The organism is Shewanella sp. SM101, assembly GCF_025654465.1.
Classification (GTDB): Bacteria; Pseudomonadota; Gammaproteobacteria; order Enterobacterales; family Shewanellaceae; genus Shewanella; species Shewanella oncorhynchi.
In genome coordinates, this window is the sequence record NZ_JAKKRH010000025.1 from 1 (window position 1) to 57671 (window position 57671).

The 57671-nt window shown below is 42.7% G+C and carries 54 protein-coding genes (1 of these 54 running past the window's edge); 21 read left to right on the forward strand and 33 right to left on the reverse strand.

From position 1 onward, the window contains the following. From L5M38_RS14450 to L5M38_RS14460, 3 genes are all read right to left on the reverse strand, one after another. Positions 1-181: transposase (locus L5M38_RS14450; protein ID WP_263179512.1), on the reverse strand; the 181-nt coding region annotated here is incomplete at its 3' end. A 69-nt stretch (positions 182-250) separates the two neighbouring features. Beyond that, positions 251-1432, reverse strand: coding sequence for a hypothetical protein (locus tag L5M38_RS14455; RefSeq protein WP_263179514.1), 1182 nt, complete (start codon positions 1430-1432; stop codon positions 251-253). A gap of 29 nt (positions 1433-1461) precedes the next feature. Beyond that, positions 1462-2436 (reverse strand): AAA family ATPase, encoded by a 975-nt coding sequence (locus tag L5M38_RS14460; protein WP_172591449.1) that lies wholly within the window; start codon positions 2434-2436, stop codon positions 1462-1464. Between the two features lie 44 nt (positions 2437-2480). Here L5M38_RS14460 and L5M38_RS14465 point away from each other — a divergent pair, with 44 nt between their 5' ends. Beyond that, positions 2481-2867 (forward strand): helix-turn-helix domain-containing protein, encoded by a 387-nt coding sequence (locus L5M38_RS14465; RefSeq protein WP_172591450.1) that lies wholly within the window; start codon positions 2481-2483, stop codon positions 2865-2867. On the opposite strand, the gene L5M38_RS14470 is transcribed toward L5M38_RS14465, so the two are convergent. From L5M38_RS14470 to L5M38_RS14500, 7 genes are all read right to left on the reverse strand, one after another. Beyond that, positions 2864-4459: a Tn7-like element transposition protein TnsE gene (locus L5M38_RS14470; protein ID WP_172591451.1), complete on the reverse strand. Its 1596-nt coding sequence runs from the start codon at positions 4457-4459 to the stop codon at positions 2864-2866. The two genes, L5M38_RS14465 and L5M38_RS14470, sit on opposite strands and share 4 nt — an antisense overlap. Continuing rightward, positions 4456-5964 carry a TnsD family Tn7-like transposition protein gene (locus L5M38_RS14475; RefSeq protein WP_263174188.1) on the reverse strand — a complete coding sequence of 503 codons (1509 nt, stop codon included), beginning with the start codon at positions 5962-5964 and terminating at the stop codon, positions 4456-4458. The genes L5M38_RS14470 and L5M38_RS14475 overlap by 4 nt, the downstream gene beginning before the upstream one ends. A gap of 1 nt (position 5965) precedes the next feature. Further along, a complete protein-coding gene (locus L5M38_RS14480) occupies positions 5966-7624 on the reverse strand; it encodes an AAA family ATPase (RefSeq protein ID WP_263174190.1) in 1659 nt (552 codons plus the stop codon). Continuing rightward, positions 7624-9705 (reverse strand): Mu transposase C-terminal domain-containing protein, encoded by a 2082-nt coding sequence (locus L5M38_RS14485; RefSeq protein ID WP_172591454.1) that lies wholly within the window; start codon positions 9703-9705, stop codon positions 7624-7626. The genes L5M38_RS14480 and L5M38_RS14485 overlap by 1 nt, the downstream gene beginning before the upstream one ends. Next, positions 9689-10519: a TnsA endonuclease C-terminal domain-containing protein gene (locus tag L5M38_RS14490; protein WP_172591455.1), complete on the reverse strand. Its 831-nt coding sequence runs from the start codon at positions 10517-10519 to the stop codon at positions 9689-9691. Before L5M38_RS14490 ends, L5M38_RS14485 begins: the two co-directional genes overlap by 17 nt. Before the next feature lie 104 nt (positions 10520-10623). Next, positions 10624-10920: a hypothetical protein gene (locus L5M38_RS14495; RefSeq protein WP_172591456.1), complete on the reverse strand. Its 297-nt coding sequence runs from the start codon at positions 10918-10920 to the stop codon at positions 10624-10626. Positions 10921-11266: 346 nt separating this feature from the next. Further along, on the reverse strand, positions 11267-12160 hold the full coding sequence (locus tag L5M38_RS14500; RefSeq protein WP_263174191.1) for an MBL fold metallo-hydrolase: 894 nt from the start codon (positions 12158-12160) through the stop codon (positions 11267-11269). A 137-nt stretch (positions 12161-12297) separates the two neighbouring features. Here L5M38_RS14500 and L5M38_RS14505 point away from each other — a divergent pair, with 137 nt between their 5' ends. Next, positions 12298-13248: a GlxA family transcriptional regulator gene (locus tag L5M38_RS14505; RefSeq protein WP_263174192.1), complete on the forward strand. Its 951-nt coding sequence runs from the start codon at positions 12298-12300 to the stop codon at positions 13246-13248. Positions 13249-13426: 178 nt separating this feature from the next. Here the strand turns inward: L5M38_RS14505 and L5M38_RS14510 are convergent, their stop codons facing one another. Continuing rightward, entirely contained in the window at positions 13427-13765 is a 339-nt protein-coding gene (locus L5M38_RS14510; RefSeq protein ID WP_172591458.1) for a winged helix-turn-helix transcriptional regulator, read from the reverse strand. Between the two features lie 104 nt (positions 13766-13869). On the opposite strand from L5M38_RS14510, the gene L5M38_RS14515 reads away from it, so the two are divergent. Together L5M38_RS14515 and L5M38_RS14520 are read left to right on the forward strand one after the other, a co-directional pair. After that, positions 13870-14712, forward strand: a complete 843-nt coding sequence (locus L5M38_RS14515) for an SDR family oxidoreductase (protein ID WP_263174194.1) — start codon at positions 13870-13872, stop codon at positions 14710-14712. A 644-nt stretch (positions 14713-15356) separates the two neighbouring features. Further along, a complete protein-coding gene (locus L5M38_RS14520; RefSeq protein WP_263179515.1) occupies positions 15357-16967 on the forward strand; it encodes an IS1634 family transposase in 1611 nt (536 codons plus the stop codon). Positions 16968-17121: 154 nt separating this feature from the next. Here L5M38_RS14520 and L5M38_RS14525 read toward each other — a convergent pair whose 3' ends face one another. Both L5M38_RS14525 and L5M38_RS14530 read right to left on the reverse strand, forming a co-directional pair. Continuing rightward, on the reverse strand, positions 17122-17913 hold the full coding sequence (locus L5M38_RS14525) for a Crp/Fnr family transcriptional regulator (protein ID WP_263174195.1): 792 nt from the start codon (positions 17911-17913) through the stop codon (positions 17122-17124). A 121-nt stretch (positions 17914-18034) separates the two neighbouring features. Further along, on the reverse strand, positions 18035-19648 hold the full coding sequence (locus tag L5M38_RS14530; RefSeq protein ID WP_011715680.1) for an IS1634-like element ISShes12 family transposase: 1614 nt from the start codon (positions 19646-19648) through the stop codon (positions 18035-18037). Positions 19649-20022: 374 nt separating this feature from the next. Between L5M38_RS14530 and L5M38_RS14535 the strand changes: the two genes are divergently transcribed. From L5M38_RS14535 to L5M38_RS14560, 6 genes are all read left to right on the forward strand, one after another. Further along, a complete protein-coding gene (locus tag L5M38_RS14535) occupies positions 20023-20964 on the forward strand; it encodes a DmsE family decaheme c-type cytochrome (protein WP_218737739.1) in 942 nt (313 codons plus the stop codon). Between the two features lie 14 nt (positions 20965-20978). Next, positions 20979-22982, forward strand: a complete 2004-nt coding sequence (locus L5M38_RS14540; protein WP_263174200.1) for an MtrB/PioB family decaheme-associated outer membrane protein — start codon at positions 20979-20981, stop codon at positions 22980-22982. Between the two features lie 19 nt (positions 22983-23001). Continuing rightward, the gene (locus tag L5M38_RS14545) at positions 23002-25545 is read left to right on the forward strand and encodes a DMSO/selenate family reductase complex A subunit (RefSeq protein WP_263174201.1); all 2544 of its coding nucleotides are present in this window, start codon (positions 23002-23004) and stop codon (positions 25543-25545) included. Positions 25546-25556: 11 nt separating this feature from the next. Further along, complete coding sequence (locus L5M38_RS14550; RefSeq protein WP_218737736.1) at positions 25557-26234, forward strand: DMSO/selenate family reductase complex B subunit; 678 nt, start codon at positions 25557-25559, stop codon at positions 26232-26234. 67 nt (positions 26235-26301) lie between these two features. Beyond that, positions 26302-26967, forward strand: a complete 666-nt coding sequence (locus tag L5M38_RS14555) for a molecular chaperone (protein WP_263174205.1) — start codon at positions 26302-26304, stop codon at positions 26965-26967. Between the two features lie 10 nt (positions 26968-26977). Further along, positions 26978-27418, forward strand: a complete 441-nt coding sequence (locus L5M38_RS14560; RefSeq protein WP_263174209.1) for a hypothetical protein — start codon at positions 26978-26980, stop codon at positions 27416-27418. A gap of 470 nt (positions 27419-27888) precedes the next feature. Here L5M38_RS14560 and L5M38_RS14565 read toward each other — a convergent pair whose 3' ends face one another. Beyond that, positions 27889-28467 (reverse strand): TetR/AcrR family transcriptional regulator, encoded by a 579-nt coding sequence (locus L5M38_RS14565; RefSeq protein ID WP_263174211.1) that lies wholly within the window; start codon positions 28465-28467, stop codon positions 27889-27891. 141 nt (positions 28468-28608) lie between these two features. Between L5M38_RS14565 and L5M38_RS14570 the strand changes: the two genes are divergently transcribed. Together L5M38_RS14570 and L5M38_RS14575 are read left to right on the forward strand one after the other, a co-directional pair. Continuing rightward, entirely contained in the window at positions 28609-29094 is a 486-nt protein-coding gene (locus L5M38_RS14570) for a rhodanese-like domain-containing protein (RefSeq protein ID WP_263174213.1), read from the forward strand. 21 nt (positions 29095-29115) lie between these two features. Next, positions 29116-29781 carry a DJ-1/PfpI family protein gene (locus L5M38_RS14575; RefSeq protein ID WP_263174216.1) on the forward strand — a complete coding sequence of 222 codons (666 nt, stop codon included), beginning with the start codon at positions 29116-29118 and terminating at the stop codon, positions 29779-29781. Between the two features lie 191 nt (positions 29782-29972). Here L5M38_RS14575 and tnpA read toward each other — a convergent pair whose 3' ends face one another. From tnpA to mioC, 19 genes are all read right to left on the reverse strand, one after another. Next, on the reverse strand, positions 29973-30410 hold the full coding sequence (tnpA, locus tag L5M38_RS14580; RefSeq protein WP_263174219.1) for an IS200/IS605 family transposase: 438 nt from the start codon (positions 30408-30410) through the stop codon (positions 29973-29975). A gap of 496 nt (positions 30411-30906) precedes the next feature. Then, positions 30907-32736, reverse strand: coding sequence for a glutamine--fructose-6-phosphate transaminase (isomerizing) (gene glmS, locus L5M38_RS14585; RefSeq protein WP_263179516.1), 1830 nt, complete (start codon positions 32734-32736; stop codon positions 30907-30909). 50 nt (positions 32737-32786) lie between these two features. Then, on the reverse strand, positions 32787-33557 hold the full coding sequence (locus L5M38_RS14590) for a DeoR/GlpR family DNA-binding transcription regulator (protein WP_263179517.1): 771 nt from the start codon (positions 33555-33557) through the stop codon (positions 32787-32789). Positions 33558-33759: 202 nt separating this feature from the next. Then, complete coding sequence (locus L5M38_RS14595; protein WP_263179518.1) at positions 33760-35874, reverse strand: TonB-dependent receptor; 2115 nt, start codon at positions 35872-35874, stop codon at positions 33760-33762. Positions 35875-36150: 276 nt separating this feature from the next. Then, positions 36151-37515 carry a bifunctional UDP-N-acetylglucosamine diphosphorylase/glucosamine-1-phosphate N-acetyltransferase GlmU gene (gene glmU, locus L5M38_RS14600; RefSeq protein ID WP_263174228.1) on the reverse strand — a complete coding sequence of 455 codons (1365 nt, stop codon included), beginning with the start codon at positions 37513-37515 and terminating at the stop codon, positions 36151-36153. A 198-nt stretch (positions 37516-37713) separates the two neighbouring features. Next, the gene (locus L5M38_RS14605) at positions 37714-38142 is read right to left on the reverse strand and encodes a F0F1 ATP synthase subunit epsilon (protein WP_105250790.1); all 429 of its coding nucleotides are present in this window, start codon (positions 38140-38142) and stop codon (positions 37714-37716) included. Positions 38143-38178: 36 nt separating this feature from the next. Next, positions 38179-39570, reverse strand: a complete 1392-nt coding sequence (gene atpD, locus L5M38_RS14610; protein ID WP_105250791.1) for a F0F1 ATP synthase subunit beta — start codon at positions 39568-39570, stop codon at positions 38179-38181. Positions 39571-39605: 35 nt separating this feature from the next. Further along, positions 39606-40466 (reverse strand): F0F1 ATP synthase subunit gamma, encoded by an 861-nt coding sequence (atpG, locus tag L5M38_RS14615; protein WP_263179519.1) that lies wholly within the window; start codon positions 40464-40466, stop codon positions 39606-39608. A gap of 50 nt (positions 40467-40516) precedes the next feature. Continuing rightward, positions 40517-42058: a F0F1 ATP synthase subunit alpha gene (gene atpA / locus L5M38_RS14620; protein WP_105250792.1), complete on the reverse strand. Its 1542-nt coding sequence runs from the start codon at positions 42056-42058 to the stop codon at positions 40517-40519. A gap of 14 nt (positions 42059-42072) precedes the next feature. Beyond that, positions 42073-42606: a F0F1 ATP synthase subunit delta gene (gene atpH / locus L5M38_RS14625; RefSeq protein WP_006083842.1), complete on the reverse strand. Its 534-nt coding sequence runs from the start codon at positions 42604-42606 to the stop codon at positions 42073-42075. 15 nt (positions 42607-42621) lie between these two features. Continuing rightward, positions 42622-43092 (reverse strand): F0F1 ATP synthase subunit B, encoded by a 471-nt coding sequence (gene atpF, locus L5M38_RS14630; protein WP_006083841.1) that lies wholly within the window; start codon positions 43090-43092, stop codon positions 42622-42624. Positions 43093-43129: 37 nt separating this feature from the next. Further along, entirely contained in the window at positions 43130-43381 is a 252-nt protein-coding gene (atpE, locus tag L5M38_RS14635) for a F0F1 ATP synthase subunit C (protein ID WP_006083840.1), read from the reverse strand. Between the two features lie 64 nt (positions 43382-43445). Next, positions 43446-44240, reverse strand: a complete 795-nt coding sequence (atpB, locus tag L5M38_RS14640) for a F0F1 ATP synthase subunit A (protein ID WP_105250793.1) — start codon at positions 44238-44240, stop codon at positions 43446-43448. 12 nt (positions 44241-44252) lie between these two features. Next, a complete protein-coding gene (locus L5M38_RS14645) occupies positions 44253-44636 on the reverse strand; it encodes an ATP synthase subunit I (protein WP_105250794.1) in 384 nt (127 codons plus the stop codon). A 225-nt stretch (positions 44637-44861) separates the two neighbouring features. Further along, the gene (locus L5M38_RS14650) at positions 44862-45740 is read right to left on the reverse strand and encodes a ParB/RepB/Spo0J family partition protein (RefSeq protein ID WP_105250795.1); all 879 of its coding nucleotides are present in this window, start codon (positions 45738-45740) and stop codon (positions 44862-44864) included. Positions 45741-45749: 9 nt separating this feature from the next. Beyond that, positions 45750-46538 carry a ParA family protein gene (locus L5M38_RS14655; RefSeq protein ID WP_263179520.1) on the reverse strand — a complete coding sequence of 263 codons (789 nt, stop codon included), beginning with the start codon at positions 46536-46538 and terminating at the stop codon, positions 45750-45752. 73 nt (positions 46539-46611) lie between these two features. Further along, positions 46612-47232, reverse strand: a complete 621-nt coding sequence (rsmG, locus tag L5M38_RS14660; protein WP_263179521.1) for a 16S rRNA (guanine(527)-N(7))-methyltransferase RsmG — start codon at positions 47230-47232, stop codon at positions 46612-46614. Between the two features lie 117 nt (positions 47233-47349). Next, positions 47350-49239: a tRNA uridine-5-carboxymethylaminomethyl(34) synthesis enzyme MnmG gene (gene mnmG / locus L5M38_RS14665; protein ID WP_263179522.1), complete on the reverse strand. Its 1890-nt coding sequence runs from the start codon at positions 49237-49239 to the stop codon at positions 47350-47352. Between the two features lie 439 nt (positions 49240-49678). Then, positions 49679-50119 (reverse strand): FMN-binding protein MioC, encoded by a 441-nt coding sequence (gene mioC / locus L5M38_RS14670; RefSeq protein ID WP_105250799.1) that lies wholly within the window; start codon positions 50117-50119, stop codon positions 49679-49681. A gap of 250 nt (positions 50120-50369) precedes the next feature. Here mioC and L5M38_RS14675 point away from each other — a divergent pair, with 250 nt between their 5' ends. The 9 genes from L5M38_RS14675 to L5M38_RS14715 all read left to right on the forward strand — a co-directional run. Continuing rightward, a complete protein-coding gene (locus L5M38_RS14675; RefSeq protein WP_263179523.1) occupies positions 50370-51923 on the forward strand; it encodes an oligopeptide:H+ symporter in 1554 nt (517 codons plus the stop codon). Between the two features lie 381 nt (positions 51924-52304). Next, entirely contained in the window at positions 52305-53147 is an 843-nt protein-coding gene (locus L5M38_RS14680) for a hypothetical protein (protein WP_263179524.1), read from the forward strand. After that, positions 53144-53575: a hypothetical protein gene (locus tag L5M38_RS14685; protein WP_011920339.1), complete on the forward strand. Its 432-nt coding sequence runs from the start codon at positions 53144-53146 to the stop codon at positions 53573-53575. Before L5M38_RS14680 ends, L5M38_RS14685 begins: the two co-directional genes overlap by 4 nt. A gap of 125 nt (positions 53576-53700) precedes the next feature. Beyond that, entirely contained in the window at positions 53701-54084 is a 384-nt protein-coding gene (locus L5M38_RS14690; RefSeq protein ID WP_049766862.1) for a hypothetical protein, read from the forward strand. Between the two features lie 132 nt (positions 54085-54216). Next, positions 54217-54843 (forward strand): recombinase family protein, encoded by a 627-nt coding sequence (locus L5M38_RS14695; RefSeq protein ID WP_263179525.1) that lies wholly within the window; start codon positions 54217-54219, stop codon positions 54841-54843. A 253-nt stretch (positions 54844-55096) separates the two neighbouring features. Next, the gene (locus L5M38_RS14700; protein ID WP_115164826.1) at positions 55097-55318 is read left to right on the forward strand and encodes a helix-turn-helix domain-containing protein; all 222 of its coding nucleotides are present in this window, start codon (positions 55097-55099) and stop codon (positions 55316-55318) included. Between the two features lie 3 nt (positions 55319-55321). Continuing rightward, a complete protein-coding gene (locus tag L5M38_RS14705) occupies positions 55322-56821 on the forward strand; it encodes a class I SAM-dependent DNA methyltransferase (protein ID WP_263179526.1) in 1500 nt (499 codons plus the stop codon). Continuing rightward, positions 56818-57447 (forward strand): DUF4062 domain-containing protein, encoded by a 630-nt coding sequence (locus L5M38_RS14710; RefSeq protein WP_263179527.1) that lies wholly within the window; start codon positions 56818-56820, stop codon positions 57445-57447. Before L5M38_RS14705 ends, L5M38_RS14710 begins: the two co-directional genes overlap by 4 nt. Then, on the forward strand, positions 57440-57671 hold the beginning of the coding sequence (locus L5M38_RS14715) for an RNA-binding domain-containing protein (protein WP_263179528.1). The gene runs 1235 nt beyond the window's last position; the window shows 232 of its 1467 coding nt (coding positions 1-232); it begins with the start codon at positions 57440-57442; its stop codon lies beyond the right edge, outside the window. The genes L5M38_RS14710 and L5M38_RS14715 overlap by 8 nt, the downstream gene beginning before the upstream one ends.

Consider the following 57671-nt stretch of genomic DNA (forward strand, 5'->3'; position numbering starts at 1 on the left):
TGGTGTGTGGTGTGCCACCCTGGCGTTCTAGTTTTAACTGTCTCACCCATTTATCCATAGTGGACTTACCTACGTTCATCGCCTTTGCAGCTTCGATGATGCTATGGTTTTTATCGAGGACTAATTGGGCTGCTTCAAGTTTGAATTCAGCACTAAATGTTTTTCTGGTTGTCGATCTCATGTGTTCACCTAAAGTCATCTACGAGGTAATAATATCACCTCTATTTAGGTGGCCAAAATTAGTGTGCCACTACATTCCATCCATTTGAGTATGCTCAGGCGCAAGTATAGGCCGTACATACAACGGGAGCTCTAATGGTCTTTCTTGGCGATTATTTAAATCACCATGAATGATTATAGAAGCCATTGCTGTACCATGAACCTGCTCTGAAGGAGATTGATAAAACTGTTCTAAATCATCAGCATCATCAATTATCAGCATGCCTTTCAAAGCGTTATGATTTGATAGAGGTAGGCCATCCAGAAGGGCCACTACTGGTTGTTGATATCCCGGTGATGGGCCTTCAAAACGTTCTGAATCAGTAATGAGTTGCTCTTCTGCAGTGATAATCTTTGGAGTAATACATTGACCTAAAGGCCTAAAAAACATAACCTCATCACATCTCATTAATTCCAGTGCGGCGCCACTCGATTCGACAACATCCCTCACTTTACTTAGAGGTAATAAACCGAGTAAACCATGATAACCTATCCCATCATGGACAAAGCTTTTCGAAATACTTCCACCACACCCTAAGACGACACTTCGAATATGTCCTTCAGCTTGCCCTCTTAAAAATCCAGTTGGTCGATACCAAAGTTCTATTTCAAAAGGAATAGACTCATCAAATCCTAGCTCTGCATCCTGTAATTTATGTTGCCAATCTTCAAGAATATAGGTGCTTTCCAGCCTATCCTTGGTATCCCAAAATCTTATATCTGCGAGTTGTAAGAATGCATCTCTTAATGGTGTAAACCCTGCGTCAATTTGGCCTGTTGCAACATAACGCTTCCACATAGCAAGGAGTTTATGTAACCCAGCTTGATTACTCATCGCCAAGTAAGCATTTTTGACAACTGACTTAATTTTACCATTCTTCTCAATGTAAAAATTATCATCCTTAAAGTCTCTGTCGACTATGTGTTGAGCTAAAAGCTCAAAACCTTGAACTTTAGCTAAAGCATCAGCCAAGTTCTGTACATCGCCAGCGACCTCAAGAACGAGAACTCTTTCAGGCTGCATACCTTCAGGTGAATAAGAAAGTTGAATATGTTCTGCGAAGTGCTTCTCTAAACGTTCTACTTTTGGAATAATGCGCGCAGCTTGTGCACCCACTCCCGGAGTTATTGGAGCACCGCCCCTCCCTTGCAATTTCCCTCTTATTCCATCCGTTTTGGGTTTGTTAAAGGTAAGAATCGGCTTCATATCCATATGCAACGTCCTTTACTACTAATAAGTTATTATTTGTTTTCAGTCTTATAACGGTTGACCCAAAAGGATAGGCAATGAGAAGTAATTTCTTTTAGATTGTTTTCACTGTCCGGAAGCCCGAGCACGTACTTTCTTTGAACATCTAATGCAAACTCTTCCAACTCAGCAAAGCTCAGTCCTGATAATTTGCGCGCCAATGTGCTTGGAGCCAACCCTAAACTATGGCCAATTCGTTTTTCAAACTCTTCAAACCACTTTGTCGCCATCCGTTGAGTTGGGCTAGGTATATTAACTTGAACCTGAAAGCGTCTCCAGATAGCTCTATCAAGCATTGACTCATGGTTGGTTGCACCCACGACAACAACATGGCTTGGCAGCATATCAATTTGTTTCAGAAGTGAATTAACCACACGTTTCATTTCGCCATTGTCATTTGCATCTTCGCGTTCCTTACCGATCGCATCAAACTCATCAAAGAAAAGCACACAACGTTGGGTTTTTATATGCTCAAATAGCTTATCGATTTGCTGTGCTGTTTCACCAAGGAAACGATTAATAATGCCCTCATACTTAACAGTAAAGAAAGGGACTGACAAATGATTGGCTAAGGCTTCTGCCAAGGTTGTTTTGCCATTGCCAGGAGGACCTGACAACAATAACTTATGACGAGGCTCTAGATTATAGGAACGAAGTAGATCTCTGCGAGCATGCTCTTCAACTACCTCTTGGAATACAGAGATCACATGATCGGGAAGCGTTAGATCTGATAGAGTTTTTTGGGCGTGAATTTCATAGAATGCATTTTGAAGGTCTGCATTATGAGTAAATTTTCTAGTCTCAACTGTCGCGGTGCTTGTAAGAATATTTCTTAGCCTATCCGCTAAATGATAATGATGACGAGCCTTGGCTTCAGCCGCAATTGCTTCTGCTGTTTTTTTAAAACGAGGAAGGTCACCCTTTATTCCCGTTTCAACCAAATTTAAAACCAAATCAGCTCTAGCCATGATACACCCCAAGTTACTACGTCCTGTAGTCTATCAGTAAGAATATGAAGAAAATACATATATATCAACTAGACATTTTAATTCATTTAAAGAATAATTTCCATAATTTCCACAAACCCTATAAACACATGTTTTTACTAAGTGAACCTGAAGTCATAAAGCTTGCCATGAAAAAATCAGGCTTGAAACAGGCTGGTTTTGCGAAAAAAATAGGCAAGAGTCAGGCTCAAGTATCAAAATACATATCAGGTGATAGCAAACCATCCACAGAAATATATATTCACTGCATGAATATAATCAATTCTAGTGAACAAGGAGATGAAAGCTTGTTGGATCTGATTAATGAGGTATCAAGATTAGACGGAGATAAGCATAAACATATACGCAATGCTTTAGTTGAAATGATAAAAGCCTACAAATCAGCACGTTAAACAATTGATACGTATATTCGACTTGCCCATTTTTCAATGTCCTCTGGGGTCAACGCTCCCGCTTTATTTGACTTCTGGTGCGGTATCCATGAGTGGTTTCCCGCCCCTACAAGCTTGTCTAAATGCTCCTTAGGCCAAGACAAGGAAGCCTTTAGCAATTGCTTTTCTATCTCATATAGGTGTGACTCTATGTCACCAATTGCGCTGGCACGGATTACTTTTGTCGACAACGCCTTACTGGAATCAGATGTATCAACCTCCAATAGGTAATAACCAGTTGTTTCTACAGTGATATGAGTGACCGACAAGCATCTAGGGTTACCGTCCGTTTCCAGAATATGCCTTTTGCATTTACCAATGGCAGGCAGTTTTCTAAGTGGATATTTTACGACCTCACAGCCATGCTTTTTCTCCAGAAGATCCAACATCGCAAAGTAGCTAGTAAATTTGTCTAAATACAGATGAGCATCGTCCGTTTGCTCTTTCAAATTATCCCATTCAGCACTCGGTAGATCACCGTTTGGCCCCTGCTCTTCAGTACTGACATCGCTAGAAGCTTCACTTGGTTCCTCCGCGTCTTTTTTACCGCGGCCCACAGACTTTCTTTTCTTACTGACCTTAGATGTTTGCACTGCTCGGTCAAACTCAAACTCCGTAGTATTTTCACTTATCATGACCGGCTTATTATCACGACTTCCCTCTGCGGTTTCGTCGATATCATGATTAGGTGGGCGATCAGCTCCTGTTCTGGCTGCTCGGCCCTGTCCGTTTACTTGGGAATAAAATTTGGGGCTGAAAAATTCGATATATTCCGGCAGATCGGTAGGTATATTTAAAATGCTGGATATTTCATAGACAAACAGGGTATTAGTCTTGAGATCAAAATGCCCCTTCAGTTTCAACTTAGCTCCTTTTAGCGCAGGAGGGTTAAACCTAAAGGCCCAACGCCGGTATTGCCCCACATCGTATCCATCGTTCAATTGGTAATTGCCGATACTCTCATATGAAGGCCTAGCATCTTTGTCCATCAGCAACCAAGCGATTAATCGACGATAACCATAATCATTGAATAACTCCCAGTTTCCAGAAAAAGTTTCCAGTACATTGATGATGGTCTTATCACCATCTTGCTCAAGGGAAAACTCATTACTCAATAGATCGTGAACTACCGAAGAACGGGCTAAATAGGCATTATGGAAGAATAATGCTCGCGCCAACTCAAACTGAGGTAGGTACACCCTAGTTCCGTCAGTCAGTTGAAACACAAAACAGTATTGACCTAATTCCTTGGGTAATCGTCTTTCAAGAGCAGGACAATTTTCGAGCTTATCAACTTGCCAATTACTGGTTGTAGAGATTTTAATCGTCTTTTCAAAATCTTTACGATAATAGTCTTTGGTCGGATTAATGATGTGCTTACGTATAAGGATAGGTGCATTAGAAAGGATAATTGCATCAGGGCCGTTATCTTTACTTGGATAAATACTGAGGTTAATTCCCCATTGTTTACTATCCTTTTTACGGAATAGATCACCGATACCATTGATCCAAGTATCGTCTTTAAATCCCTTAAGATGCGTTGTACCGTTCAAATCCCAATAATTTCCTTTAGAAATAGACTTGCTTGTTCGGTGAGGCGTTCTTCGCTAAGTCCTGATTTTCTCAAAACTTGCCAGCGTTTGAGCGGCTCGTCATCCAACATAAGAGATATAACTGTTCCGGTTATTCTTCTTATTTGATATTCAAAGATATTTTCACAATAACGATCAAAAAACAATCTGCACAACGGAAGTAGTTTCAAGTGTTTTTCAATACTAGCCTTATGCTCAAGCTGGTTTAGATACCAGTTTATTGAACGTCTGGGCATATCCTGCAGTAACTCGCTCAATTCACGAATGCGTATCAGCTTTTTAACTGTATCTCGATCTCGTCTCTGCCAGTCAACTTTTGCTTTATGTTTTGGTTGCGGCATTTGATTAACCTGATTTGTTTTGAGTAACCAATCTCTGTCACGACGATAAAGCCAAGCGTAAAGATCATCAAAACCATTGAGGCGTGCTTGCTTGGTTCCTTGTATTTCTATGGCTTTTCGCCATCGATTGCGACATTCATTCAGTAAATGTTTATCTGTTCCACTCAGTATCTTGCTCGATTTTTTCTTATCTGGCTTGAGCCGCATAACAGTATCGATGACACTTGCCAGCTTCCATCTAGGTTCTAAGAAGGCATGAAGTACAACTAAATGCTCTAAGTAGCTAAAAGCCTTACGGTGTTTACGAAATATACTTTTAAGCCAATTAGCTTCGTCATCATTTGGCATTAGCCCATATCGGGAAAGCCAGTTTGTGCCCCAAAAACTGAGGACTTTGTCACGGATAAGGTCATGACGTATAAAAGAGCCACGAGTGCATAAATGGTTAGCTGCTAGATTGGCGTACCAAAGACTCCATTGTGAGAACTCTGGTGCAAGCACAACACCTAGGTTCAATAAGTCATTAATACTTTCAGCAAGCAAGTTGTATTGCCATTCACCTTGAAGCTGTTCAACCTGAGGGCAGATAGTCAAATCAGCGACTAAAAACTCATGCCTATGCACATCGTGGCGAAATATTTGTGAATCTATGAGCTTGCCATGAACAAGGCAAATTTCGGAACCAGCAACTTGCCAATCGCGCCGCCAATAGCATTCTCCATGTTTGCTTAACTGCTCGAGCATACAAGCTGGACAATATCTTAGGTATTTAGGCTGTCTTATACGCGAAGCCGCCACCCCGACCGAGAGATGAACAGAACTTTTACTGTTTGCCGTAAGCTCCTTAACTAGAGCTATCCGTTTTATTTCGCCTACGAAAGATGCATACAAAGGAAAAAGAGTATTTCGATAGAGCAAATCGAGCGGTGTAATCTCAAGTTCTTTAGGATAGAGTGCTGCGATATGTTGTAGGTGCGATGGCAAATCTGACGAAGCAATGATCTTAGTATCACTGAATACTTCAAATAACAGCTCCTTCGGCGAAGCTATGCCACAGTGGCTCCCATGCCTCGCAATAGTGCTGTATAGCAGTTCATCGCGATAAGGCAAAGGAAAGCCCAACATATCAGCCTACTTTCTTCAGCCACTTAGGCACGTCGAACAATTCTTTACCGTATTTCAACTCTTCGTAAAGCCGCCCTTTGCCAGCCTGAGAGAATTTGAACCTCAAATCTTCGGAAGGCAGTGTATGCCAATCCGAGGGCTTAATAGTCTGAGTTTTGACCTTTTTAGGAGGTTCGGAAGGCTTCGAATACCAGTCCAGAATAATTCTGCTTAGCTCAGGAAGAGACAAATTGGGATGCTGCTTGAAAGCATTAATAATCAGTGGCTGCAACAATGCAGAGTCGCATCCCATAGCCTGTAACATGGTATTCAGCCGCATAGCTTTCTCATCACCGGCAAAGGCCGCTTCATTTTCTTTTTCGCCCTGCCGCTCTTCAATTAATCTCCTTAGCTCAATAAGGCGCTTATCAATCCCAGGTAACTGTAAATCTGAATATTTAACGATAAGCTGAGGATCATCTCTACGTAAAGCGTCCAACATGGGATGTACTGGCTTTAACTCTTGCTCATATACGGTCCGCAACAATTTAGTGGTGATCCGCTCCAACCCTGTAGAAATAGCTCGCATCTGTGCAAGCACAAATATTTTCACGACTATATCAATTACACCCTGTGACAAATCAAACCAACAATCGCGAATTTCGTCACTCAACACCTCATCACGATTACTCAACCACTGGTATTGCCAAAGCTTGTCAGTAAATGCCTGCCATTCGGTTCTTCTCGATTTTCCTGTAGTCGGATCTGTTTTAACTAAACCTTGTTGCATAGGCTCCCAAAACAGCGAACCGAACCCAGCACTGCGTCGACCAGCCTGAAGTTCCATTTCAAATATAGGCCTAGCTTTAGGCGTACCCACCATCACAACTGGCACCCCAACCACGTTTACAAGCGCAACAAAAAACTCCAGCATCGCTTCTTTGCTTATCGAACGCTTCAACGTTAATCGTTGAATTTCATCTATGACCAAAACACCTATTGCCCGCTGTGTTGCCACCTGTCCCATAAGAGAAAGCAGGACTTCTGTACTATGGCGTTTGCGTGCATACTTTTCCTCATACCCAGTATGGAGGGTACGATCAACTTCGCGGAAAAAATTTAGGCATAAACTCTTCAACGAGCCATCTGACGGGCATTCGATTCTCAGATAGGGCATCTGAATGAAGTTATATTTTTTGTGATAAATGACTTGCGGATAAGTCGCGAGAATACGATTAATAGTCGAACTCTTTCCGCTACCAGAACAGCCAATCAATGACATGCTCTTTGCCGTCGAGTTCGATTGTGTAAAACGAAAATCGTTCGTAGCTCCTGACATAATCCTTTGGTAGCCTTCCTGCATCTTCTGATTCAGGGAACCGTCCGCTATATTACGCCCCACATAACCACCGCGGATCATGACCGATATTTTCTCTTCTAACTGCTTGTGAATTGACAGTGGCTGAAAAAAATCATCGAGTAGAGCACTAATCTCGTGAGCACGTATATGTCCCTTTACATAACAGTCCTTAGGGTTGAACTCCACCTTACCTGTTAGCTTGACCTTAAGGTCTTGTAAATCCATTATCGGCGGCAGAGCCTCTATCAGCGGATTGCCCCGATAGCGTTCGAGACCAGGATCGATGTAAACGGCCTCGACAAAGTTATCTGGTAATGACATCAGTCATCCTCCCCAAACAGTTCATCGATATAATCGGGATAATCCAAGTCCGGCTCAGGGTTTACAAGGTGGATCACCTTACCTGGCTTTCTATTATCCTTTGTAACGGGATTGTGCGCCTTCTCAGCTCTCTCCCTGGCCTTTTCTTCCCGCTTATTCTCGTTGATAGCACGTATCCGCTCCGCATTGGAGATCCCCGAAGTATCAGGTGCAGTCTTCTCCGCTTGAGCTATCTTATCGATGACAAATTGCTCATGTTGCCGTTTCTTTGCCTTAGACTGCACACGAGCTTGCCCAGTCGTCATTTTCTGCTCATCACGAAGTTGCCATACATCCCAAAACGAAGCGCCTTGAAACTCTCTTGATCGGTCAGCCAAGTTGCATACCCAATACTTGTTATTACCCTTTTCAGGAAAAAGGTAAATTCTATCGGCAACAAGTGGATCGTAAGCAGCTTCCATATTGGCTGGACGCTTCACATCCTTCCCTCTATGCGTCCAACCCAACTGCAGCAATTCAGAAGACGTATAGTAAATACCGAATAGGCAAACTCCCAACTCAGATAAAGTGGCCGTTTTTCTTGGAAAAAGGGCGATACGAAGCGCATCTTCATCAGCTTGGTGCAAGCGTCCGGTTCGATGCTGTAAACCCCAGTTCCACAAGTGAATAGGGGTTGTAGACAGATCAGTCGGCATATCTGAATCTCTGTCATACTTTTCAAGTATTGCGTACTGATTATGATAAAGCACTGATGAGATAATGATCTGAGAAAACTCTTTTACCGTTAGCTTCGCGTCTAGCCGATAGTCGTTTCCACCTCGTTTTTTTACCATAGTACCCGAGACATAACCTGGTACAAACGGACCAAAGGAAGCCTGAATAGTTTTGAAATTACGTTCAACAATACCTTTTGCATCACCTCGGTAGGGCGGCGTATTTTCTATTCTGACTGCAAAATTGCTCTCTAAATTCTCAATCTGATGACCTAGTAGCTCACCCCTATCAGCTAGAATGGCATCCGGTAGGCCTACACTAGGCCAATCCTCCGATGCAATATCAAAACCCAACGCTTTGCAGTATGACGTTTTATCGGTAGCAGCCATAAACAAAGCCTGCATAGCTGCAGCATAGGAGGCATTTTCAAAACCAATATAGAAACCAACAATCATTCGGCTGAACACATCAATAACCATATAAACAACGGGACGGCCGACGATGTTTGCCCTCTCACTATCTGATACAAGATAAAGATCAGCTATGGTGGCATCTATCTCGTAACGAGATCCTGGTCCAAGCACTTGAGTATTGGCAGTACTATGAAGGGGCCTGATATCTTTATTATATTCAACGTTCGACACACGCTTTCTTAGCTTTTCAGGTTGAGAATACTCGCGCTTGTAGAAGTGCATCATCTGCCAGTTACTGGGCAATTCTTCTTGAGGCGTATCAGGAAAATAATTTAAATACAGAGTCTCGAAACGACGATGAGCATAAGGGAACGAATGGCCCTTATCTTTCAAGAGATAACGGTCAATTGCGATACGAAAAAGACGTTCAATAAATTCATCAATTTTAGCCCCGGTTCCTGGCTCATATTTACGCGGACGCCCAAGCTTTTTATCCTTGGCCACCCGGCGTTTGCCCTTGCCACCGGAATTTTTATAATCAGGTAATAGAGCGTTCGGCGTCTGCCCACGCTGCCAGTAACGACGTGCCAGCCGATATAGCGTCTGTTTAGTTGAACCATGCTCAGCAAGGATGCCTTTGATAACCGCCCCGCGGCTTTGAGGCCTATAAAAGTCTGGTAGAGCAAGCAATGGTTTAATTAATGCGTAGTTTGTATCGCGCTTGGTTCTAGCAACACCACCTTCAATAGGTGTTTCGAAGGAAAGTTCTTTATACGGATCATTTATACGTTCAAGATTTTCCTGATCAATTGCCCTTATCAGTTCGCTCGTCAATATTAATTCAGGAAAAGCAGATGCGTCATCGATATCTATCCATACCAAATACTCGCCGAGTTGCTGCAGAACTCGATATCTGCGCTCACCAAACTTAAGAACCTCATTGATTCGAAACAAGGTATGCCTCCCTGATAAAACCTAGCTCTCCAGCGTTCAAATCACACGCCTTGAGTTTGGTGGTCGGAATGAAGATATCGAAGGAGAAATAGCGCTTGGCCAGCAAGCACCTTACTTCGTAAAGCGATTCGCCGAGCGGCAGATCGTAAGCCGCATCCAATTCCTTGCACAAGGCGAGTACCGTCTTATTAGGATTCTTTTTGAAATGATGAGCATAGAATTCGATCTGCTGCAGTGCCAACTCTACGTCCTCAGTTTCTTCCCTTTGTGCCGAATAGAGCCATTTGATGTTTCTAGTCACCACATCAGGCACGTTTTGTTCTGTTATCAGATACCAAGGCAAGGTTTTCTCCTGCCAATAGAGACGCTCGAGTTCAACTTTTTCGACAGTTCTCACATCACTCAAAGCCGAGGAATGCTTTGCCTGCAATACAAACCTTGACTCTTCTTCATCGGTAGAATCGACCAAAAAATCCGACGACATGTACTGATCAATACCCGCGATATTTGGATGTTTGATCCCAGCGTCGCTCGCCAGTTGGCGGGTGATATCGCGCTCAAGCGGAAATTGCTCGCGGATCTGGGTGACTTCGCAGTGCCACTCCAGCATAAGGAATACTGAAAGCTCGAGATCGGAAAACAGGTGATGGGTTCTTTGTGATTTGTGGCCAAATACACGATGAACACGCCCTAAAGATGGAAAATCCCTAACAGTTAACCAAGGTTTGTAGTCTGCATGCAGGCCACTACCTCGACCTTCCTTTATCCATTTGGCAAATTGCTGCTCTGAGCAGCCCTTTAATCGTGAAGCCATAAAAAAACCACCGATATTAGCTCGTTAATCGAGCATAATGACGATGGTTTTAGTATGCAACTTTATTACCTCTCTTTTTTAGGGCTGATGACCTTATAGTACTATCAACCTAAACGGTAATATTGGTGCTTTCTTTTTGAGTTATGCTTCCAACTTTTTGCTACATCAAAGACATGTGAAGGGTAATCATCCCAAGAATCTGCTAGCAGTTTCCCACGAGCAGCACGAAGTTTAACTGGATACCCCTTGCATTCAATCAAATGCATAAAGTAAAAACTTTTCTCTTGTTTAGTACTAAAATATTTATGTAAACCGCTACGAATAGTGGGATATCGCCACCATAAATATTTTGAATGTTCCTCATTTATAGTCTGTATGTAATGTGATTTTAGCTTTTTCATACACCCTCCAGGTTTACGTTACCTAGAAGGGGTCCTCTTCAAAATAGTTCATAAATTCACTCTTGCTTATATAATATATAAATCAGGCCCAATGACGGCCTGGACTCCCAGGCTCCAAACCAACTGGACCACCTAAAGCACCTTGCAACTTTCTCTTTCTCTTTCTCTTTCTCTTTCTCTTTCTCTTTCTCTTTCTGCACCATGCTATCGCAATTTTATCAAACACATCTGCTGGAATTTCAGCGTCCAGCCTTCCGAAAAATTTACCCTCAGCATTTGTAGTGGCCAACTAAATTTGACCACTACATTCTTATGTCATTGCAGGGAAACGATAAGGTGGACTACATTACAATTTCAACGATTCACCATCTTCAGGAATTAATACTTGTTTTTCTATGCCTTTTTCTTCCACGAACTCCCTGAGCTCTTTACGAGTCAATGCTGCGTGATTAACCGTATCCATATGCACAGCAATAATGTTCGCTTGAGGAGCATGTTTAATAGCCCTTACCGTATCTTCTTTCCCCATGATAATTGAGCCTTTAAGATTTTCCATTCGAGCATCACCAGTGTTAAGCACAACGAATTCAGGCTTAAATTTATGTAACGCATCCTCCACTTCATCGCGCCAAATAGTATCACCGACAAAATAAACAGTGTTGTAGTTGTCAGCCTCTAATATGACGCCCATAGCCTCTCCTAGTGCTTTAGCTAACGCTGGGATTGCATACATTTCATCCGTGCCATGCTGCCCACCCGTTTTGGTTAAACTAATGCCATTGAACTGAGTTTTAATTCCTAACACGCGCACATCTTTAAAGCCTTGAGCGCGAATAGTATTTGCATCCTCTTCATTTTGAACAAATAAAGGCATCGTTTTAGGTATTACACTTTGTGCTGCATCATCCCAATGATCAAGATGTGTGTGAGTGACAATAACAGCGTCTACATTGTCAATTACAACTTTAGCTGACATGGGTAAATCGATCATTGGTATACGTATTTCACTACGGTAAGTACCGGCAAAACCAGGATAAGTATCTTTCTCTGCCAGCATAGGGTCGATTAAGAATGTTGTGTCACCATAAGTGAGTTTAGATGTTGCATTTCGAATATGCTGAAAGTGAATCTGCTGTGGTTCTGCATGCAGCGTTGGAGCCGATTCAGCTAGTGCATTGGTGCTATTTATTATGGTTGCAAGCCCTAAGGTAAGTAGGATGGTGATAGCTTTGTTTTTCATAATGTATCTCTTTGGCGGTTGATTAATATGAGACATTATCTTCGGTATTTACGAGAGGGAATATTGACCCAAGTGACAAATGTCGAAACAATTGGGCCAAATAATGATATGACGATCCACTTGGGAGCACTTTGCACATGCAAGTACCAACTGTCGCTTTGATTCTCTACCCTCACTTCAGCGTGTTTCATGTCGCTGTGCCTCAAGCTGTTTTTTCGATGCAGCCAGATGGCAAACCCATTTTTGACTTAAAGATAGTGTCAATTGATGGTAAGCCACAACACTCTGACAATTGGATGACAGTTCAGCCTGATGGTGGATTAGAACTCGTTGAGTTGGCAGATATAGTTGTCATCCCTGGGTGGCATGACCTAGACAGTACGCCTGCTTCTAATATTTCTGAAGCATTGGTTAGAGCTCATGAAAGAGGATCTACTGTCGTGGGGCTTTGCTATGGTGCTTACGCATTAGCCTACTCAGGGTTATTAGATGAAAAAGAAGCTGCTACTCATTGGATGGCAGAGGATGATTTTACTGTTCGTTTTCCAAATATAAAGCTAAATACGAATGCACTTTATGTTGAAAGCGACCGTGTAGTCACGTCTGCAGGTACAGCCGCTGCTTTAGACTGCTGCTTGTATATTGTGAGGTCTTTTTATGGGACAAAAACAGCGAATAAAGTTGCGCGCATCTTGGTTGTACCGCCACACAGAGAAGGCGGTCAGGCACAATTTATTGCACAACCTATCCCAAAATCAACTCAAGATGCAGAGGTCAATCGGTTACTGGATTATTTACGTGAAAACCTCGACAAACAATATTCCATTGCTGATTTAGCAGACCAATTATTTATGAGTCGCCGTACCTTTACTCGGCATTTCAACAACGCTACCGGTATGTCATTTGGAAAATGGCTTGTAAGCACTCGTCTGCAACGTAGCCTTGAGCTTCTTGAAAGTACAAGACTTTCTGTAGAAAAAGTGTCTGAAATGGTTGGTTTTCAGACTGCAACGTCATTTAGGCAACATTTTAATCAACGTTTTCACGTTAGCCCAAGTGCTTGGCGTAAAACATTCGCAGGAAGTTAATGGTGTTCAGAAAATTAACAAGCACTAAATGAAATAGCTTTTCCCCAGCTGGCATCCGTTAACATAAGTCTTTGCATGGCTTGAGGTTATAGTTACTTTTGGCGAAGCAAATTATAACGTCTTGCCATACTGTCTGAAAATCACCGGCCAAAGATCAACAGACCCTAGCTACTTCACTTTATAATTTATTGCGTTGGATAAGTTGGTCTGGAATGGTTTCACCCCATTTTCCCATTGCTTCAAGAACATCTCGTAGATTTTCGCCTAAAGTAGTTAATTCATATACCACTCGTGGCGGCGTTTCGGCATACACAGTGCGAGTAACAAGTCCGTTAGCTTCAAATTGCTTTAATCTGTGGGTTAGGGTATGTGCACTAATTCCATTCAGGTTATTTTTCAGTTCGGTAAAACGAAGGGGGCCATGTAACAGCTCTCTAATGATTAACGTTGCCCATGGGCCATCCATAAGTATTAAAAAACGCGCGACTCCGCAGCAAGGCGTTTCTCTGTTATTCATACTTCTCTCATTTTTGTAAGTTATTTCTAATAGTGCATTTGACGTAACCGACTTAACGTCTGCACTATTATCACTCTGTTTAAATTATCATTACTGGAGTATATATGAAATACATTATTCATGGAGCAACTGGTGCCCAGGGATCGCCTCTTTTTAATAAGTTGATTGAACAAGGTGTGGATGCTGTTGCTGCTGTGCGCGACCCCACCTCTCTTAAGGGTGTTCCAACAGTCACTTTAGACTTAACTTCCATAGACTCTCTTATTTCTGCTTATGCTGGTGCTGATGGGATATTCGTTCATTTACCAATTGGTCCTGAAGTAATGCGTAGTGAATTTGCACATAATATAGCGAAAGCGATTATGGAGGCTAAGCCTGCCCGTGTAGTTCTTACAACTAGTGGTTGGCCCTTAGGTATCCCTGGAGATAAAAACGCATTGCCCACTCTGATTAATGAACTTGAGAAGACGAACGTCTCTTTGGCTATCATTGCACCGCAGTTATATCTTGAGAATTTGTTGTTGCCAATTGTTATTGGACCAGTGAAAGAAGATCATAAACTCCCTTATCCACTTCGTAATGATTATCCAGTTTCTTGGTGTTCTCATCTTGATATTGCTGATGTCGCAGCAGCTCTTCTTCGCAATTTTTCTGTAACAGGGATTGTGGAAGTGGGCCAATTGCCAGCCATCACTGGTAATGACCTAGCAGATGCATTTGCTGACTATTTTGGTCATGATGTTAGCTTTCAAAGCCTTACTCCTGATGAGTTTGGTATGAAATTAGCTATTTTGTTTGGAGAAAGTACCGCAACAGAGGTTGTAAAAGGATATAAAGCAAAAGCATTAACTCAAGATTCAGCAATCAAACAAGCTATGAGTGCGCAAGTATTATTAGGAATTACACCACGTACCATAGGACAGTGGTTAAGAGATATAAATATTTGACTATCTGATAATCAGGCCTATACATTAATATGTAAAGGCCATAAAATTCTAAGTAACACCTAAATTATCACCGAGTGGCTGTGTGAGAAATTCTTTATTAAAGACTATTAAACCAAATTTAACATTATATCTCAAGAGATAGTCCATCATATTTTTCCATATCCAAAACTTGTACACAAAGCTTGCCCAATACACTTTTAAATAAGGTCGCAAAAAAAGTAAAACGTTAAACATTTTTATTCGTAAATCAGATAATAACTATATCTCTATCAAATAAGTGAGCATCAGTTAAGTATGTTTCGCTAGATGAATTTCCATCACCATTTATGTAAAACTTTAGTTCTTTAATTAATCTTGTTTAATGGGAATTCTCAATAACTTATTGCAACCTTGGATCGTGAAGATTTCAACAAATTTTTCAGATGAAAAACCTAATTAAATTGGCAATAGATTCTTCCATGATAACATTAATTAAAAACTGTCTTATAGAAAAATCAGAAATGAACATTGTAACCGTCATTCCGCACCTAATTTAATAATTAAAATAGTGTGATCCAGTGATCATTTCTCAGTGAAAAAGACGATACCATCTTGACCGCGAACGACAGTTTTGATCTATTACTGTTATTTGACGGTCTCAAAATATGTCGACTCAACCTATTATTAAGCGCTTGGATCACCTTGGCCTCATTGCCGCTTTTTGTCATGAAATCGGCCTGCCACAGATGATAGATGCGGTCATTCCTAAGTATTCCGACCACCATGTTTCTCATGGTGACGTTGTATTGGCCATGATCCTTAATGGACTCGGCTTTCACAGCAGAACGCTTCACATGTTCTCTGACTTTTTTAAGACCAAGCCCGTGTCTAAATTGCTCGCCAAAGATATTGATGCACATCACCTGACCGATGACGTGCTAGGTCGCACCTTGGATGCCCTGTACGAAGCCGATGTCTCCGCGCTCTATCAAGTTATTGCACAGCGCGTTGTTGATAAACTCGGCCTGACTACGGACGCTGTTCATCTGGATATCACGAGCTTTCACGTTGATGGCAAGTATGCGCAAGATGAAGAGACCAATGTGATCCAGCTTGTGAAAGGTTATAGCCGAGACCACCGTCCAGAGCTCAATCAAGTGGTGCTTGAGCTCATTTGTGAAAACCAAGCTGGCCTTCCGGTTTATATGCAAGCGCTCAGTGGTAACACCAATGATGCCAAAGCATTCGCCGAAGTCACTCGCCATCATATTCATTGTCTAAAAGCGGCACAAAATAGCCGTTACTTTATCGCTGATGCCGCGTTGTACACAGAAGAGAGCATCGCCTCGCTAGATAAACAACAGCAAAAGTTCATTACCCGAGTGCCGATGACCATCAAACTGGCAAAGCAAGCTTTGCTTGCCTTAGAGCCAGAGCAATTAAGCTCGATGGGCAACGGCTACTCAGGGTGCTGGATAGATTCGGACTACGGCAAGGTGACTCAACGCTGGTTGCTCGTTCACAGTGAGCAAGCGACAAAGCGAGAAGAAATCACCTTCTACAAAAACTTAGAGAAAAACGTCGCTAACGAACTCAAAGCGTTAGATAAAATAAGCAAGCTCCCCTTCGCTTGCGATGCCGACGCAACATTGGCATTCAACACCTTCAAGAAGCAATGCCAGCTACTGGGATTTGAACAAACCATTATCATCAAAACGCCGACTTACTCGAGTCCTGGTCGCCCAAAGAAAAACGAAAAACCGACTGGATATCAATATTTCATCGAGGCGCGACCATTTACCGACCTAGAAAAAGTAAAGTTGGCAAAACTTAAAGTCGGCATGTTCATCCTTGCAACGAATGACATCGCCAGCGAAGCGCTAACAATGGAAGCCCTTCTCAAGCACTACAAATCGCAACAAAAAGTCGAGCGCGGGTTTCGTTTTCTAAAAAGTCCGGAGTTCCTAACTTCTTCAATATTCTTGAAAAAACCACAGCGTATTGAAGCATTGCTGATGATAATGACGCTGAGCTTGCTTGTTTACGCCAGCTTAGAGCACAAAATCAGAGAACAACTCACCCAAACCGAAGCGTTTTTCCCGAGCATGGTAAGCAACAAACCGACGACAAAGCCGACGGCACGCTGGGTGTTCTTGAAGTTTGAAGGTATAGATATCTTGGAAATCAATGGCCAACGATTCATCACAGGGCTTCAAGAACATCAAACTCGGCTTTTAAAACGGTTAGGTAGCCTCTACGAGGCAGTTTATTCCTGAATTAGGTGCGGAATGTCGGTTGTAAAAATAGGTTACATGTTCACCTAGGAATTCAAGGAAATCGTAAAGTAAAATCTAATAGTTCTGTATCCACATCATGAATTAATTCACTTAGTTAAATGCTAAACACGGCCTTGTTCTCAGAGAGTCGAACTCAACCATTATTAATGGCAATCATATTATTTACTTTAAATTTTAGCATGTTATTCGATTTGCACCCACTAGCGTCCTCTCTACCTAATGGACAAGGTGATAAGTTTTTTATAAACTTTGAGTTAAAAAACATATAGTTACACTCCTTTTTTAACAATCCATTTTTACGAAGCTTGGCCAGCATAATATCTAACTTAATTATACTTATATGTAAAATGTCCGATATTTCCTCTCTAGTTAGCTTGACATCAACTTTAAGCCATTCATCCTTAAAGTTACTGTTGAACACTGTTAACAAGTCAAAAACTAACTTTACTAACTTTTCGTCAGGAGAGGACGTTAGTAAAAAAATTGCCAAAGCCGTTTGTCTTTCCATGAAATAGTTTGAACTAAACATAAACTTAGTAAAAAGATTAATATTTGTGTGAGATAAATTGTTGATTAATCGTTTATCTATAAACGTTACTTTACTATCCCTCGCAACTATTATTTGTTTGCAACAAGTACATTTATCCTCTAAGAGCAAATGATAATCAGTCAGCCTACCTGGGATTATTGCATTTACAAATTTTGGTCTAGTGTAATCGTTAGTCCGTTTGGCATATAAAAGAAGTCCATCGTCTAAATATATAAAATTGTTTAACAACAACTGCTTACTTATCGAGCTTCCTTTGGATAAAGTCTTTGTTACACCATTTTCATATATAAAATCCACAATGCATTTTTCAACTTTTTCGGGGAAAAATATTGTCGACTGTTCCCTCATTCTTGCGTTTAGATCTACTGCGTTCATGATAAAGCCATCTAATAGTTACCACGTATATTAATTATAATAATTAAAACAAACTTTAAACATACCACTTATCAATTTTATATTTATAAAATCGTGACACAACCGACTTTCCGCACCTGATTTAGGAATAAATTTGCCGATACCGTTCGCCTAACACGTCGAGAATGATCTGCTGGTCCACTGTGAGTCCTGTGACTTGAGGTGGCGCCTCTCCCAACTGGTACTCGTGCACCCCGCCAAAGCGTAAAAAAATCCACCGCGCAGTCGGTTTTTGCGTGGGTTTCTTTTTCATGTCCGCCACACTCCGGTTCTGCTCTACTAAGCCCTGCCGGATCCGGTGCTCCAGCGCCGCATAAATCATCAGGCTACAGGTCATCACCATCAGCAACGCTTCGATACGTTCCGGTTTTTTAAGATATAACGAGGAGGTTAAAAATTCGGGACTTTTCAGAAACCTAAAACCACGCTCGACATTCTGCTGGGCTTTATAGGTAGCCAACAGCTCAGCCATGGTGAGCGTTTCACTGTGATCATTGGTCGCGAGGATGAACACCCCTGTCTGGTTGCGCGCCTCAGCCACCCGCGCCAAGCTACTTGCGGCTAACCCCTTGATGTGAAATTGGTAGTTCACCGGCATTTCACCCTTTTGGGGCCTTCCGCGCCCTGCATAGATAGGTTCACTCACGACTTCTGCTTCTAGTTGCAGCAGATTTAAGCTGACAGCAAAACGGGCTAATTCAGCCTGCGCATCGGTCTCGCAGGCAAAACGCTGGGCACATAATTTGTTGAAGGCTTTCAGTTCACGCGTGCTGTCTTTCAGTAGGTTTTTGGCTAATGTTTGCTGCTCACGGTGGCTGGCCTGTTCGCTGCGCACCAGCAACCAACGCTGCGCGACGTCGGCATAATTGGCGCTTTGCCAACAGCCATGATAGCCATTGCCCAGCGCAACCAGCGACTGGGTGCCAATGGTTGCCACGGCTCGCTTGGCTTCATTGAGGGTGACAGGCACACGAGTCACGAACAACTGTTGCTGTTGTGCCAGTAGTTGCAAGGTGTCGGCGCAATACAGCGCCGCATCGCCGACCAGATAACGACTCTCCTGCGCGGCCTTGAGACTGCTCAAGTGGCGCCGTACCGTCTGGGCAAAGGCCTTGGTATCATTAATATTACCACTCAAGGCTTGCATGTAGATGGGCAGGCCGGCCTGATTTTCACAGATAAGCTCCAGGATAACCTGGTTTAGCTCTGGCCGATGGTCGCGGCTATAGCCCCGTACCAATTGCAACTTACCGAGCTGCTCGCCATCGGCTTGGTCATAGGCGCCATCGACGTGGAAGCTGGTGATATCGAGGTGTACTGCAGTACTTTTGAGCCCCAATCGTTCAACGACCTGCTCCGCCATCACCTGATAAAGCGTGCTGACATCGGCCTCAAAGAGGGCATCAAGGCAGCGGCCGAGCACATCATCATTGAGGTCATCGGCACAGATCCCCGGGCCAATCAGGCGTTCTACAGGCTTGTTGGCAAAGAATTGCGGGAACATGTGCAAGGTCGAACTATGAAAGCCAAGACCGTTCAGTATCATCGCCACCAACGCTTCACCATGTGAGACTTTGTAGGGCGGCGTTTTGGGTAGCACCGCATCAATCATGCGAGCAATGCCGAGTTCTTGGCAAAGTGCAGCGACCAAACCAAGGTGGTCGAGGTTACGGATAGAGATAGCGGGAGCGGCCATGATGAATTACCTGCAAAAGAGAGTAATAGATCAGAATGACCGATCGCCGTCAAGTTTTTTAAATCGAAAATTAGGTGCGGAATGACGGACACAACAGACACTTGATAAAAATGCGTGATGGCAATCAAAAAATTTAATCAATGGAATTTGTGACTAGCATCATCATTTATCATACAACTTCTATATGCGTATATACATATTTCTAACTAATTTATGCTTAAATCTTAAAGCGTCAAAGACATTCGTTAAATAAATGCTGATGTGCTTTTTACATACTTAAATTGATCACATTTGCAGTTATTAAATACGGATAAAAATAATGAGCTTAAGTGCTTAAGGTTAATGGTTTGCAAAATGTGGTACGAGGCTTAATAATGAAACACTTATTATCAGCAATACTGTTGATTAAACTAATTCTTTTCATTCCTTTAGCATATTCTACACCTTGGGATAGCCTAACAACTGAGCAGGTTAAGTCGACCCTGGAAGAGAAGTTTACCGCAGGTAAATATTCGCCTAAAGGTGCAGATTCTTGCCTAGTGTGTCATAAGAAAAATGACAAAGTGATGGCTATTTTCGATGGCAAGCATGGTGACATGAGCCATTCCAATTCCCCCATGGCGGGATTGCAGTGTGAGTCTTGTCACGGCCCTCTAGGTAACCATAACAAAGGTGGCAAAGAACCAATGATCACCTTTGGTCAGGACAGCAAGTTATCTGCCCCGACTCAAAATACTGTGTGCTTGGGTTGTCACCAAAATACCGCCAAAGTGGGTTGGCATAATAGTTTGCATAATCTGGAGGAAATCGCCTGTGCATCCTGCCACCAGGTACATGTGGCTAAAGACCCTATCTTAGATAAACAACAGGTTAACCAAGCTTGTACTTCATGTCATACCCGCGAAAAAGCGGATATGAGTAAACGTTCATCCCATCCCTTAAAGTGGGATCAGATGACGTGCATCGATTGTCATGCGCCTCACGGTTCATCAAATGAGAGCGCCCTCAAAAAAGCCACAGTAAATGACACTTGTTATAGTTGTCATGCCGAAAAACGCGGCCCCTTCCTATGGGAGCATGCGCCCGTCACCGAAAACTGCTCAACCTGCCATAACCCTCACGGCAGCGTGAACGAGGCCCTAGTTAAGCAACGTGTGCCGCAGTTATGCCAACAATGTCATGCCGACGATGGCCATGCGAGCCGTGTGGTTAGCCAACCGAGTACCAATGCTTTTGGTGCGGGTATGGGTTGTTTGAATTGCCATAGCCAAATCCACGGCTCCAACCACCCTGCTGGCAGCAATTTTGCGCGTTGATTAAGGAGTCTGAGATGAAGTTTAAATTGAATTTAATCACCATTGGACTGCTTGCCGCCTCTGCAAGCGTTAACGCCGCAGACTTTTCGGTTAAGCAAGCCAATACCAGCCTGGTCAACACCAGCGCCTATCAATGTAAGTCCTGTACAGTAAAACTGGGCTATCAAGGCGAAGTCAATACCAATGTTGGCTGGGCAAACAGTGACGATATCCACTCAGGTAATAGCTTTGGCGACAGTGATGCGGGCTGGCGCGGCAGTGTCGGTGGCGATGTGAGTTATCGACAAGGTGAATACCAGGCAGTGATGAAAGCCGATGAACTCGGTTCGGACAACGGTTATCTGCACCTCGAAGCCGCCAAGAACAATCTGGGCGGCATCCAACTCGATTACAGCATGATGACTCGTTATGACGCCACTGCCCAAACCCAATTATGGCATAACAATGGGTTGCTGCTACCCGACAGTCACACCCGCTACCTTGACCTTGAATTACAGCGTGAAAAAGTCGGCATCGGCCTTGAGGGTGAGTTAGATGCGCTGCTTAACGGCCTCAAGGGCTATATCAACTATGACCAAGAGGATAAAACGGGCAATCGTCGCAGCAGTTTATTAGCCAACTCAGGCCCAATGAACTTTGCCTTGCCCGTCGATGCAACGACCCAAAATATCAATGCGGGTATTAGCATCGACCAACACCAATGGCAAAGCGAACTGGCCTATAACGGCAGTTATTACCGAAATCACATTAATCACTTAAGTCTACCCTATGCCGATAATGTGTATGCTGCCACCCCAGATAACGATGCTCATCAAGTCTCGTTAACGGGCCAATACCTACTCGGCACGAACGTGATTAACGGTCGCCTCGCTACTGGCCGAATGATTCAGGATGACAATCTTATCCAAGTCAGCGGCAATCCCCTGCAAAGCTGGGATGGTGAAGTGGAGACCTTAGACGCGCGTATCGGCTTTAGCAGTATGCTGAGTCCCCGTTGGCGCCTAAACAGTCAGCTGGATTACAGCGACCGAGATAATAAAAGCTCTACCTGGGATTTTGCCCAATTTGAAGTGGACAATGTCAGCGGTGCTTTTAAGCAAAACGTTGCGATGGATATTCAGCGCACTAACTTCAAACTGCAGAGTAGCTACCGTTTCAACAGCGACTATCGTTTACTCGGCGGTTTTGATTACAAAGCGGTGGAACGTAACTATACCGAGCGTGAAGAAACAGAAGACAGTGCGCTGTGGGCCAAGCTGAATATCCGTGTCATCCCTAAAACTGTGGTAGACCTTAAAGCCAGTTATGAAACCCGTGATGGCTCAACTTACGACAGCCTGGAAGCCACGTCCATCGAGGAAAATCCGTTGTTACGCAAGTTTTACCTTGCAGACAGAAACCGTAATGGGCTCGAACTCAGCGTTAATCATACCCCCCTGCAATGGTTAACCCTTGACTTCGATGCCCATTACAACAATGACGACTACGATGACACCCTCATTGGTTTAACTGAGGTGCAGGACTACGGTTACAACGTACAACTCAGTGCGCAGCTCTCCAACAGATTCAACGTTTTTGCTAGCGCAGGGCAACAATGGATTGAATCTGACATCGCAGGTAGCCAAGCCTATTCCACCCCAGATTGGTACACCAATATCGACGATGAGTTTATCGACCTCAATATCGGTTTCACCTACGACGGGCTGATGGATGACCGCTTAAGCATTGGGGGCAATTACCAATTTGCTAACTCAGCGAGTGACACCCTAATCACCACGACCACTAACCAGCCTTACGGCGATTACTACTCCTACAGCCACAACTTTGAGCTGTATGGCCGTTATGCCCTGAACAACAGTATGGGACTAAAACTGAGCTATCAGTACGAACGTTACTACGATACTGACTATGCCGAAGTCAGCCCCCATGCCGTTCCGGGATTAGTGACCTTGGGTGAGCTTAATCATAACTACAACGCGCATCTGCTGATGTTGACCTTCAGCTACATGCTGCCTTGATTTAAAAGAGGTGAAGAGAATGGAACGTAGAAGTTTTTTAAAAATGAGTGCCGCGGTGACCGCTGCAGCGACAATTTCTGGATGCAATAAAAGCGCTAGTGAAGCCAATGTTGTACCACCGACGACAACACCCACGGATGAAGTCATTAATTGGTCCGCTTGTTTGGTTAACTGTGGTTCAAACTGCCCCATAAAAGTGTTCAGTAAGGATGGGGTTATCACTCGTATCGAAACAGATCATGAAACCACTGATGAGTATGGCGTTAATCATCAAGCAAGAGCTTGCCCCAGAGGCCGGTCATTAAGGCAACGAACTTACGCGACTGATAGACTTCGTTCACCAATGAAACGAGTAGGTAAACGTGGTGATGCTCAATTTATTCCTATTACATGGGAACAAGCTTATTCAGAAATAGCCACTAAGTTACAAGTAATTAAAGAAACCTATGGCCCAGAATCAATATATCTTCATCATGGTTCAGGAGCTTATTATGGTTTTTCATCTAATACTGCGACTTGGGGACGTTTATTAAATTTAAATGGTGGTTTCCTTGATTACCATTGGGATTACTCTTGGGCAGGAGTCTATGCTGCGAGTATAGCGACATACGGAAGTCAATGGGACAGTATTAGTGGTTCATCTCTAAGCGAAATTGAAAACTCTGACCTATTTATTGGTTTTGGATTTAACCCTAATGAAATTCGCATGAGTGGTAGTGGTGAAGGTTATGACTTTGTGAAAGCCCTTGAAAAAAACCAAAAGGGAATTAAAGTTTGGATGATCGAACCTCGTTACACTGATTCTATGCGTGGGAACGAAAATGAATGGCTTGCTATTCGCCCAGGAACAGACGCAGCATTAATCGAAGCTGTTATTTATCAGATGATTAATTCTGGCTGGGTAGACTCAAATGCGAAGTCATTTTTAGATAAGTATGTTGTAGGTTATGACAGGAATTCTTTAGTTAATGCCAAAGCATCTATCGCGTTACATTCAGATCCATTCATTGCATCACATGCACAGTATGTAAACCCAGATGAAAACTATTTTGATTACATCATGGGACAAGGCATTTATTCCGCTAACGGAGCTAAAACTCCAAGTTGGGCGGCTGCTATTTGTGGCGTATCTGAAAATAAAATCAAACAATTAGCTACAGCAATTATGGCTGCAGAAGCGCCATATATTTCTGCTGGAGCAGGTATTAGTCGACATGCTAACGGTGATCAAGCAACCCGAGCTGTTTATACCCTAGCGATAATGACAGGTAAGATTGGCCGCCCAGGCGTAAACAGTGGTGCAATGCCTACCAGTTATAGCTTTGGGGTATCAGGAATGCCGGCAGGTAATAATCCTGTTGAAGTAACAATCCCAGTCTTTACATGGTCCGATGCGATTGTTCGAGGCAAAGAGTTCACAGGAACCACTGATGGTGTTCGTTACAAGACGAGTGGCAGCCAAGAACTAGTAGACAACAACCCTGCAAAGCTAACAACCAACATCAAAGCCATAATCAACTGTGCGGGTAACACACTGGTAAACCAACATTCTGACAGTAATGGTACAGCAGAGATATTACAAGACGAGACACTGTGTGAATTAGTGATCGTAAGTGATTGTTGGATGACAGCTTCTGCAAAATTTGCAGACTATCTGTTACCTGATAGTACTTGGCTTGAATCTGATGACTATGCAAATGACTCTTATGCATCAGGGCAGATGGCCTATGCAACCTTCATGAGTACATCACTAACTCCTCTTGGCCAAGCTCAATCAATGTATGAAATGTGTACTGGCATAGCCAAGGCAATGGGTAAAGAGTCTGAATATACCAATGGGCTAACTGGCCAACAATGGTGTGAAAAACTCTACAGTGAAACAAAAGCGATGAATCCAGACGTTGCGATGCCCAATACCTATGAAGAGGCTCAAAAAATTGGGGTATTCCGCAAATATATGCCAGCTTCATTTGTAGCGTATCAATCATTTATTCAAAACCCAACAGCAAATCCACGACCAACGATTTCAGGAAAGTTTGAAATATTCTCCATTTCCCTTGCACGTAAAGCGGCAACTTGGACATTGCCTTCAGGAGACAAAATTACTGCCCTGCCACAATATGTTATCACTTGGGACGGGTATGAAGATGCTGATGCGATTAATGCTGGCTATCCATTACAACTTTGTGGTTATCACACAAAAGGTAGAACCCATTCCAGTTATCACAATGTCGCTTGGTTACGTGAAGCAGTTGAAGATGCTGTGTGGATGAATCCAATTGATGCAGCTCAACGCGGTTTAGCTGATGGAGATAAAGTCCATATTTTCAATGACAGAGGTACGATAGAGATTCCAGTCAAATTAACACCTAGAGTAACACCAGGAGTTTGCTCCTTAGGGCAAGGTGCATGGTACAAACCAGATAGCAATGGTCGAATTGGTCCATCTGGTCATGTGATTGATATTGGTGGTTGTATTAACACATTAACCAAATACCATCCTTCGCCCATTACAAAGGGGAATCCACAACATACCAATCGTGTTCAGGTAGTAAAAGCTTAAGGGTAATCAAAATGACAGAAAAAACTCAATTTGGATTCTATTTCGATAGTAGCAAATGTACAGGCTGTAAGACTTGTCACATTGCTTGTAAAGACCGTATGGTTGGAAAAATTCGAAACAAAGATGACGTAGCCTTAAATGGCGTAGCTTCTCTACCTGGCATGTTATGGCGTCGAGTGTATGAATACGGTGGCGGAACATGGAACCAGAATAGCGATAATAGCTTCGAACAAGATGTATTTGCTTACTATACCTCGTTAAGTTGCAATCATTGTTCTGAACCTGTTTGCGTCAAAGCTTGCCCAACAGGAGCGATGCACAAACGCAAGGAAGATGGTCTTGTGTTAGTTGAAGAATCACTTTGCATTGGTTGTCAAAGTTGTTCTAGAGCATGTCCTTACGATGCTCCGCAAATTGATAGAGACCGAAAAGTAATGACTAAATGTGATGGTTGCTACGACCGTCTTGCCGAAGGTAAAAAACCTATTTGTGTCGAAAGCTGTCCTTTGCGAGCATTAGATTTTGATACGATGGAAAATCTACGAGCAAAATATGGCGATGGAGATGAGCATTTTGCCCCCTTACCTTCGCAGTCAATAACGTCTCCAAACTTGATTGTAAAAGCCTCTCGAAACTCAAAATCGACAGGCAATGCTAGCGGTAAAGTATTGAATATACGCGAAGTTTAAAGAACTTTTAAGTTAAGGTGCAATGAAAATTGCACCTTTTAAAATATAAAAAGATAATTCAATCATCATGAAAAGAAATAATCTCGCAACACTCAACGAATTGAAAGCTATATCAAATATTTTACATTCAGTATTAATGATATATCCTGAGGCAGAATTACTAAATCAATTCAAAGAGCAAAACCTAGCCAAAGATTGGCCAAGACTAACTAATTCAAAAAGAGAATCTCAAGCTTTAGAAGAATTGTCCCGATTTCTAACACAATGGAGTGATAATAATGATGAACTCATTAAGCTTAAATTAGATTACGGAACGGTTTTTTATGGTCCAAACACTCCCAAAGCAACACCTTGGGGGTCAACCTATTTATCACCTTCACAGCTATTAAATGACAGCAGCACTATTGAGTTAAAACATTTTTACGCCAAACACAGAATAAATGTTAAAGCCGAAAGCAATGAACCTATTGATCACATCGGCTTAATTATGGCTGTTATTAATTTTTTACTAGAAAAAATGATAGAAAACCCTAGTGTCGATGATTATAGATTAGTTCTTACAGAGCTATTAGAGACCCATTTTCTACCGTGGGGAAATCGGTGTTTGCAGTTAGCTTATGAAAGTTCTGAATCAGACTATTATAAAGGATTTTCAAATTTAGGATTAGAGTTCTTTGAATATTTAATTAGAGTATTCAACTTAAAAGTTAAAGTTAGGAATATTTATCGCTAGGTATCTAATAATGACATTATTAAATTCAATAAACCAACAATGGGAAAAATCTCATTTAAGTGACGTGTTAAATCAGAAGTTTAGAAACCATAGTCAAATAAATCAATTTATTACAGGTGCAACCAGTTTAAATTCTGTGACATGTATGATTGCTGCGCTGGTATACAATGAAGGTAAACCAGAGTGGTTGCCCCAAAAAGTTAACTTCAAAAAAATATCAGAAGAACATGTTTTAAACTGTTTATTTATTAGCTGCCAGTTACTATTTATAAAAGCATTGCAAGATAACGAACTTAGCCAATGTGAAAGACTCATATTCACATTGGCAAATATCTGGGCAAACAACTTCGCCCCCAAAAACTCTAGTATCTGCAGCTTAATAAATAAGATATGTTCTCAACTAGATATCATAACATTACAAAATGGGTTAAAAAACAAATCAATAAGATAAATACATCTTTTATCGTCACTTTACATCTAGATCGTTTAAATAATATGGATTGGTTCTAATTTTTAATTCAATCTGATAAGCTTATTTTGTATCTTCCACAGTATTATCTGTTTTCAGTTCTAAAATATCATTATAAAACAATCAACTGGAAAGAGTGTAAGTTATCTTTTATCAACAGTAATTCATTCTTTATTAGATTAAAAGAAATGATTTTTATGCAAACTGCAAGTTCAAAAAATGCATAATAGTTATATTCTCAGTAAATTATCATAAATTCTGGACTAATGATTGAGCGGGCGCTATCTATACTATTATTAATTTTTAATCATAAGCACCAACTGGCGAGCACCCTATTATTCTGCCACCTATATTTAGCTTTATTTACAAGCGCTTAACATAATTAAAAAGAAAGTTAAAAATCCATGTACTGTAAAAATAGCGCGCGATGTATTAAATCGGGTGACTTAGATCTACTTCATATGTGACTTTATTAAGTGACTACGCAACTGTGAAATATAATGAGCATACTCGTTTGGAGGCGTCGCTGAGAACTTAGCGAACCAAGCCAATAATAAATCTTTATAAATACTCGCTATAGATATAGAAATAATTTGACTGGGAATATTAAAACTTATTGTAGGAAAAGCCTGATTTAATCTTTCCTGTAGAATTTTGCTCATAAGCATATTCACATTTGTTAATAAAAAATCAAGATCATTCCCCAGTTTATAACTCATAAAAAATCGATTGTTTCCTAATTGACGTGACCGATTCAAAAACGATACTAAGTGAGGTTGTGGCTCAGTCTGCAGCCAGTTTTCAGATGTTGTAAGATCATCGAATAACAGGTTAAACATATCCTCATGAATTTCAAGCATAATGTGTGCTTTAGATGGATAATGCTTATAAAGTGTACTGCGGCCAACATTAGCCTCTTCGACAATGTCTTTTACAGTAATGTCATTATAGTTTTTATTCTTTACTATTAGTATAAGTGCATTCTTAATTGCACTTTTAGTTCGGCAACGTTCTCGTTCTCCACGTTCCATAGCTTGGTATCTCACATTATAACCAACAAATCATATTCGTCTAAGTATGGACAATATATATAATTTGTCTATATTTTGCAAATCTTAAAGCATTTATCATTATGACTCGACATTAACTTTTGTTTTATGAGATGGTTGTTTATGAAATTTAGCTTAGTTTTTTTGTTTTCGGTTGCTTTTAGTATACCAGTTACTGCTAGTGAAATAATTTCAGCTGAAAAAATTATCAGGAATCAGCATCAGCTGCTAATTAATAAGATTAGTTCAATTGAAGCTGAAACACTTAATAAATGGATAGAAACCAAGAAAGATTTTATTCTTTTAGATGTTAGAGAGTCTGAAGAAATCATTGCTGTAAATATAGATATAAATAATAAGATAAACATCCCTAGGGGAACGGTGGAATTTAATGTTCAGAGGTTGATCCCAAATAAGAATCAACATATTGTTGTTATGTGTTCCCATGGCATTAGAAGCACAATCGTTACTGATATCCTTAATAAATTTGGGTATATTAATGTTTACAATCTAAAGGATGGGCTATTTTCATGGGTTAACTCTGGACACAGGGTAAGTAATTTTTATGGTTCATTTAAGATTGATGAATTTAAATCAAGCATAAAATAATTTTTTAAATTTGGAGTTTTTATGAATATTGTGATGTTACTTTACCCTGGTATAACCCCTTTAGATTTATTTGGGCCATTACAAGCTTGGTCATTAATAAATGATGTTAATATTCAACTGGTTTGGAAAAATCGTGAGCAAATAGAGACTGATACTAGCGCATATTTATTGCCAACTTGCACCTTTGATGAAATTGATGCTCTGCCGAGAGTTGATATACTTTTTGTTCCAGGAGGAAAACTTGGTGCATTTGAAGCAATGCAAGATCAAGAAGTTTTAGATTTTTTAAATCGTACCTCAGATAAATCATCTTGGATTACGAGCGTATGTACAGGTGCACTTATTCTTGGTGCAGCAGGATTATTGGAAGGCTATAAAGCAACGACACATTGGACAATGGTCGATATGCTTCATTCATTTGGTGCTGTCTATACAAAAGGCCGCTATGTGATTGATCGTAATCGTGTAACAGGTGGCGGTGTTACTGCTGGAATTGACTTTGGTCTTGCAATTATATCACGTATTATTGGTATCGATAAAGCACAAGAAACTCAATTACTACTGGAATATAATCCAGACCCACCGTTTAACTGTGGTCATCCTGATGTTGCTCCTCCAATTTTAGTAAATAAAGTTATTTGCGATTTGTGGGCAATTGGTTATCCCGTCATAGCAAAGAATATTTAGCCACGTTCAGTTATTTACTGAGCATATAAAATATTAAGATTAACTTGCACCCTGAAATATTTTGATTAAAGTACACACAAACATCAATCGTAAAGCTAAAGGGTGCAAGTGTTAATTACCTTATATAGTAAAGAATCCGCCTTCTTAGAAGGCGGCTTTGACTTGCCCCTGGAAGGGGCTATTCCAAGAACCTACATCATCTGCAACGACAATTGAGCCTCATGTGCCTGATCTTGTTTATCTTGATGGCGCACATATCGTCTAATGATTTCTTCATTAACCCCTACTGTATCTACAAAATAACCTCTGGCCCAAAAGCTATTGCCCCATAGTTTTTTACGTACATGAGGGAATTTATTGAACAGCCTTATCGCACTTCTTCCTTTCAATACTCCCATCAGCGTTGATACTGACAGCTTCGGCGGGATTATGACAACTAAGTGAACGTGGTCTATCTGAACGTTTAATTCTAAAACCTCACAACCCTTCATATTGCAAAGGATATAAATTGACCTGTATAACTCCCTACCAAGGTTTCCTTTTAAAATTTTAAAACGGTACTTCGGAGTCCAAACAATATGATATTTGCAACGCCAATAAACATGTGATGAACTTCTATAATCGCCCATGCTTTTCGTTTCCTCTTACTTGTGGTGAATAAGAAGTCTCTTTTAGCATGGGCGTAATTCAGGCTATAGCCTCAAGGAACAATCACCACCGCCAGAGGCGGTGGTTTTGGGATGACAATAAATCTCTATCTGTATTCTCATACTCCTATCTCTATATTACATAAGGACATAGAGGCTAGAAATATTCCTGTAGCTTTCGATTGAAAGCTATGCACATCAGTTTGTATAAACTTAAAGGGTTTTGTATGCCTGAAACTCAGAATGTAATTTGATATTTGAACAATTTTTGGACTTGTTCGTAAATCCGATTTGGGAAACAAAGCTCATCCTAGATCATTGCTGAAACGTTTTGGGGCATAAACGTTTTAGAAATGGCAGCGTACCTACGTGATCGCTGCCATTTCAGTATGAAACTTTAATACCAAGTATGAACCTTTAATACTTAGTATGAGACTTTATTACTCTCCCACAGCGGTTTTCATTTAAATATCTCTATTTATTCTACTGTTACAGATTTTGCCAAGTTACGTGGTTGATCCACATCAGTACCTTTGATTAATGCAACATGGTACGACAATAGCTGTAAAGGAATAGTGTAGATCAGTGGCGCCATAAAGATGTCACAGTGTGGCACAGGGATCACTTTCATCGTGTCATCCGACTCGAACTCGGCATCCACATCGGCAAACACATACATTAAGCCGCCACGGGCACGCACTTCTTCAACATTAGATTTCAGTTTTTCGAGCAATTCATTGTTTGGCGCAACGACAATCACTGGCATATCGGCATCGATAAGCGCCAGTGGACCGTGTTTTAATTCGCCAGAGGCATAAGCTTCAGCATGAATGTAAGAAATCTCTTTCAGCTTTAACGCGCCTTCCATCGCAATCGGGTATTGATCGCCACGGCCAAGGAATAAAGCATGGTGTTTATCGGCAAAATCTTCAGCCAATTCAGCAATCGCAGCATCTAGCCCTAAAGCTTGTTCCACTTTAGCTGGCATAGATTGTAAGCTTTGAGTGATGTCGGCCTGCATTTGCTCAGACATACCATTGTGGCGACCGATCACCGCAGTCAACATTAATAAGCCAGCAAGCTGTACTGTGAAAGCTTTAGTGGATGCCACGCCAATCTCTGCGCCCGCTTTCATCATGTAAGCCATGTCAGATTCGCGAACCAGTGATGAACCAGGTGCATTACAAATCGTCAATGTGGCTTTGTAACCCATTTCTTTCGCTAAGCGCATGGCCGCTAAAGTATCTGCAGTTTCACCAGATTGTGAAATCGTCACCAACAGGCTATTTGGGAATAAGTGCGACTTGCGGTAACGGAACTCAGAGGCAATTTCGACGTTACACGATACGCCAGCCCAATCTTCTAACCAGTAACGCGCCGCCATGCCCGCATGGTAGCTAGTACCACAGGCGATGATTTGCACGTGTTTGATATCTTTTAAGAACTCAGCCGCCTTATCACCAAAGGCAGTATCTAATACTTGCTTGTTTGCGATACGGCCTTCGATAGTGCGCGTCAGTGCCAATGGCTGCTCATAAATCTCTTTAAGCATATAGTGGCGATATTCGCCCTTATCACCAGCATCGTGAGTAATTTCAGATTCTTTGACTTCACGCTCAACGGCATTACCGTTTAAGTCGAAAATACTCACGCTGCGACGGGTTACTTCGGCCACATCACCTTCTTCGAGGAAAGCAAATGAGCGAGTCACTGGTAAGAGTGCCAGTTGATCCGAGGCGACAAAGTTTTCACCTAGACCAAAACCAATCACTAAAGGACTACCAGATCGAGCAACAACCAAGCGCTCGCTATCGCGGCGGTCGATGACCACTGTGCCATAGGCGCCTTCGAGTTGTTTAACTGTGGCTTGCACGGCAGAAAGCAAAGTGCTGTTAGTTTTCAGCTCATGGTGTACTAAGTGACAAATCACTTCGGTATCGGTATCTGAGCTAAATTTATAGCCTAAACCTTTTAGCATCTCGCGCAGTTTATTGTGGTTTTCAATAATGCCGTTATGCACCACCGCGATATCACCTTCCGATAAATGCGGATGAGCATTACGCTCACTCGGTTCACCGTGGGTCGCCCAGCGAGTGTGCGCGATACCGGTTCCGCCCGCTAATGGGTCGGTTTCAAGCGCTGCTGAAAGCTCTTGTACTTTGCCAACGCGGCGCGTGCGACTCAGTTCACCATTGTGAATAACGGCAACGCCTGCGGAGTCATATCCGCGATATTCTAAGCGGCGTAAGCCTTCTACCAGAATTTCAGCCACATCCCTTTGCGCCACGGCGCCTACGATTCCACACATAGTCTTTACCTATAAATTAAAAATGAAGTTGTTAAGCTATTTTGCACTCACTATTGAGCGTAGGGCGCTAGCATGACTCGCACGCCCTGATCTGAAATTTGTTTGAGCGCACTCTCGTCGATACGTGAGTCGGTGACCAACACACTGACCTTGGCCCACGGTAACTCTAAGTTAGGGATCCGCTTGCCGATTTTGTCTGAATCCACCATAACGATTACCTCGCGGGAAACTTCGGCCATCACTTTGCTTAGGCCTGTTAACTCGTTAAAGGTGGTGGTCCCGCGTTCAAGATCGATACCATCGGCACCGATAAACAGTTGGTCGAAATTATATGAACGCAACACTTGCTCGGCTACTTGACCTTGAAAGGATTCAGAATGCGGGTCCCAAGTGCCACCGGTCATCAATAAGGTTGGCTCGTTTTCGAGTTCATGGATGGCATTAGCAAGGTGCAGGGCATTCGTCATGACTACCAGCCCACGTTTATCGTTCATCTGTTCAATCAAGCCTGACGTCGTAGTGCCACTATCGATAATAATGCGATTGTGATCTTTAATCAGCTGCGCGGCAGTTTTCGCGATAGACAGTTTATTGGGCGCGATTTTGGCAGAAAACTGCTGGGTCACTTCGTCAGGAATAGCCACGGCGCCACCGTAACGGCGCAATAATAAACCCGTTTTCTCAAGCGCGGCGAGATCCTTACGAATCGTCACTTCTGAGGTTTCAAAACGTAACGACAGTTCATCAACGCTCACTTCACCCTGTTCGTTCAATATGGTGATTATGCTGTGGCGACGCTGCTGTGTGTTTCGTTTGTTCATAAAACCTTTCAGGTAAGTTTCGATTCGAAAGGTGTATTATAGTGAAACGAAACTTTTTTGCTAGTCATACGAAGCACTCTTTCGCATGATCGCGAGTCATTTTAATTAATTTAAAATTGTGAACTTAAAAAACAACCAATAAAAAAGCAGTTTATCCTTTAGGGATAAACTGCTTTAAATAGATTAAAAATCCTAATAAGTATTAGAACTTAGCTTCAACTGCAACACTGAAGTTACGGTCTTGGCCAATCGTCACCATCGAACTGCTACCACCGTCTAAGTACTCAGTATCGAAGAGGTTTCTGACGTTAGCACGAAGGCTCACATCTTTACCCATGATATCCATAGTGTAGGCAGCACCTATATCAAAACGTACGTAACCATCTTTAGTGATGGTGTTTACATCATCAGCAAAACGCTCTCCCACATAGATAGCACCAAAGTTCATCGCAAAGTTGTCGGTTACTTCGTAACGAGTCCAGATATTGGCCGACCATTCAGGAGCATCAATAGGGGTTTTACCATCTAAGTTCTTGCCACCGATTTTGCCTGCACCGGTATTATATTCAGCATCTAAATACATCATAGATGAAGTCACAAACCAGCTATCACCTAACTGACCTTGTGCGCCCACTTCAAAGCCGCGGTGATGTTGCTCACCACCTTGGGTAGTCATCGTTTTTTTACTCGGTATAGGGCTGTCAAGTTCAATGACAACGTTTGAAACCGTAATATCAAACAAAGCAGCAGTTAATAGCAAGCTATCATTAAATAGCTCCCACTTAGTCCCTAATTCATATTGAGTACCGTACTCTGGCTTAAGGTTATCACCATAATTAACATCTTCTGAACTAGTGACAGAACCTTTTGGTGTAAAGCTTTTTGAATAGTTAACGTAAATACTGCCATTCGCCATTGGCGAATAAATCACACCAAACTTAGGCGATACGGCATAACTGTTACCGCCAACAGTATCTTTTTTCTGTTCGTCATAACGCACACCAGCAAGCAATTTCCATTGCTCATTAAGCGTCATCAAATCCTGTAAATAGAAACCGTAATACTTGTATTCGCTTGGGTTGCTTAGCTTACCTTGATTATAATCAAGATCTTGCTGAATAATTGGTTGCCCAGGAATTACGGGCTGACTTTTGCCTTTCTGAATTTGCTGCTGATAGAAATAGTCTAAATAGTTAGCACCAATAAGAAATTGATGCTCCATTCCTGCCAAAGAAAATTCACCCGTGAAATCCACATAGGCCGTTTTATGCTGCCAATCGTCATAACGATCAAACGGGTTTATGGTGTAACCATCTTTGTATGGATCTTCAGAGCCTTTATTTAAGCTTGGCGCAGAGTCTAAACGTTGGCGATTAAACTGCTGATCGTTATAACCAACTTTGACTTTCCAATCATCACTCATCTGCCAAGTTAGATCGGCACCTAAGTTAGAGACTGTGTTATCGGTAAAGGCCCAAGGTGCATCCCATACGGTTTTACGTTCACCGATAACATTACCTTGTTTATCTAACCACCCACCCGCATCAATACCCGCTTTATCTTGGGTATGATCGTACTTAACCGATAACAGAACATCATCACTGACATCAAATTCTAGGTTTAAGTAGCCCAGCCAACGGTCACGCTCTTGATTCTCATCGTTAGCGGAATACTCACGCCAGTATTTTGTGTCTTGCTTCACTAACACGCCGCGGTAACGAAGACTCTGAGCATCATTTAAGCTGCCGCCCGCATCTAGCTGAGCACGGGTCGAACCAAAACCATCAGTATCAAAACCTAAATCGAGCATTGAATCATAGGTCGGTTTCTTAGTGACCATATTCACTAAACCACCAGGGCCAGATTGGCCGTACAACATGCTCGAAGGACCTTTCAATACTTCGACTTGCTGTAAAGTTTCAATTGGTTGTACGTAGTGAGACCATTGTTGATGGCCATTGATAAGATAACCATTACCCGAATCGAGCTCGAAGCCGCGGATACTGAAGACTTGACGGTTCCAGCGTGTGGTTCCCGCCGTCACACTGGAGTCGTTAACTAAAACCTCGGCAAGGTTAGTGGCCAACTGTTCATCGGTCACAAAATCGGGGATCACATTAACTGACTGTGGGGTATCCATTAAGTCGATATCGCCACGCATGGCACCCGATGCACTACCGACTTTATAGTCGTTAAAAGTACGGCCAGTCACATTGATGCGCTCAATATTATTATCGCTCGCCACTTCTGCAATAACCGGCATAGCCATTAATGCCGAGCCTACAGCTAAACCTATAACTGAATATTTAAATACCATTGCCAACACCTCAAATAGACCTTTTGTCTTAGAATTGCAGGCAATATAAATGAGAAGTGTTTTTATTTTCTCTTCTTTACTAAAATTTACAATTGAGTGTGATAGTGATCAAATTAACTTAAAAACCAACAATTTGCCCATACCACAAAAACATGAAGAAAATCTTAATTATTAAGCATTACTTAATAAAAAGGCTTTTTAGTGCAAAACATTGAACACAATAAAGATAAAAGCGGCACATGGCCGCTTTTTTGACATTAAGTTGAGTTTTAAAACTTACTTTTTAATTTTCACTGGACGTTGCCAACCTGTGAGGTGTTTTTGTTTAACACGAGTGATCACTAACTCATTCTCACCTACATCACGGGTAATCGTTGAACCGGCCCCTAAAGTTGCCCCTTTACCTATGGTCACTGGAGCCACCAACTGAGTGTCAGAGCCGACAAAGACGTTATCTTCGATAACAGTAAGATGCTTATTCGCGCCATCATAGTTGCAGGTAATAGTACCAGCACCAATGTTGACGCCATCACCAATGATGGCATCGCCTAAATAGGCTAAGTGCCCTGCTTTTGATCCCACGCCAATCACCGCTTTTTTCACTTCAACAAAGTTGCCTATATGTGCATCTTGCTTAAGCTCTGCGCCGGGACGTAAACGGGCAAATGGGCCAGCACTGGCAGCAACGCCAAGCGTAGCACCTTCGATAATAGAGTAAGGCTTGATCTCAGCATCATCGGCAATCTCGCAATCAATTAAAATCGCGCCTGCGCCAATAGTGACATTATTACCCAAGGTCACTTTGCCTTCGAATATCACATTAATATCGATCATCACATCCATACCAACAGTGACTTCACCACGGATATCGATACGGCTTGGGTCGCGAAGGTTCGCTCCCGCCAACATGAGTTTTTCGGCTTCACGAGCTTGGTAAGCACGTTCAAGTTGCGCTAATTGTACGCGATTATTGGCGCCTTCGACTTCAATGGCCGATTGTGGCTGAGCAGTATCAATGGCAACGCCATCAGCGTGCGCCATAGCAATAATATCCGTTAGATAATATTCGCCTTGAGCATTATTGTTCGATAAACGGCTCAACCAAGTTTTAAGTTGTTTACCTGGAACCGCCATGATGCCGGTGTTAATTTCGTTGATCAGCAACTGTTCTGCTGTCGCATCTTTTTGCTCAATAATTCCAATGACTTTTCCTTGCTCACGGACAATACGGCCATAACCAATAGGATTCGCTAAATTCACTGTTAAAATAGCAACACCATTTTCAGGACGGGCGGCGAGTAATGCTTCGAGAGTTGATGTTTGGATCAACGGCACATCGCCATAAAGAATAAGCACTGTATCGCTGTCGGCGATATGTGGGCTAGCCTGTGCAACCGCATGGCCTGTGCCTAATTGCTCGGCTTGCAATACCCAGTTAAGTTGTTGCTCACCCAAACAGGCTTGTAGCTTGTCGGCACCATAACCATAGACTAACTGAATAGAGTCACTGCCAACTTTATTAGCGGTATCGATGACATGTTGCACCATGCTCTTATGGGCGATGGGATGTAATACCTTAGGAAGATCAGAGCGCATCCGTGTTCCCTTGCCAGCCGCTAAGATCACTACATTTAATGCCATTACCATATCCTTGAACAAATACCCAAGAGGGTGAAAAATTACGGTCGATTTTGTGTCGCAATTTTAACGGAAAGCACATCGAAAAGCGAAGTAGATAGCGATGCTAATCAATCAAAGACATGCAAGAATGCCAATCTATCCCATTTTTAGACACAAAAAAGGCGACCTTATGGTCGCCTCTTTTCACAAACAATAACCTTATCTGGCAATGTTTTTCTTGATGGTTTCAACAACACGTAATTGAGCCATAGCCTTAGCTAACTCAACCATAGCCGCGTCATAATTGAAGTCAGCGCCAGCAGTTGCCATATGGGCTTCTGCACGACGCTTAGCTTCTAATGCCGCTTGCTCATCAATATCTTTGGCACGCATAACCACATCAGCCAATACGGAGACAGAAGAAGGCTGCACTTCCAGAATACCACCTGAAAGGTAAAACACTTCTTCACTGCCGTCTTGCTTGACGATGCGCGCCATGCCAGGTTTGATATAACTAAGCAAAGGAGCGTGGCCATGCATTATGCCCAACTCACCTTCAGAACCAGTCACTTGCAGCGAAGCTACACGACCAGAGAAGATTTTGCTCTCTGCGCTTACAATATCAAGATGTACTGTCATGGCTGCCATCCCGTTCTCCTTAAAAAACTAAGTATTACTACCTAGTTATTTCTTTTTGTTCGCTTTCTCGATGACTTCATCGATTGAGCCAACCATGTAGAACGCTTGTTCTGGCAGGTGATCAAACTCACCGTTCAAAATACCCTTAAAGCCACGGATAGTGTCTTTCAGAGAAACGTACTTACCAGGAGATCCAGTAAAGACTTCTGCTACGAAGAAAGGCTGAGATAAGAAACGCTCAATCTTACGAGCACGGAATACGACAGTCTTGTCTTCATCAGACAATTCATCCATACCCAGAATCGCAATAATGTCTTTCAGCTCTTTGTAACGTTGCAGTACAGTTTGCACACCGTTAGCAACGTCATAATGCTCTTGGCCAACAACCAATGGATCTAATTGACGTGAAGTCGAATCCAATGGATCAACCGCTGGGTAAATACCCAGAGAAGCAATTTGACGTGACAGTACAACAGTCGCATCTAAGTGAGCGAAGGTTGTTGCTGGTGACGGATCGGTCAAGTCATCCGCAGGTACGTATACCGCTTGTACAGAAGTAATAGAACCCGTCTTAGTTGAAGTGATACGCTCTTGCAGAACGCCCATCTCTTCAGCCAATGTTGGTTGATAACCTACCGCAGAAGGCATACGACCTAACAGTGCAGATACTTCAGTACCGGCTAAGGTGTAACGATAGATGTTGTCAACGAACAACAGTACGTCACGACCTTCGTCACGGAACTTCTCTGCCATAGTCAGACCAGACAGTGCAACACGCAAACGGTTACCTGGAGGCTCGTTCATCTGACCATAAACCATGGCCACTTTGTCGAGAACGCCAGAATCTTTCATCTCGTAGTAGAAGTCGTTACCTTCACGAGTACGTTCACCTACACCGGCGAATACAGAAAGACCCGAGTGGGCTTTAGCGATGTTGTTAATCAGTTCCATCATGTTAACTGTTTTACCAACACCCGCACCACCGAACAAACCAACTTTACCGCCCTTAGCGAATGGACAAACAAGGTCGATAACCTTGATGCCAGTCTCTAACAGTTCAGTAGAGCTTGATTGATCTTCGTATGAAGGAGCTGTACGGTGAATGACATAACGCTCTTCTTCACCGATTGGACCCGCTTCATCAATAGGCTCGCCTAATACGTTCATGATACGGCCAAGAGTGGCGGTACCAACTGGAACAGTAATAGGTGAACCTGAGTTTACTACTTCAAGACCACGACGCAGACCGTCAGAAGAACCCATAGCGATGGTACGAACTACACCACCACCTAGCTGTTGCTGAACTTCCAGCACCAAACCATTACACGGGCCTTCACCTACGATTTTCAGAGCGTCATATACTTGAGGTACGGCATCTTGTGGGAACTCTACGTCCACAACCGCGCCAATCACTTGGACAACAGTACCTGTGCTCATGATTAATCCTCTAAAACTTGTATTCGTTACCTAACCTAAACCGCAGAGGCACCAGAAACAATTTCCGACAGTTCCTGCGTAATCGCAGCCTGACGGGCCTTGTTATAGACCAGTTGCAAGTCGTTGATAAGCTCACCCGCGTTGTCTGTTGCCGACTTCATTGCCACCATACGGGCAGCTTGTTCAGAGGCAATGTTTTCAACAACACCTTGGTAAACCTGAGATTCTACATAACGGACCAATAAAGTATCCAAAAGTGCTTTTGGATCTGGCTCGTAGATATAATCCCAACGATGAGCAGTTTCATCATCTTCTGATTTAGGCAAAGGTAGCAGCTGCTCGATCACAGGAGTCTGCGTCATAGTATTCACAAATTTGTTAAATACCACGTACAGACGATCCAGCTTGCCTTCGTTGTAAGCTTCTAGCATGACACCGACTGTCCCGATCAAGTCAGCGAGCTTTGGAGCATCGCCTAAACCTGAAGCGTGAGCAGACACTTGTCCACCGAAGTTTTTGAAAAACTGCACACTACGTGCACCGATAGGGCAAAATTCAAATTCTGCACCTTGGGCTTTCCAGCTTTTCACGTCTGCGACAACCTTCTTGAAAAGGTTAACGTTCAGACCACCACAAAGGCCACGGTCGGTTGCTACAACAATGTAACCAACCCGCTTAGCCTCTCTCACCTCCAAATAGGGGTGTTTATACTCGAGAGAACCTTGCGCTACGTGACCGATCACCTTACGCATGCTTTCCGCATATGGACGGCTCGCAGCCATGCGTTCCTGCGCTCTGCGCATTTTGCTGGCTGCCACCATTTCCATGGCGGACGTGATCTTCTGAGTGTTTTTCACACTCGCGATCTTGGTTTTAATCTCTTTAGCGCCGGCCATCTCTACTCTCCAATCTGGACCTGAGGTGTCTTAAGACACCTCTATCATTGTTACCAGGTTTGGGTTGCTACGAACTTGTCGAGGCCAGCTTTTAATTCAGCTTCGATATCAGCGCTATAATCGCCAGTTTCGTTGATAAGCTTCATTAAAGGAGCATGCTCGCTGTTCATGAACGAGAGCAGAGCGGCTTCGAAATTACCGACCTTATTCAGCTCAACACTCTTCAGGTAACCTTTTTCAGCTGAGAAAATAGACACAGCTTGAGCGGCTACGCTCATAGGAGCATATTGCTTTTGCTTCATCAGTTCGGTAACACGCACACCATGCTCAAGCTGAGCACGTGTTGCATCGTCAAGATCAGATGCAAATTGCGAGAACGCAGCAAGCTCACGATACTGTGCTAGTGCGGTACGAATACCACCAGACAGTTTCTTGATGATCTTAGTCTGAGCCGCACCACCAACACGAGAAACAGAAATACCTGGGTTAACCGCTGGACGTAGGCCAGAGTTAAACAGATCGGTCTCAAGGAAGATCTGACCATCGGTAATAGAAATTACGTTGGTCGGTACGAATGCAGAAACGTCACCCGCTTGCGTTTCAATAATCGGCAGCGCGGTTAAAGAACCAGTTTTGCCAGTTACTGCACCTTTAGTGAACTTCTCTACATAAATCGCGTTAACGCGTGATGCACGCTCTAATAAACGTGAGTGTAGATAGAATACGTCACCTGGGTAAGCTTCACGGCCTGGTGGACGCTTGAGCAGTAACGAAATTTGACGATAAGCAACTGCTTGCTTAGACAAATCATCGTATACGATCAAAGAATCTTCACCGCGGTCACGGAAGTATTCACCCATAGAACAACCAGAATATGGCGCTAAGTATTGTAGAGCAGCGGCTTCAGAAGCAGTTGCAACAACAACGATAGTGTTAGCTAACGCACCGTGTTCTTCTAGCTTGCGCACTACGTTAGCGATAGTAGAAGCCTTTTGGCCAATCGCGACGTACACACATTTAATGCCAGAATTCTTCTGGTTGATGATTGCGTCGATCGCCATTGCTGTTTTACCAGTTTGACGGTCGCCAATGATCAATTCACGTTGACCACGCCCGATTGGGATCATGGCATCAACGGCTTTATAACCAGTTTGAACTGGTTGATCAACAGACTGACGTTCAATAACACCTGGTGCGATAACTTCAATTGGCGAGAAACCATCGTTATCGATAGGTCCTTTACCGTCAATTGGCTCACCTAGAGTGTTAACAACGCGGCCAAGAAGACCGCGGCCAACTGGAACTTCCAGAATACGGCCAGTCGTTTTCACTTTTACGCCTTCTGCTAAATCAGCATAAGGACCCATTACTACGGCACCGACAGAATCACGTTCAAGGTTCAACGCGATTGCAAAACGGTTACCAGGCAGTTCGATCATCTCACCTTGCATCACGTCGGCTAGGCCGTGGATGCGGATGATGCCGTCACTTACCGCAACGATAGTACCTTCGTTACGAGATTCGCTAACGACTTCGAACTGCTCGATCCGCTGCTTAATCAGATCGCTGATTTCAGTGGAATTCAGTTGCATGCTCAAACTCCCAATTACGACTGCAGCTTATCAGACAGACGCGATAACTTACCGCGGACCGAGCCATCGATGACTAGGTCTCCTGTCTTAATGATTACACCGGCGATGAGCGCGGCGTCAGTGCTACAATTCAGCTTAACTTTGCGTGCGAGACGTTTCTCTAAAGAAATACTAATCTGCTGTTGTTGTTCAGAGCTCAGCTCAGTTGCAGAAACCACATCGGCTTCTACTTCTTTTGCCCACTCATTACGGTATTCAGTAAATAACTGAGATACAGCAGGTAGCACCTTTAAGCGACCGTTTTCAGCCATTACCTTTATCAGGTTCTGACCTTGCACATTGACTTGCTCACCACACACACTAATAAAGAGTGCTGCGAGCTTAGTGCTGGCTAAAGAGCCAGCTAACAGTGGTTGCATGGTTTCGTTTTCACTCACCAATGCGGCAAACGTGAGCATTTCAGCCCAAGAATCCACTGCATCTTGTTCAATAGCAAAGTCAAAAGCTGCCTTTGCGTAAGGGCGAGCGATGGTGGTTAATTCAGCCATAACTCAACTCCCTTATCAAATTTCAGCGACTAGTTTATTAACTATGTCACTGTGGGCGGCTGGATCAATAGAACGCTCAAGGATCTTCTCAGCACCCATGATGGCAAGAGTAGCAACCTGCTTACGCAGATCCTCTTTGACGCGATTACGTTCAGCTTCAATTTCTGCTTTACCCTGAGCGATGATTTTAGCACGCTCAGCGTCTGCTTCGGTTTTGGCTTCTTCAACTATTTGAGCTTTACGCTTGTTAGCTTGCTCAATAATTTCATTAGCCGTTACCTTGGCTTCTTTTAGTTGGTCAGTCGCTTTCGCTTGTGCCAACTCCAGGTCTTTTACCGCACGATCAGCATCAGCTAGACCGTCAGCAATCCTTTTTTGGCGCTCTTCGATGGCATTCATCAAAGGGGGCCATACAAACTTCATGCAAAACCACACGAAGATGATAAAGGCGACCGTCTGACCGATTAGGGTAGCGTTGAAATTCACAACAGCCTCCTATTTAGAGTTAAGACAGAAGCGTTTTTTACAGCATTGCACCCAGTGGGTTGGTAAATAGCATAAATAATGCGATACCAACACCGATCATAGTTACGGCGTCAAGAAGACCCGCTACGATGAACATTTTAACTTGTAGCATAGGAGCCATTTCTGGTTGACGCGCAGCGCCTTCCAAGAACTTACCGCCTAATAAGCCGAAACCGATTGCAGTACCAAGAGCACCCATACCAATCAGCAGAGCAACAGCGATAGCTGTCATGCCTAAAATCGTTTCCATCTGTATCTCCAGTATCTAAATCTATATTAGTTGATGATTTAGTTTAAAATTTCTTCAGCAATCCTTAATGATCTTCATGCGCCATGCTTAAATAAACAATGGTCAACATCATGAAGATAAACGCCTGCAGCGTGATAACCAAAATGTGGAATATTAACCAGCCCAGTTGCAGAGTCACACCTAGGGTAGATAATAACAAGTTGGTACCATACATCAGCGCAATAAGGATGAAGATCAACTCACCTGCGTACAAGTTACCAAAGAGTCGCAATGCCAATGAAATTGGCTTAGCAATCAAAGTAACAGTCTCTAATAGGAGGTTGACGGGTATCATTGCCTTATGGTTAAAGGGCTGTAGTGTCAATTCTTTAACAAACCCAGACACACCTTTGACCTTAATGCTGTAAAAAATAATCAGCACGAACACACCAATAGCTAAGCTAAAGGTAATGTTAACGTCAGTCGTCGGAACCGCTTTTAGATAGGGAATACCCATTAAACTTGCTGCGTGAGGCAGCCAATCTACAGGGATCATATCCATGAAGTTCATCATGAATACCCATACAAAAATGGTCAGAGCTAAAGGCGCGATCAGAGCATTGCGACCATGAAAACTTTCTTTCACGCTGTTATTTACGAACTCGACGATAATCTCAACAAAACATTGCAGTTTGCCAGGAACACCGGAAGTCGCTTTTTTACCAACGCTGCGGAAAATCCACAGGAACAGAACACCAAGACCAACCGAAAAGAACAACGAATCAATGTGCCATGTCCAAAAGCCTTCACCAACACTTAAGTTGGTAAGGTGATGTTGGATATAGCCCTGCGGTGTTAACGCTTCACCAGTTGCAGCCATGATTCATCCCACTTAACTTTGCTTGAAGTATAAAGGAGCTGTCCAATGCACGATTAGCGTCAGCACATAACAAACAAAAAGCGGCATAAAAGCGACCTTAAGATTGATAAACACAAACGAAAACATTGCGATGGTTAACAGCAACTTTACCGCTTCCCCCCAGTAAAAAGTCTTTATGACTTTTGCAGCTGAACTTGCTCCCGTGTGGGAGAAAGCGAGGGTTGCGAATACAAAATTAGGGAGCACAGCGATTGAACCACCTGCTAATGCAGAATAGCCAAACTGAACTCCCCACACGGCGAAAAAGAGAATTGAAGCACCCCCAGCGACCGCCGCCTGCATCATCACCAATTTATAGGCTGACCACCGGCCACGACGCGCTAAAACCTTACTCAATTCATCCTCTCCGCATTCATACTTTTTGTTTCGATGACCGGATGACAAATACCCGTATTTATGTCGATGCACAAAAAGCTTGCGAAAGTATACCTTTTCACGCCTTCATTGCAACTTTGAGATAAGGAAAAACAACACTTTTAACGTGATCTCGCGCCAAACGAGTTAAAATGTAAGATTAGCATCTGTCACAAATTTACATTAAAAACTGTTAATCTACAGACATTAATGAATTTTACTAAGAATTCCGTCTAATTCAGCCAGATTCTGATAGTTAATTACAATTTTACCCGTGCCCTTACTGCTATGAGCGATCGAAACCTTAGCACCTAATCTTTCAATTAACTGCTGCTCTAAACGACAAACATCTTGATCTTTAGTCGTAGTTTCGGCTTGTTTAGGCGGATTTAAGGTTTGATTAATTAATCGTTCAGTTTCGCGAACGGTTAATTCCTTAGCGGCCACTAATCTCGCAAGATTTGTTTGTTCTTCTCCCTCAATTGCCAACAAAGCGCGAGCATGACCCATATCAATGTCGCCATACTCGAGTAGACGCTTAACTGGCTCATTTAAGCCGTTTAAACGTAACAAGTTAGATACACTCGCTCTGGATTTTCCCACAACATCGGCAACCTGTTGGTGAGTCAGTTCAAACTCTTGCATTAAACGTTGCAATGCAATGGCTTCTTCCATGGCATTTAAGTCTTCACGCTGGATGTTTTCAATCAAAGCAATAGCAACAGCGGCTTCATCAGCTACTTGCTTTACAATGCAGGGGATTTTATTCAAGCCAGCAAGTTGCGCAGCACGCCAACGACGTTCACCCGCAATGATCTCATACATGTTATTCGTTACTTGTCTCACAACGATAGGCTGAATAATGCCTTGGTTGCGGATAGAGTGTGCCAGTTCTTCCAACGCTTCAGGGGACATGTCTTTACGAGGTTGATACTTACCTGGCTGTAATAAGTCTAAATCGAGATGGATAAGCTCTTCTTTTTTATCGACAACATCAGCTTCGTCAGTGTGCTTTTTACTGGCGGCATGGCTGTTACTCAGTAGGGCATCTAACCCTTTGCCTAATCCTCTTTTCTTTAACGTCATGGTGATCCTTTACGCTTGCTTAGCCTGAGTTTGTTGTTCTGAACGACGGATCATTTCACCCGCAAGCGCTAGATACGCCTTAGCGCCAGCACTCGATTTATCGTAATACATAGCAGGCGCTCCAAAACTTGGTGCTTCTGCTAGCCTCACATTACGTGGGATAACAGTACGGTAGACTTTGTCACCAAAATGCTGTTTTAGCTGATCGGACACATCATTAGACAAACGATTACGCGGATCATACATAGTACGTAAAATGCCTTCGATGCCAAGTCCAGGATTAACCATAGCTGCAAGCTTAGTGATGGTATCAATCAGCGCAGTTAAGCCTTCGAGGGCATAATATTCACACTGCATAGGCACGAGTACAGAGTCGGCAGCAGACATAGCGTTTACGGTCAACATGTTCAATGAAGGAGGGCAGTCGATAAAGATATAATCATATTGCTCTTTGATCGGTGCGAGTGCGTTACGCAAACGAACCTCACGGGCAAAAAACTCCATCAATTTGATTTCTGCCGCAGTGACATCGCCATTACTGGCGATCAGATCATACTTACCCGCAGTGTTTTTAATGACGATCTCGTCGAAGGATTTTTCTTCAACCAATAATTCATAGGCTGTATTAGCTACGTCATACTTATCGACACCGCTCCCCATGGTGGCATTACCTTGAGGATCGAGATCGATCAATAATACTTTACGTTTTGTTGCTGCTAACGAAGCGGCGAGGTTAACGCAAGTAGTTGTTTTTCCTACGCCACCTTTCTGGTTAGCCACGGCAATCACTTTACCCACAATATCACCCTGTATGTAAATGCTGGTTTATTGCCCTTGCTTATAAATGATTTATTTATCACTTTTAAGCCTGTTATTCTTTGATTATCTTTAATAAATGTCTTTTTTCATCGAGTTTAGGCACCTTAAGCTCGATAACTTCTTTCACCACAAATCCACTTGGAATATGTTGCATCTCTTCATCATTCAACTGGCCTTTAAGTGCATAAAACTGTCCATGTTCGGCGGGGAGATGATGGCACCAAGTCAGCATATCTTGGATTGAGGCAAATGCACGACTTAATACACCGTCGAATTTATCCTCCGGTTGATACGCTTCTACACGGCTTTCAACTGAGCTGATGTTATGTATGCCTAATTCAAAGGACACTTGTTTTTGAAAACGAATACGTTTACCTAAGCTGTCCAATAACACAAATTGTTTATCGGGATTCATAATGGCTAACGGGATCCCAGGTAAACCCGGTCCAGTGCCTACATCGATAAAACGTTCACCTTGCAGGTGTTTTGAAACCACTAAACTGTCCATGATATGACGGATCAGCATAGCTTCGGGATCTCTCACCGATGTCAGGTTATAGGCTTTATTCCATTTGTTGAGCATACCAACAAAATCAATTAGTTGTTTTTTCTGCTCGACGGTTGCGGGCAAATTAATTTCGGCTAAATAAGCCTCTAACAGGGCAGATAACACTGAGCAACCTCAACAAAGATACGATTATGAACGCGAAGGCTATTATGAAGCCCGAAAACGATGAAGGGAAGCCTGAATGCTTCCCTTCTATGACCTAAGCAGCGATTAAGCTAGCTTTTACGCACTCTTACGTAATAAGCCACGCTTTTTGAGGTGAACTAACAAAATTGAAATAGCCGCAGGCGTAATACCAGAGATCCGTGAGGCTTGGCCTATAGTTTCTGGTTTGTGGTTATTTAACTTAGCAATCACTTCATTCGACAAGCCTGGTACTTCTTTGTAATCGAGCGTCAAAGGTAAACCTGTGTTCTCATTACGCACAGCTTTGTTGATCTCTTCCTGCTGACGTTGAATATAACCAGAATACTTAACTTGGATCTGAACTTGCTCAGCCGCCTGTGGATCTTCAAGCCCAGGACCAAAACCTTCGATCTGCATCAACTTACTGTAATCCATTTCTGGACGACGCAGTAATTCTTCAAATGATGCTTCGCGAGAGATCGGCGTATTCAAGTGTGGGTTTAACGCATGGATCAAAGGTGAATTTGGATGTACCCATTGAGCGCGCAAACGTTGTAACTCAAGTTCGATCGATTCTAACTTCTCACTAAATGCCGCCCAGCGAGTGTCGTCAACTAAACCTAATTCGCGACCTTTTGCCGTTAAGCGAATATCAGCGTTATCTTCACGAAGTAGCAAACGGTATTCGGCACGGCTAGTAAACATGCGATACGGTTCTTTGGTACCCAGAGTCGATAAATCATCAACTAGTACTCCAAGATAAGCTTCGTCACGGCGTGGACACCAGGCTTCTTTGCCTTGCACTTGCAGTGAGGCATTCATGCCTGCTAATAAACCTTGAGCACCAGCTTCTTCATAACCTGTAGTGCCGTTTATTTGGCCTGCGAAGAATAAACCGTTGATCGCTTTGGTTTCTAATGAGTTTTTCAGATCTCTTGGATCGAAATAATCGTATTCGATCGCATAACCTGGACGCATGATTTCTGCGTTTTCCATGCCTTTGATCGAACGAACTAAATTCAACTGTACATCAAAAGGTAAGCTAGTAGAGATCCCGTTAGGATAGATCTCATTGGTATTTAAACCTTCTGGTTCGATGAAGATCTGATGCGAAGATTTATCCGCAAAACGGTGGATCTTGTCTTCAATCGATGGGCAATAACGTGGACCAATACCTTCGATGACGCCTGAATACATAGGGCTTCTGTCTAAACCACCACGAATAATTTCATGGGTTTTTTCATTGGTGTGAGTGATCCAGCAAGAAATTTGCTTTGGATGGTGACTGACATCGCCCATAAACGACATCACAGGCAATGGATAATCGCCTTTCTGTTCAGCCATTTGAGAAAAATCAATCGTGTTTGCATCGATACGTGGCGGTGTACCTGTTTTTAAACGGCCGACTCGGATTGGTAATTCACGTAATCGATTTGCTAAAGCAATCGCTGGTGGATCGCCTGCACGGCCACCGCTGTAGTTTTCTAAGCCTATATGAATTTTGCCGCTTAAGAATGTACCTGTTGTTAATACAACAGCTGGAGATTCAAAGGCCAAACCCATTTGGGTAACTACACCAACTACTTGATGATTTTCAACAATTAAGTCATCTACGGCTTGTTGGAAAATACGTAAGTTAGGTTGGTTTTGTAATATATTTTGGATTTTTTGACGATACAGTGCGCGGTCAGCCTGTGCTCGTGTTGCTCGTACTGCTGGGCCTTTACTTGAATTTAAGGTTCTAAATTGGATCCCTGCATAATCGGTTGCGATTGCCATTGCACCACCTAAGGCGTCAATTTCTTTCACTAAATGGCCTTTGCCTATGCCACCGATCGCTGGATTACATGACATTTGTCCTAACGTATCGATATTGTGCGTTAGTAATAATGTTTTTGATCCCATTCTTGCTGCTGCCAACGCGGCTTCAGTTCCGGCATGACCACCACCAACAACAATAACATCAAACCGTTCATGAAAATGCATGCCACTACCTTCAATTGCTAAGAGACTCAGTACGAGCCGAGTATTTTAGCATTTGCTTCGTCTTAGGTGAATGATCATTTTACGCTGTTCGATCGAGATGATCCGGACTAATAGATCTTAAGATCTTTATATAGATCTTCTTATTATGTTTACTATTAGGATCGCGTTTTTCTGTGCATAACCCAAATTCATTATATAAATCATTAATTAGCGCGATCTTGATCCTGTGATCTGATCGCGATCTAATGTCATTAAACATGGGGATAGATCGCCTACTTATCCACAAGGCGGATCATTAAGCAGATCGGACTGTGAATAGTACAGAGGTTGATCAGATCTAAATAATAGCTTATCCACATGTTTATACTTTAAATAAGTAAATTGTGGATAAATAGGATCTAAACTGTACATAGATCGGGACCTTATCCAATAAGCGATCTTAAATGTCCTGTTGCCATTGTGCTAACCATGCAAGGGCTGGGTCTTCCGGCACAGGATCAAGCTGTACATCGATCTGGATCTTATCCACAAAGGCTTTTGCATCGCAGTCTTGAATGGCCGAAATTAATTTTTCTGGGCCTTGGCAAAAGGTATCGTAACTTGAGTCACCAATTGCACATAAGGCAAAGTTTACTTGGCTGAGATCCGGTTTTTGCTCGGTAATTTCGTTGAAAAAAGGCTGAATATTATCTGGAAGATCACCAGCTCCATGAGTTGATGACACGATAATCCACAGTGCATGGGTGTCTATTTCGCACAATGTTGGGGTTAAATGAACTTGAACTTGGTGTCCTTGCTCCGTTAATTGGGCCATCATTTCGTCGGCAACATACTCTGCACTGCCCAATGTTGTACCAACAATTACTTCAATCTTTGCCATTATGATTTCTCAGTGTGTTGTTGTTTTTAAAACTAATTTCAATTAAATAGATAGCTGAATGGCTATTATTATGTTCATCATAAAGGAAATGTGGATAGGACCACAGAAGCAATACGTGATTTTTGCAGTTTTTGCATCCTTTATATAAGGTTGGTTTCGCTTACATGTTACCTTTAGCTTCTTGATACATAATTAATATATTTAAAAAGTTAATTTCATTTAAAATCAAATAATTATAATAGGATAATCCATGACAACACCCGTAAATGCGCCCCAGTGGCCACGGCAAATTCCTTACATCATAGCCAGTGAAGCTTGTGAACGTTTTAGCTTTTACGGTATGCGGAATATTCTTACCCCATTCTTGATGACAGCACTTTTGTTGTCTATTCCAGAAGAACTGCGCGGAACTATGGCTAAGGATGTGTTCCATTCCTTTGTCATTGGAGTGTATTTTTTCCCGTTACTCGGTGGTTGGATTGCCGATCGTTTTTTCGGTAAATACAATACTATCTTATGGTTAAGCTTGATTTACTGTGTTGGTCATGCGTTTCTCGCTATTTTTGAACACAGTATTCAAGGGTTTTATACGGGATTATTTTTAATTGCGCTCGGATCGGGTGGGATTAAGCCCTTGGTTTCTTCCTTTATGGGAGATCAATTTGATCAAACCAATAAAACATTGGCGCAGAAAGCGTTTGATCTGTTTTATTTTACGATTAACTTTGGCTCCTTCTTTGCCTCGTTATCGATGCCATTACTATTGAAATATTATGGTGCTGCGGTCGCATTTGGGATCCCTGGTGTCTTAATGTTTATTGCAACGGTGTTCTTCTGGTTAGGCCGCAAACGTTATGTGCATATGCCACCCGAACCGAAAAATCCCCATGGTTTTTTACCTGTTATTCGTACCGCATTACTCACTAAAATCGCAGGTCAAGCCAACATAGGTTTAGTGTTAGCTTTAGTTGGGATAATTTCTGCAGCGTATGCCTTAGTGAATATTCCAACCTTAGGTATCGTTGCTGGTTTGTGTTGTGCGTTAGTGCTTGTGATGGGATTTGTTGGCGCTGGAGCTTCATTGCAACTCGAACGGGCTAGGGGGATCCATCCGGATATCGCCGTTGAAGGGGTGCGTTCAGTGCTACGGATCTTAATCTTATTTGCGTTAGTGACTCCCTTTTGGTCTTTGTTCGATCAGAAAGCGTCCACTTGGATACTGCAAGCCAATGACATGTCTAAACCGGAATGGTTTGAACCCGCCATGATGCAAGCTTTAAACCCATTATTAGTTATGTTACTTATCCCATTTAATAACTTTGTGTTATATCCGGCGATTGAGCGCATGGGTATAAAGTTAACTGCTTTGCGTAAAATGGGGGCTGGTATTGCCATCACGGGCGTGAGTTGGATAGTCGTTGGTAGCATTCAATTGGTGATGGATGGCGGCTCGGTATTATCAATATTTTGGCAGATTGTGCCCTATGCTTTGCTTACCTTTGGTGAAGTATTAGTCTCTGCCACTGGGCTAGAGTTTGCCTACAGCCAAGCGCCTAAAGCCATGAAAGGCACTATCATGAGTTTTTGGACCTTATCGGTAACCGTCGGTAACTTATGGGTGTTACTGGCGAACGTCAGTGTGAAAAGTCCGGCTGTGACTGAACAAATTGCCCAGACGGGGATCAGTATTACCGCATTTCAGATGTTTTTCTTTGCTGGTTTTGCCATCTTGGCGGCATTGATGTTTGCGCTTTATGCAAGATCCTATCAAATGCAAGATCATTACCGCCACGTCGAATCATGAGGATGGGTGGAAATATTCGGTTGTAGATAAAAAATCAGCCCATATTGTATGGGCTGATTTTATGGAAATAATATTAAGGTTAGTTATTTTCCGATACAGAAACTAAAAATGTAAAACTATTCAAATTGTTAGAAGAATATTGGCGCACATGTGGAGTGCAACTCATTTGTCGGGTTTTGTCATGGAAGTATCTATTCTAGGGGATTCTCAACATTTTTAAAGTGGGATATCTGGGAAAGTGGGAAAAGAATATAAACTGCTATTGTTACCCATTTTGAAGTTTGTACTATCAGTACAAACTATTGATTTTTAATAATTATTTATCAAAATAGCTTGCATTTTACTACCTCCATGCGAATCTTTATAAAGCAGGAGGTAATCATGAAAAAATACCCATCTTTATCATTAATCGCTTTATGTGTGTCCTTGTCTGGTTGCGTAACTGGACCCCGTCATTATGCTCAAGATGAATCTCGGGCTTTAAATCTAGCGCGAGCCGGGGGCATCTACGATTTGGATTTGAGAGATTCCCACGATGGTGTCCACTCTTATAGCAAAGGTATGTTGGTTCCATTACTTGGGCTCGCTAGGCTAACGACTTCATTTAATGATCCGCTTCTGCGTCTTTCTGGTACGCAGATGTTCGCGTTTAACGCTACAGATATAATGATGACACCAGACAATCCCTCGGCTAGGCCAAGTCTAATGGGATGGATGCCCGCATCTGCTGCTACTTCAGAATCTCAGGCTTATGAGAAATATGTTCATCTTGTCGATCAGGCTATCCAGCATGTTGCCGATGATATGGCGTTGAATGTCACTAAACTGAGTAATGTAGAAACGCCAGAAATTGATGGTCATCCCATGATTCTTTGGTCTGTTAAAAGCGCTGAGCATGGATGCGGTATTGGTCAATGTGTGGTTGCTTACAACATTACGAATCCTCATCTCTGGAAGAGCCCGCTCTACATTAAAGATGGTGAGTCAGAAAGCTATAACATCGCTGCTAATCACCTGAAGAACTATTCTCGCTTTGTTTTCCGCCAATCAGGCCAAAATGACTTTCCAATTGATGAGTTTTATAGAGCCGTCAGTGCTGCATTGCCATCGTGGATGGTGATCTATTACCCACCAAACCATGTGGTTCAGGATGGCCAATCTCTCCCATATCCAGTGCTGTATGAGCAAGGGGAACAACTGCTGTTTAAGGAGCCTGCTTTATGAATAGTGAATATCAGGATCTAGACAATATTGTTCTGGCGATGGATGAACTCCAAACGGACCCCATAATTATTACCTACCTGATCAGTCATCTACTGACGAGAGATTCGGTGTTTCATCAACCTAGAGTGGGATGTGTCAAATGCAAGAGCACGGGAGAATTAGTCTATCCACATAGTTGGATTGAGCTTCCTGGCGGTTGGATTGTTGATCTCAGACTGAATCAGACTTTCAACACATTAGACAGCTATCCGCACGGTATTTTTGAGCCATCATCCTATCGTAACCTTCAGTATTTTGGCATGCCTCTTATAGTCCCTGAATTCGAATTATCTGAACTCGATGAAATGACTGATTCTATGTTTTCCAAGTTATTCAGTTTACAGGGAATGGATATTCGAGTGAGCGGAGGTCGTTATGACTGCATTTGACTGGGGAATGCTTGGGATATTCCTATTTTTTAGTTTGGTCACCTTCTGGTGTCTTTACAGCTATAGAGCCAATCAGAAATTGTCAGGCCAAGACAAACCTCAAACCGAAGAGTTGGAGGGGAAACATGAGTCAAAATCTCAAAAATGATTTAGTAAATATAGTGTTGCTTGGTGTTTTGCTGCTGGGATTGATGCTAGCTCAAGATTCTGGATGGGGATTCTTGCTCGCAGGTTTGCCATTGGTCATTTGGTGCTTTAAAGCTTTCGCATTTATCCAACGCAGATGGTGGTTAGCCGTTCCTTTTTGGTGTGCGCTCACTTATTTGTGTTGGCAAATGTCCTTGGCACTTTGGGCTGGCTATCTATTCGTTGCGTTTGTCAGAAATATGATGAAGTTAAATAAAACCTACCCAATACCAAGTCGTCATAAACGAATGAAACCAGATAGTTCCGTTTTTATGGATAGTTTTGATTACGACTATAGAAACCATATTGGGTTTGATGACTGATTTTGGCACTTAGCTGGTTCATTTTGAGTACACATCAACGGAACTAGCCATCAGACTGGTTTTACTACCAACAGAACCACCTAAACCAGACCAGAGATAAAGTACCACTTATAACAGACTGTGGAGATCAAGATGTTAATTCGAGCTTACCTTCGCGCATCAACCAAAGAACAAAATGCTGAACGGGCACGAGAATCCCTCATCCAGTTTGCTGCTCAGCATGGCCAGCTAATCGCTGCCTTTTATATTGAGAATGTTTCTGGTGCCACGTTGCACCGGCCAGAGTTGATGCGTTTGATTGCCGAGTCAGGCGAGGGTGACATTGTGCTAGTTGAACAGATCGACCGTCTGGCGCGGCTCAAGCAAAGTGATTGGGATACGTTGAAACAAAAGCTGGCCAGCAAACGCCTAGCCATTGTTTCACCGGAACTTCCCACCAGTTGGCTGGCTTTACAACAACATAGCGAAACTGACTTTACCGGCGCTATTTTACAGGCGGTTAATGCCATGATGTTGGATATGCTCGCCGCAGTTGCCCGCAAAGATTATGATGACCGGCGACGTCGTCAATCTCAGGGAATCGCAAAGGCTAAAGTTGATGGAAAATACAACGGGCGTCAACCAGATCTCAAACGACACCAGCACATAGCTAGCCTATTGAAGACCGGCCATAGCTATAGTGACATTCAGGATATGTTGGGGTGTTCGCGGCACCTGATTGCAACTATCTCGAAGAATATCGGTTGTACAGAGCAGTAATTCCACTACTTTCTGCCGTATCATTTTCTTGATTACGGCAATTCAAAATCCTCACACTGATAATCTGTTCTCATTACCCTAAAAAATTACATTTCAACTCAAATAAGTTGAGAAAAATCATAATCGTGATAGGGTAAGCTGTAGTGACTACCCTAAGTTTTAATGGTTAAAAATCATACTTCAATCAATATGTTGTGATTGAACTTTTCAATGTAATAAAACGCAAATGTGTGAATACTCTCGTGGAGAAAGCATGATCCGCTGCCACCTTGCCCGTTTAATGGGCGAACATAAAATGCGTATTAGTGATGTGATGCGCGAAACCGGCCTAAGCCGCACCACCATCACACTACTTTATAAGGAAACCGCGCTAAAAGTGGACCTAGACGCACTAGATAAGCTGTGTGATTTATTTAACTGCAACATACAAGAACTGCTAGAAAAATCGCCTGCGGAATCCGTAGGAAATGAGTAAACAATGACCCTAATTAACATCAAAGACCTCGAAGCACACCTTTGGCACGCAGCCCATATCATTACCGGGCCTATCGATGCTTCAGACTACAAAACCTATATTTTTCCGATCCTCTTTTTCAAACGTATCTGCGATGTGTACGACGAAGAATATCTCGAAGCAATGGAGCAAGTGGGTGACGCTGAGCTCGCCAAAGGCGATATGTTCCATCGCATCCAAATTCCTGAATATTGTCATTGGAGAGATGTATTTTCTGAGATCAAAGACATCGGCCAGACATTAAAAGATGCTTTTCGTGGTATCGAAATGGCTAATCCCAAACTACATGGAATCTTCGGTGATGCCAGTTGGACCAATAAAGAACGTTTATCTGATGAACTGCTTGCTACCTTGCTCAACCATTTCAACAAGGTAAATCTTGGTGTTGCGTCCGTTCGCAACGACGACATGGGCCGGGCATACGAATATCTGATTAAACGCTTTGCTGACAAGGCCAACAAAAAGGCGGGGGAGTTTTACACTCCTCGTACTATTGTTCGCTTGATGGTCAATATTCTTGACCCACAAGCAGGTGAAGGCGTTTATGACCCTGCGTGTGGTACTGGTGGCATGCTGCTGGAAACCATCCACCACGTTAAAGAGAACGGCGGTGATCCACGCCTACTAAAAATAAAAGGCCAAGAAAAGAACCTGACCACTGAAGCCATTGCCCGTATGAACCTTTTCCTGCATGGACAGGAGGATTTTCATATCGTTCGGGGTGATACGCTGCGTGATCCTAAATTCCTTAAGAATGATCGTTTAGAAACCTTTGATTGTGTTATCGCCAACCCGCCATTTAGTTTGAAAGAGTGGGGATATGATAACTGGAGTGCTGACCCTTATGGCAGGGCTAAATATGGTTTAGCCCCTAAAACCAACGGTGATTTTGCTTGGGTGCAACATATGTTTGCATCTTTGAACGAGAGTGGTCGCATGGCGGTGGTATTGCCACACGGGGTGCTATTCCGTGGTGGTGCTGAAGGTAAAATTCGCGAGAATTTACTCAAAGAAAACCGAATTGTCGCTGTCATCGGCGTTGCTTCTAACCTGTTTTATGGCACCGGTATTCCGGCTTGTATTTTAGTGCTGCGCAAACAAAGGCCTTTAGCTCACCAAGATCACGTGCTGATCATCAATGCTGAAGAGATTTTTACCAAAGGCCGGGCACAAAATACCTTGTCAGAAACCCAAGCGGACGACATTTATGAGATTTATCGGCAGATGCGCACCAAAGGCCCTGAAGCTGATGACATCGAAGGCGTTGCGCGTTGGGTTCCCCATAGTGAAATTGAAGAAAACGACTTCAATTTAAATATTGCACGTTATGTACAAAAACCGCTTGAAGAAGAAACCATTACAGTGGAAGAGGCCCTAAAAGACTTCCAACAAAAGCTGGCCGCCTTAGAGCAAGCTGAAAATGAACTGGAAGCACTGCTGATCAAGGAAGGGTTTGAACTATGAGCAAAAAGCTCACTGTGATGGTGTCATCCACAGTTTATGGCGTAGAAGAGTTGCTCGACCGCGTATATTCACTACTAACCGCCTTTGGTTATGAAGTTTGGATGTCGCATAAAGGCACAGTGCCGGTATCGTCCAATGAAACCGCCTTTGAAAGCTGCTTAAAAGCAGTAGAAAAATGTGATCTGTTTTTAGGCATCATTACCCCACAATATGGCAGTGGCGTTGATGCAACTGGCCTATCTATTACCCATAAAGAGATGAAAAAAGCCATCGAGCTCAATAAACCTCGCTGGTTTCTAGCGCATGATCAAGTTGTGTTTGCGCGCCGCTTATTAATAGATTTAGGTTACAAAACCCAAGAACAGCGCTCAGAATTGACATTGCGCAAAGGCGCATCGTCCATTTCCAATATCAAGGTGATTGACTTATACGAAGACGCCACCATGGAACAACTGCCACAGGATGATCGCCAAGGCAACTGGGTGCAAAAGTTCGATCGCGACGACGACGCCAACCTTTTTGTGGTTGCGCAGTTCTCTCGCTATCAAGATGTAGAGCAGCGCCTGACCGAACATTTTCAAAATGTCAGTCAAGTTAGCGCCTCAGTAGGAGTACGCCATGAGTAAAACGGCCGCACAACTGCAACAACTACTGTCGCTGGGCGAAAACCAAACCCTTGAATACCTCACAAGCTACGAGTTAAAACACTGCGGCCCACAAGTTTGCGCTTTTTTAAATACCCAAGGTGGATACCTGCTATGCGGTGTCGATGATAAAGGCCAAATCAAGGGCGTAGAACATGCTGCGCAAGTGGCTGAACAGCTAGAAAGCCAGCTTAAATCGGCGATTC

Bases quoted from the DNA above. Each gene is read 5' to 3' on its own strand.
- L5M38_RS14455 (WP_263179514.1), bottom strand. From the start codon at position 1,432: ATGGATATGAAGCCGATTCTTACCTTTAACAAACCCAAAACGGATGGA.
- L5M38_RS14460 (WP_172591449.1), bottom strand. From the start codon at position 2,436: ATGGCTAGAGCTGATTTGGTTTTAAATTTGGTTGAAACGGGAATAAAG.
- L5M38_RS14465 (WP_172591450.1), top strand. From the start codon at position 2,481: ATGAAGAAAATACATATATATCAACTAGACATTTTAATTCATTTAAAG.
- L5M38_RS14475 (WP_263174188.1), bottom strand. From the start codon at position 5,964: ATGTTGGGCTTTCCTTTGCCTTATCGCGATGAACTGCTATACAGCACT.
- L5M38_RS14480 (WP_263174190.1), bottom strand. From the start codon at position 7,624: ATGTCATTACCAGATAACTTTGTCGAGGCCGTTTACATCGATCCTGGT.
- L5M38_RS14490 (WP_172591455.1), bottom strand. From the start codon at position 10,519: ATGGCTTCACGATTAAAGGGCTGCTCAGAGCAGCAATTTGCCAAATGG.
- L5M38_RS14495 (WP_172591456.1), bottom strand. From the start codon at position 10,920: ATGAAAAAGCTAAAATCACATTACATACAGACTATAAATGAGGAACAT.
- L5M38_RS14500 (WP_263174191.1), bottom strand. From the start codon at position 12,160: ATGAAAAACAAAGCTATCACCATCCTACTTACCTTAGGGCTTGCAACC.
- L5M38_RS14505 (WP_263174192.1), top strand. From the start codon at position 12,298: ATGCAAGTACCAACTGTCGCTTTGATTCTCTACCCTCACTTCAGCGTG.
- L5M38_RS14510 (WP_172591458.1), bottom strand. From the start codon at position 13,765: ATGAATAACAGAGAAACGCCTTGCTGCGGAGTCGCGCGTTTTTTAATA.
- L5M38_RS14515 (WP_263174194.1), top strand. From the start codon at position 13,870: ATGAAATACATTATTCATGGAGCAACTGGTGCCCAGGGATCGCCTCTT.
- L5M38_RS14520 (WP_263179515.1), top strand. From the start codon at position 15,357: ATGTCGACTCAACCTATTATTAAGCGCTTGGATCACCTTGGCCTCATT.
- L5M38_RS14525 (WP_263174195.1), bottom strand. From the start codon at position 17,913: ATGAACGCAGTAGATCTAAACGCAAGAATGAGGGAACAGTCGACAATA.
- L5M38_RS14530 (WP_011715680.1), bottom strand. From the start codon at position 19,648: ATGGCCGCTCCCGCTATCTCTATCCGTAACCTCGACCACCTTGGTTTG.
- L5M38_RS14535 (WP_218737739.1), top strand. From the start codon at position 20,023: ATGAAACACTTATTATCAGCAATACTGTTGATTAAACTAATTCTTTTC.
- L5M38_RS14540 (WP_263174200.1), top strand. From the start codon at position 20,979: ATGAAGTTTAAATTGAATTTAATCACCATTGGACTGCTTGCCGCCTCT.
- L5M38_RS14545 (WP_263174201.1), top strand. From the start codon at position 23,002: ATGGAACGTAGAAGTTTTTTAAAAATGAGTGCCGCGGTGACCGCTGCA.
- L5M38_RS14550 (WP_218737736.1), top strand. From the start codon at position 25,557: ATGACAGAAAAAACTCAATTTGGATTCTATTTCGATAGTAGCAAATGT.
- L5M38_RS14555 (WP_263174205.1), top strand. From the start codon at position 26,302: ATGAAAAGAAATAATCTCGCAACACTCAACGAATTGAAAGCTATATCA.
- L5M38_RS14560 (WP_263174209.1), top strand. From the start codon at position 26,978: ATGACATTATTAAATTCAATAAACCAACAATGGGAAAAATCTCATTTA.
- L5M38_RS14565 (WP_263174211.1), bottom strand. From the start codon at position 28,467: ATGGAACGTGGAGAACGAGAACGTTGCCGAACTAAAAGTGCAATTAAG.
- L5M38_RS14570 (WP_263174213.1), top strand. From the start codon at position 28,609: ATGAAATTTAGCTTAGTTTTTTTGTTTTCGGTTGCTTTTAGTATACCA.
- L5M38_RS14575 (WP_263174216.1), top strand. From the start codon at position 29,116: ATGAATATTGTGATGTTACTTTACCCTGGTATAACCCCTTTAGATTTA.
- tnpA (WP_263174219.1), bottom strand. From the start codon at position 30,410: ATGGGCGATTATAGAAGTTCATCACATGTTTATTGGCGTTGCAAATAT.
- glmS (WP_263179516.1), bottom strand. From the start codon at position 32,736: ATGTGTGGAATCGTAGGCGCCGTGGCGCAAAGGGATGTGGCTGAAATT.
- L5M38_RS14590 (WP_263179517.1), bottom strand. From the start codon at position 33,557: ATGAACAAACGAAACACACAGCAGCGTCGCCACAGCATAATCACCATA.
- L5M38_RS14595 (WP_263179518.1), bottom strand. From the start codon at position 35,874: ATGGTATTTAAATATTCAGTTATAGGTTTAGCTGTAGGCTCGGCATTA.
- glmU (WP_263174228.1), bottom strand. From the start codon at position 37,515: ATGGCATTAAATGTAGTGATCTTAGCGGCTGGCAAGGGAACACGGATG.
- L5M38_RS14605 (WP_105250790.1), bottom strand. From the start codon at position 38,142: ATGGCAGCCATGACAGTACATCTTGATATTGTAAGCGCAGAGAGCAAA.
- atpD (WP_105250791.1), bottom strand. From the start codon at position 39,570: ATGAGCACAGGTACTGTTGTCCAAGTGATTGGCGCGGTTGTGGACGTA.
- atpG (WP_263179519.1), bottom strand. From the start codon at position 40,466: ATGGCCGGCGCTAAAGAGATTAAAACCAAGATCGCGAGTGTGAAAAAC.
- atpA (WP_105250792.1), bottom strand. From the start codon at position 42,058: ATGCAACTGAATTCCACTGAAATCAGCGATCTGATTAAGCAGCGGATC.
- atpH (WP_006083842.1), bottom strand. From the start codon at position 42,606: ATGGCTGAATTAACCACCATCGCTCGCCCTTACGCAAAGGCAGCTTTT.
- atpE (WP_006083840.1), bottom strand. From the start codon at position 43,381: ATGGAAACGATTTTAGGCATGACAGCTATCGCTGTTGCTCTGCTGATT.
- atpB (WP_105250793.1), bottom strand. From the start codon at position 44,240: ATGGCTGCAACTGGTGAAGCGTTAACACCGCAGGGCTATATCCAACAT.
- L5M38_RS14650 (WP_105250795.1), bottom strand. From the start codon at position 45,740: ATGACGTTAAAGAAAAGAGGATTAGGCAAAGGGTTAGATGCCCTACTG.
- mnmG (WP_263179522.1), bottom strand. From the start codon at position 49,239: ATGCATTTTCATGAACGGTTTGATGTTATTGTTGTTGGTGGTGGTCAT.
- mioC (WP_105250799.1), bottom strand. From the start codon at position 50,119: ATGGCAAAGATTGAAGTAATTGTTGGTACAACATTGGGCAGTGCAGAG.
- L5M38_RS14675 (WP_263179523.1), top strand. From the start codon at position 50,370: ATGACAACACCCGTAAATGCGCCCCAGTGGCCACGGCAAATTCCTTAC.
- L5M38_RS14680 (WP_263179524.1), top strand. From the start codon at position 52,305: ATGAAAAAATACCCATCTTTATCATTAATCGCTTTATGTGTGTCCTTG.
- L5M38_RS14685 (WP_011920339.1), top strand. From the start codon at position 53,144: ATGAATAGTGAATATCAGGATCTAGACAATATTGTTCTGGCGATGGAT.
- L5M38_RS14690 (WP_049766862.1), top strand. From the start codon at position 53,701: ATGAGTCAAAATCTCAAAAATGATTTAGTAAATATAGTGTTGCTTGGT.
- L5M38_RS14695 (WP_263179525.1), top strand. From the start codon at position 54,217: ATGTTAATTCGAGCTTACCTTCGCGCATCAACCAAAGAACAAAATGCT.
- L5M38_RS14700 (WP_115164826.1), top strand. From the start codon at position 55,097: ATGATCCGCTGCCACCTTGCCCGTTTAATGGGCGAACATAAAATGCGT.
- L5M38_RS14705 (WP_263179526.1), top strand. From the start codon at position 55,322: ATGACCCTAATTAACATCAAAGACCTCGAAGCACACCTTTGGCACGCA.
- L5M38_RS14710 (WP_263179527.1), top strand. From the start codon at position 56,818: ATGAGCAAAAAGCTCACTGTGATGGTGTCATCCACAGTTTATGGCGTA.